Source organism: Janthinobacterium sp. FW305-129 (genome assembly GCF_020858115.1).
In the GTDB taxonomy this organism is placed as follows: domain Bacteria; phylum Pseudomonadota; class Gammaproteobacteria; order Burkholderiales; family Burkholderiaceae_D; genus Janthinobacterium.
The window spans coordinates 1-57,443 of record NZ_JACYMM010000015.1 but is presented as its reverse complement, the minus strand read 5'-3'; the positions used below and the strand labels follow the sequence as shown (position 1 = coordinate 57,443).

General features: G+C 60.9%; 50 protein-coding genes (1 of these 50 running past the window's edge). 23 read left to right on the top strand and 27 right to left on the bottom strand.

Annotated features, from left to right (window positions below):
• Together IGS61_RS25220 and IGS61_RS25215 are read left to right on the top strand one after the other, a co-directional pair.
• Positions 1–95, top strand: the end of a protein-coding gene (locus tag IGS61_RS25220; protein WP_442908104.1) for a serine hydrolase domain-containing protein. It extends 1,087 nt beyond the left edge of the window; 95 of the gene's 1,182 nt are visible here — the last part of the coding sequence; its start codon lies off the left edge, out of view; the stop codon is at positions 93–95.
• Positions 92–1,282 carry an MFS transporter gene (locus IGS61_RS25215; protein ID WP_230542098.1) on the top strand — a complete coding sequence of 397 codons (1,191 nt, stop codon included), beginning with the start codon at positions 92–94 and terminating at the stop codon, positions 1,280–1,282. Before IGS61_RS25220 ends, IGS61_RS25215 begins: the two co-directional genes overlap by 4 nt.
• On the opposite strand, the gene IGS61_RS25210 is transcribed toward IGS61_RS25215, so the two are convergent.
• The 3 genes from IGS61_RS25210 to IGS61_RS25200 all read right to left on the bottom strand — a co-directional run bounded on the left by IGS61_RS25210 (position 1,247) and on the right by IGS61_RS25200 (position 3,328).
• A complete protein-coding gene (locus IGS61_RS25210; protein WP_230542097.1) occupies positions 1,247–1,792 on the bottom strand; it encodes a DinB family protein in 546 nt (181 codons plus the stop codon). The genes IGS61_RS25215 and IGS61_RS25210 overlap by 36 nt on opposite strands.
• A 31-nt stretch (positions 1,793–1,823) precedes the next feature.
• Positions 1,824–2,423 carry a MarC family protein gene (locus IGS61_RS25205; RefSeq protein WP_034781292.1) on the bottom strand — a complete coding sequence of 200 codons (600 nt, stop codon included), beginning with the start codon at positions 2,421–2,423 and terminating at the stop codon, positions 1,824–1,826.
• Positions 2,424–2,539: 116 nt separating this feature from the next.
• Complete coding sequence (locus tag IGS61_RS25200; RefSeq protein ID WP_230542096.1) at positions 2,540–3,328, bottom strand: AraC family transcriptional regulator; 789 nt, start codon at positions 3,326–3,328, stop codon at positions 2,540–2,542.
• 99 nt (positions 3,329–3,427) lie between these two features.
• On the opposite strand from IGS61_RS25200, the gene IGS61_RS25195 reads away from it, so the two are divergent.
• The 3 genes from IGS61_RS25195 to IGS61_RS25185 all read left to right on the top strand — a co-directional run bounded on the left by IGS61_RS25195 (position 3,428) and on the right by IGS61_RS25185 (position 8,086).
• Positions 3,428–4,345 (top strand): DMT family transporter, encoded by a 918-nt coding sequence (locus IGS61_RS25195; RefSeq protein ID WP_230542095.1) that lies wholly within the window; start codon positions 3,428–3,430, stop codon positions 4,343–4,345.
• 40 nt (positions 4,346–4,385) lie between these two features.
• Positions 4,386–6,005, top strand: a complete 1,620-nt coding sequence (locus IGS61_RS25190; RefSeq protein WP_230542094.1) for a toxin-antitoxin system YwqK family antitoxin — start codon at positions 4,386–4,388, stop codon at positions 6,003–6,005.
• Between the two features lie 350 nt (positions 6,006–6,355).
• Positions 6,356–8,086 carry a methyl-accepting chemotaxis protein gene (locus IGS61_RS25185; protein ID WP_230542093.1) on the top strand — a complete coding sequence of 577 codons (1,731 nt, stop codon included), beginning with the start codon at positions 6,356–6,358 and terminating at the stop codon, positions 8,084–8,086.
• Position 8,087: 1 nt separating this feature from the next.
• On the opposite strand, the gene IGS61_RS25180 is transcribed toward IGS61_RS25185, so the two are convergent.
• Together IGS61_RS25180 and IGS61_RS25175 are read right to left on the bottom strand one after the other, a co-directional pair.
• Positions 8,088–9,239, bottom strand: a complete 1,152-nt coding sequence (locus IGS61_RS25180) for an AI-2E family transporter (RefSeq protein ID WP_230542092.1) — start codon at positions 9,237–9,239, stop codon at positions 8,088–8,090.
• A 170-nt stretch (positions 9,240–9,409) separates the two neighbouring features.
• Positions 9,410–10,414, bottom strand: a complete 1,005-nt coding sequence (locus IGS61_RS25175) for a hypothetical protein (protein ID WP_230542091.1) — start codon at positions 10,412–10,414, stop codon at positions 9,410–9,412.
• A gap of 171 nt (positions 10,415–10,585) precedes the next feature.
• On the opposite strand from IGS61_RS25175, the gene IGS61_RS25170 reads away from it, so the two are divergent.
• Positions 10,586–10,906, top strand: a complete 321-nt coding sequence (locus IGS61_RS25170) for a hypothetical protein (RefSeq protein WP_230542090.1) — start codon at positions 10,586–10,588, stop codon at positions 10,904–10,906.
• Here IGS61_RS25170 and IGS61_RS25165 read toward each other — a convergent pair.
• From IGS61_RS25165 to dnaA, 8 genes are all read right to left on the bottom strand, one after another.
• Complete coding sequence (locus tag IGS61_RS25165) at positions 10,885–11,946, bottom strand: GGDEF domain-containing protein (RefSeq protein ID WP_230542089.1); 1,062 nt, start codon at positions 11,944–11,946, stop codon at positions 10,885–10,887. The genes IGS61_RS25170 and IGS61_RS25165 overlap by 22 nt on opposite strands.
• Positions 11,947–12,768: 822 nt before the next feature.
• Positions 12,769–14,310 (bottom strand): MvaI/BcnI family restriction endonuclease, encoded by a 1,542-nt coding sequence (locus IGS61_RS25160; protein ID WP_230542088.1) that lies wholly within the window; start codon positions 14,308–14,310, stop codon positions 12,769–12,771.
• A 192-nt stretch (positions 14,311–14,502) separates the two neighbouring features.
• Positions 14,503–14,964, bottom strand: a complete 462-nt coding sequence (locus IGS61_RS25155; protein WP_268994056.1) for a very short patch repair endonuclease — start codon at positions 14,962–14,964, stop codon at positions 14,503–14,505.
• Between the two features lie 2 nt (positions 14,965–14,966).
• Positions 14,967–16,334 (bottom strand): DNA (cytosine-5-)-methyltransferase, encoded by a 1,368-nt coding sequence (gene dcm, locus IGS61_RS25150; protein WP_230542087.1) that lies wholly within the window; start codon positions 16,332–16,334, stop codon positions 14,967–14,969.
• A gap of 264 nt (positions 16,335–16,598) precedes the next feature.
• Positions 16,599–16,823 carry a hypothetical protein gene (locus IGS61_RS25145; RefSeq protein ID WP_230542086.1) on the bottom strand — a complete coding sequence of 75 codons (225 nt, stop codon included), beginning with the start codon at positions 16,821–16,823 and terminating at the stop codon, positions 16,599–16,601.
• Positions 16,824–17,112: 289 nt separating this feature from the next.
• Entirely contained in the window at positions 17,113–19,611 is a 2,499-nt protein-coding gene (gyrB, locus tag IGS61_RS25140; protein ID WP_230542085.1) for a DNA topoisomerase (ATP-hydrolyzing) subunit B, read from the bottom strand.
• 118 nt (positions 19,612–19,729) lie between these two features.
• Entirely contained in the window at positions 19,730–20,836 is a 1,107-nt protein-coding gene (gene dnaN, locus IGS61_RS25135) for a DNA polymerase III subunit beta (protein WP_034754341.1), read from the bottom strand.
• A 274-nt stretch (positions 20,837–21,110) separates the two neighbouring features.
• Positions 21,111–22,505 carry a chromosomal replication initiator protein DnaA gene (gene dnaA / locus IGS61_RS25130; protein ID WP_070224767.1) on the bottom strand — a complete coding sequence of 465 codons (1,395 nt, stop codon included), beginning with the start codon at positions 22,503–22,505 and terminating at the stop codon, positions 21,111–21,113.
• A 501-nt stretch (positions 22,506–23,006) separates the two neighbouring features.
• Between dnaA and rpmH the strand changes: the two genes are divergently transcribed.
• The 7 genes from rpmH to IGS61_RS25095 all read left to right on the top strand — a co-directional run bounded on the left by rpmH (position 23,007) and on the right by IGS61_RS25095 (position 28,396).
• Positions 23,007–23,141 carry a 50S ribosomal protein L34 gene (rpmH, locus tag IGS61_RS25125; RefSeq protein WP_010401996.1) on the top strand — a complete coding sequence of 45 codons (135 nt, stop codon included), beginning with the start codon at positions 23,007–23,009 and terminating at the stop codon, positions 23,139–23,141.
• Positions 23,142–23,149: 8 nt separating this feature from the next.
• Entirely contained in the window at positions 23,150–23,602 is a 453-nt protein-coding gene (gene rnpA, locus IGS61_RS25120; RefSeq protein WP_268994054.1) for a ribonuclease P protein component, read from the top strand.
• Complete coding sequence (yidD, locus tag IGS61_RS25115; protein WP_034754335.1) at positions 23,599–23,859, top strand: membrane protein insertion efficiency factor YidD; 261 nt, start codon at positions 23,599–23,601, stop codon at positions 23,857–23,859. The genes rnpA and yidD overlap by 4 nt, the downstream gene beginning before the upstream one ends.
• Positions 23,860–23,870: 11 nt before the next feature.
• On the top strand, positions 23,871–25,601 hold the full coding sequence (gene yidC / locus IGS61_RS25110) for a membrane protein insertase YidC (RefSeq protein ID WP_230542084.1): 1,731 nt from the start codon (positions 23,871–23,873) through the stop codon (positions 25,599–25,601).
• A gap of 186 nt (positions 25,602–25,787) precedes the next feature.
• On the top strand, positions 25,788–27,167 hold the full coding sequence (gene mnmE, locus IGS61_RS25105) for a tRNA uridine-5-carboxymethylaminomethyl(34) synthesis GTPase MnmE (protein ID WP_230542083.1): 1,380 nt from the start codon (positions 25,788–25,790) through the stop codon (positions 27,165–27,167).
• A gap of 94 nt (positions 27,168–27,261) precedes the next feature.
• Positions 27,262–27,951: a hypothetical protein gene (locus tag IGS61_RS25100; RefSeq protein WP_230542082.1), complete on the top strand. Its 690-nt coding sequence runs from the start codon at positions 27,262–27,264 to the stop codon at positions 27,949–27,951.
• Between the two features lie 145 nt (positions 27,952–28,096).
• Positions 28,097–28,396 (top strand): hypothetical protein, encoded by a 300-nt coding sequence (locus tag IGS61_RS25095; protein ID WP_230542081.1) that lies wholly within the window; start codon positions 28,097–28,099, stop codon positions 28,394–28,396.
• Positions 28,397–28,488: 92 nt separating this feature from the next.
• On the opposite strand, the gene IGS61_RS25090 is transcribed toward IGS61_RS25095, so the two are convergent.
• Positions 28,489–30,186 (bottom strand): M1 family metallopeptidase, encoded by a 1,698-nt coding sequence (locus IGS61_RS25090; RefSeq protein WP_230542080.1) that lies wholly within the window; start codon positions 30,184–30,186, stop codon positions 28,489–28,491.
• Between the two features lie 179 nt (positions 30,187–30,365).
• Here IGS61_RS25090 and IGS61_RS25085 point away from each other — a divergent pair, with 179 nt between their 5' ends.
• Positions 30,366–30,566 carry a hypothetical protein gene (locus tag IGS61_RS25085; RefSeq protein ID WP_230542079.1) on the top strand — a complete coding sequence of 67 codons (201 nt, stop codon included), beginning with the start codon at positions 30,366–30,368 and terminating at the stop codon, positions 30,564–30,566.
• Positions 30,567–30,577: 11 nt separating this feature from the next.
• Here the strand turns inward: IGS61_RS25085 and IGS61_RS25080 are convergent, their stop codons facing one another.
• Entirely contained in the window at positions 30,578–31,213 is a 636-nt protein-coding gene (locus IGS61_RS25080) for an Hpt domain-containing protein (protein ID WP_230542078.1), read from the bottom strand.
• Between the two features lie 108 nt (positions 31,214–31,321).
• A complete protein-coding gene (locus IGS61_RS25075; protein WP_268994053.1) occupies positions 31,322–32,275 on the bottom strand; it encodes a CAP domain-containing protein in 954 nt (317 codons plus the stop codon).
• A 255-nt stretch (positions 32,276–32,530) separates the two neighbouring features.
• Between IGS61_RS25075 and pssA the strand changes: the two genes are divergently transcribed.
• Positions 32,531–33,271: a CDP-diacylglycerol--serine O-phosphatidyltransferase gene (pssA, locus tag IGS61_RS25070; RefSeq protein WP_230542138.1), complete on the top strand. Its 741-nt coding sequence runs from the start codon at positions 32,531–32,533 to the stop codon at positions 33,269–33,271.
• 3 nt (positions 33,272–33,274) lie between these two features.
• On the opposite strand, the gene IGS61_RS25065 is transcribed toward pssA, so the two are convergent.
• The gene (locus IGS61_RS25065; protein WP_230542077.1) at positions 33,275–34,201 is read right to left on the bottom strand and encodes an aldo/keto reductase; all 927 of its coding nucleotides are present in this window, start codon (positions 34,199–34,201) and stop codon (positions 33,275–33,277) included.
• A 53-nt stretch (positions 34,202–34,254) separates the two neighbouring features.
• Positions 34,255–34,818 (bottom strand): TetR/AcrR family transcriptional regulator, encoded by a 564-nt coding sequence (locus IGS61_RS25060; protein ID WP_230542076.1) that lies wholly within the window; start codon positions 34,816–34,818, stop codon positions 34,255–34,257.
• 231 nt (positions 34,819–35,049) lie between these two features.
• Between IGS61_RS25060 and IGS61_RS25055 the strand changes: the two genes are divergently transcribed.
• From IGS61_RS25055 to IGS61_RS25045, 3 genes are read left to right on the top strand one after another with little or no spacing between them, the layout of a single operon-like run.
• Entirely contained in the window at positions 35,050–35,742 is a 693-nt protein-coding gene (locus IGS61_RS25055) for a gluconate 2-dehydrogenase subunit 3 family protein (protein WP_230542075.1), read from the top strand.
• Between the two features lie 51 nt (positions 35,743–35,793).
• Positions 35,794–37,581, top strand: coding sequence for a GMC family oxidoreductase (locus IGS61_RS25050; protein ID WP_442908103.1), 1,788 nt, complete (start codon positions 35,794–35,796; stop codon positions 37,579–37,581).
• A 14-nt stretch (positions 37,582–37,595) separates the two neighbouring features.
• Entirely contained in the window at positions 37,596–38,993 is a 1,398-nt protein-coding gene (locus IGS61_RS25045; protein ID WP_230542074.1) for a cytochrome c, read from the top strand.
• A gap of 71 nt (positions 38,994–39,064) precedes the next feature.
• Here IGS61_RS25045 and IGS61_RS25040 read toward each other — a convergent pair whose 3' ends face one another.
• The 9 genes from IGS61_RS25040 to IGS61_RS25000 all read right to left on the bottom strand — a co-directional run bounded on the left by IGS61_RS25040 (position 39,065) and on the right by IGS61_RS25000 (position 47,736).
• On the bottom strand, positions 39,065–40,210 hold the full coding sequence (locus IGS61_RS25040; protein ID WP_230542073.1) for a D-alanyl-D-alanine carboxypeptidase family protein: 1,146 nt from the start codon (positions 40,208–40,210) through the stop codon (positions 39,065–39,067).
• Positions 40,211–40,323: 113 nt separating this feature from the next.
• Entirely contained in the window at positions 40,324–40,977 is a 654-nt protein-coding gene (locus tag IGS61_RS25035) for an alpha/beta hydrolase (RefSeq protein ID WP_076569530.1), read from the bottom strand.
• A gap of 35 nt (positions 40,978–41,012) precedes the next feature.
• Positions 41,013–41,330 (bottom strand): (2Fe-2S) ferredoxin domain-containing protein, encoded by a 318-nt coding sequence (locus IGS61_RS25030; protein WP_034781335.1) that lies wholly within the window; start codon positions 41,328–41,330, stop codon positions 41,013–41,015.
• 40 nt (positions 41,331–41,370) lie between these two features.
• A complete protein-coding gene (locus tag IGS61_RS25025; protein WP_230542072.1) occupies positions 41,371–42,558 on the bottom strand; it encodes a VanZ family protein in 1,188 nt (395 codons plus the stop codon).
• Positions 42,555–43,169: an ABC-type transport auxiliary lipoprotein family protein gene (locus IGS61_RS25020; RefSeq protein ID WP_230542071.1), complete on the bottom strand. Its 615-nt coding sequence runs from the start codon at positions 43,167–43,169 to the stop codon at positions 42,555–42,557. The genes IGS61_RS25025 and IGS61_RS25020 overlap by 4 nt, the downstream gene beginning before the upstream one ends.
• A 12-nt stretch (positions 43,170–43,181) precedes the next feature.
• Positions 43,182–44,141, bottom strand: coding sequence for an MlaD family protein (locus IGS61_RS25015; RefSeq protein ID WP_230542070.1), 960 nt, complete (start codon positions 44,139–44,141; stop codon positions 43,182–43,184).
• Positions 44,141–45,037, bottom strand: a complete 897-nt coding sequence (locus tag IGS61_RS25010; RefSeq protein WP_230542069.1) for an ABC transporter ATP-binding protein — start codon at positions 45,035–45,037, stop codon at positions 44,141–44,143. Before IGS61_RS25010 ends, IGS61_RS25015 begins: the two co-directional genes overlap by 1 nt.
• A complete protein-coding gene (locus IGS61_RS25005) occupies positions 45,037–46,170 on the bottom strand; it encodes an MlaE family ABC transporter permease (RefSeq protein WP_230542068.1) in 1,134 nt (377 codons plus the stop codon). The genes IGS61_RS25010 and IGS61_RS25005 overlap by 1 nt, the downstream gene beginning before the upstream one ends.
• A 57-nt stretch (positions 46,171–46,227) precedes the next feature.
• Positions 46,228–47,736 carry a B12-binding domain-containing radical SAM protein gene (locus IGS61_RS25000; RefSeq protein WP_230542067.1) on the bottom strand — a complete coding sequence of 503 codons (1,509 nt, stop codon included), beginning with the start codon at positions 47,734–47,736 and terminating at the stop codon, positions 46,228–46,230.
• A gap of 134 nt (positions 47,737–47,870) precedes the next feature.
• Between IGS61_RS25000 and IGS61_RS24995 the strand changes: the two genes are divergently transcribed.
• From IGS61_RS24995 to IGS61_RS24975, 5 genes are read left to right on the top strand one after another with little or no spacing between them, the layout of a single operon-like run.
• Positions 47,871–49,478, top strand: a complete 1,608-nt coding sequence (locus IGS61_RS24995; RefSeq protein ID WP_230542066.1) for a DUF2138 family protein — start codon at positions 47,871–47,873, stop codon at positions 49,476–49,478.
• Positions 49,475–50,149: a DUF1175 family protein gene (locus tag IGS61_RS24990; protein ID WP_230542065.1), complete on the top strand. Its 675-nt coding sequence runs from the start codon at positions 49,475–49,477 to the stop codon at positions 50,147–50,149. The genes IGS61_RS24995 and IGS61_RS24990 overlap by 4 nt, the downstream gene beginning before the upstream one ends.
• A complete protein-coding gene (locus IGS61_RS24985; RefSeq protein WP_230542064.1) occupies positions 50,146–54,687 on the top strand; it encodes an alpha-2-macroglobulin family protein in 4,542 nt (1,513 codons plus the stop codon). Before IGS61_RS24990 ends, IGS61_RS24985 begins: the two co-directional genes overlap by 4 nt.
• Positions 54,687–56,387 carry a DUF2300 domain-containing protein gene (locus IGS61_RS24980; protein ID WP_230542063.1) on the top strand — a complete coding sequence of 567 codons (1,701 nt, stop codon included), beginning with the start codon at positions 54,687–54,689 and terminating at the stop codon, positions 56,385–56,387. The genes IGS61_RS24985 and IGS61_RS24980 overlap by 1 nt, the downstream gene beginning before the upstream one ends.
• 29 nt (positions 56,388–56,416) lie before the next feature.
• Entirely contained in the window at positions 56,417–57,145 is a 729-nt protein-coding gene (locus tag IGS61_RS24975; protein WP_230542136.1) for a YfaP family protein, read from the top strand.
• Positions 57,146–57,443 lie beyond the last annotated feature (298 nt).

Genomic DNA, 57,443 nt, shown 5'->3' with positions numbered 1-57,443 from the left:
TGGTGGCGTTCACGAATACGGCATTGGAGGGCATGGCGGGGCCGTTCGTGACGGAGCTGTGCCAGGCCGTGTATGGCGGGGAGCAAGGGCAATGACGCGCCCGCACCCCATCGTCTTCCTCGCGCTGGGCCTGTTCGGCGTGTATTGCATCGAGTTTGGCGTGGTCGGCATCTTGCCGATGATCATGCAGCGTTACGGCGTGACGGCCGCGCACGCCGGTTCGCTGGTGAGCCTGTTCGCGCTGGTGATCGCCGTGGGCGGCCCCTTCCTCGTGCTGCTGGCCACGCGCTGGCGCCGCAAACCGGTGCTGATCGTCTCGCTGCTCGTGTTCGCGCTGGCCAGCGTGGCTTCGGCGTATGCACCGCGCTTCGGGCTGCTGCTGGCGCTGCGCGTGGTGCCGGCCCTGTTCCACCCCGTGTATTTCTCGCTGGCCATGGTGGCCGCCGCCGCCCTGTATCCGCCACGCGAGGCGGCAAAGGCCGGCGCGCATGCATTCACGGGCACCAGCATGGGCATGGTGCTGGGCATCCCGCTGACCACGTGGATCGCCGCGCAAGTTGGCTATGAGGCGTCGTTCCTCGCCTGCGCCCTCGTCAATGCGCTGGCGGCGCTGGGGCTGTATCTGTTTCTGCCTGACACGCCGCGCGAGGCGCCGCTGGCGTATGGCCGCCAGCTGGCCGTGCTGCGCAAACCCGCCCTGTGGTTCACCATTGCCGCTGCCGTGCTGGTGTTTGCCGCCATGTTTGCCGTGTATGCGTATGCGGCCGCGTATCTGCAGCAGGAAGCGGGCTTGTCGGCGCGCCAGACGGGGCTGGCGCTGGTGGTGTTTGGTATCGGTGGCGTGGCGGGCAATCTGTACGCGGGGCGCCAGCTGGGCACACACGTGTTGCGTACGGTGCTGCTGCAGCCCGTGCTGCTGGGGCTGGCGTACTGGCTGCTGTATGAATATGCGGGCGGCAGCATCGGCTGGGCGGCGCTGGCCGTGTTGCTGCTGTTCTGGGGCGCGGCGCATACGAGCGGGCTGATCGTCACGCAAGTGTGGCTCAGCAGCGAAGCGCGCGAGGCGCCCGCGTTCGCCATCGGCGTGTATATCGCCGCCATCAACCTGGGCGTGACGCTGGGCGCGCTGGCCGGCGGCCTGGCCATCGAGTCCTACGGCATGCAGGGGGCGCTGGCTTGCGGCGCGCTGCTGGGGGCGCTGGCGCTGGCCTTGATCGGGATCAAGGCGTGGCGCTACCGCCTCGTGTCAGTCCTCGATATGGTTGGGGATGCGAAACAGTAAATCTGTGTCGCCGATGTCCACGCCCGCCTGCGACAGCAAGGTGCTGGCCTGGCCCCGGTGGTGCGTCTGGTGGTTGAAGAAATGCATGAGCAGGCTGAAGAACTCGCGCCGGTTCGGCCCCTTGCTGTTGCGGTAATCGAGCAAATGGTCCAGGTCTTCTTCGCGGATGGAGGCGGCCCAGTCGACGATGAGCTGGTCCAGCCACAGCCGGTGCGCCTGCATGGCGGCAAAATCGTCGGCCGCGAACAGCGGCTGCGTCAGCGACGTGGGCGGCGTGATGGCGCGGATGGGGTCGAGCAGCGGGAAACCGGCCGGATGTTTCGCATAGCGCTGCAGCCACAAGGTGTCGCCCACCATCACGTGGTTCAGGGTGGCCAGCAGGGAGCCGAAGAAGGCGCCCCGCTCGCGCTGCAGCTCGCCGGGCGGCAGGCTGGCGGCCGCCGCGTAGACCTTGGCATTCATCCACTGGTTGTAATCGGCCATCAGGCATATGTGGGCGCAACGGCTCATGCTGGACTCCTTCAGTGGATGAATGACAATATTAAACGGACTTCAAAAATGCGCGTATGCCGGCCAGCAACATTTCAATGGCCATGGCCGTCAGGATCAAGCCCATCAGGCGTTCGAATGCCGTCATGACCCTTGGACCGAGCGCCCGCTGCAAGCGTTCGGCGCACAGGAAGACGGCCAGCCAGACGACGGCCACGGCCGTCAAGCCCGCCACGTGGGCGATGACTTCGTTCATTTCATGCGAGGAAAACAGCAGCACGGTGGCCAGGGCCGACGGGCCGGCCAGCGCGGGGATGGCCAGCGGCACGATGAACGGTTCGCCGCCCATTTCGTGGTCGCTATTGCCCGCGTTTGGCTGCGGAAACACCATGCGCATGGCGATCAGGAACAAAATCACGCCGCCGCCGATGCGCAGCGCCACTTCCGACAATTGCAAGGCGTTCAGGAAATGGCGGCCGAAGAACATAAACAGCAGCAAGATGCCGAAAGCGATCAGGCATTCGCGCACCACGACTTTCCAGCGCCGCTCGATGGGTACCCGTTTCAGGGCATTGACGAACAGGGAAACGTTGCCGAACGGATCGGTGACGAGCAAGAGCAGGATAAATGTCTGGAAGAAATTCTGTGTCATGGTGGTGTGATTGAGGTCAACACCGCTGCCAGGATGGGCGCGGTGCGATAAGGCTTGCGATGATAACAAGAGAGGCGGCGATCGCCCATGATTATTGATGCATAGCAGCATTTTTTTTACGCTGCGATGACTTTGGCCTGGTAAAACGCCGTCGGCGTGGTGCCGAAATGCTTTTTGAACATGGCGGTGAAGGCGCTCTGGCTCGTATAGCCATTGTCCATCGCCACGTCGATGACCTTGCCGCCGCGCGCCAGTTGTTCCAGCGCCCGCAGCAGCCGCGCCTGCTGGCGCCACTGGCCAAAGCGCATGCCCGTCTGTTTCTGGAACAAGCGGTGCAGGCTGCGCTCGGTGATCGCCAGTTCCCGCGCCCAGTGCGCCACCGTCAGTTGCTCGCCCGGTTGCGCCATCAGCCGCGCGCAAATGCCGCGCAGGCGCGCATCCACGGGCAACGGTAAATACAGGGGCAGCACGGGCAGGCTGCCCAGCTCGTGCAACAGCAATTGCAGCAGATGCCAGTCGCGGCTGCCTTCCGCGAAATCGGGCGCGATGTCGACGGCCGCCACGATCAGTTGCCGCAGCAGGGGGCTGATGTCGAGCACGCAGCTGTGGCCAGGCAGCAATGGAGAATTGGCGCAGTTGACGAACACCGTGCGCATTTTCACGGCGCCGCTCATGCGCACCTGGTGCGCGATGCCGGGCTGCAGCCACACGCCGCGCGTGGGCGGCACCACCCAGCGCCCGCCCTGCGCCTCGATGGTCATCACGCCCTCGATGGCGTACAGCAATTGCGCATGCGTGTGGCGGTGCACGGAAATCACGTGGCCGTGCGCATAGTCGACGGCCAGCGCCATGGCGCGTGCCGTGACGGGCAGCAATTCCTGAAAGGCGGGCGAGGAACAATCCATATGAAGGTCAGTTTTGCGACAGGTATGGACATCTTAGCGCGAGAAAGCGCGGCGCGCCTGCGGCATGATGGTTCCCCGCAACTATTCCTGGAGCTATACATGCCTGTGCGCGCCTATCTGTATCCGTTTCTCGCCATGCTGCTGTGGGCCGGCAACGTCGTCGTCTCGAAGCTGGCCGCGTCCAGCATCGCCCCCACGGCCATCACGTTTTACCGCCTGGTGCTCGTCTTGCTGGTGATGACGCCGTTTATCGCCCGCCCGCTGTGGCGCAACCGCGCAGCTCTCCGCCGCCAGTGGTGGCAGCTGGCCTTGTGCGGCCTGATGTCGATGGCGCTGTTCCAGAGCCTGTCCTACCGCGCCGCCGAATCGACGACGGCGACGAACATGGCCATCGTCACGGCGCTGGCGCCGCTGATGACGGCCCTGCTCAGCGTGCTGCTGCTGGGCGAGCGATTGACTGTCGGCATGGCGACCGGCGGCGTGCTGTCGTTCGGCGGCTTGCTGTACCTGGTGGGGCGCGGCGACGTGCTGGCCTTGCTGCAGCAGGGCGTGCATGCGGGCGATGCGCTGATGCTGCTGGCTTGCCTGATCTTCGCTTTGTATGGCGTGCTGCTGCGCCGCTGGCGTTTAACGATTCCCGCCTGGCAAGCCATTTATTGCCAGGCGCTGGCGGCCCTGGCCTGCATGCTGCCGTTTTTCCTGTTGTTGCCGTCCGGCAGCGCCAGGCTCGATGCCACCACCTTGCCCCTGATCGGCTATGCGGGCATCGGCTCGTCCATCGTGCTGTCCTACCTGTGGATCGAAGGCGTGAAACTGCTGGGGCCGAACCGCTGCAGCATCTATGTCAACCTGCTGCCCCTGCTGACAGCCTTGCTGGCCATCGTCTGGCTGCACGAAAGCATGCATCTCTATCACCTGGTTGGCGGCGGCATCTCGCTGCTGGGCGTGCTGCTGGCGCAGACGGTGCAGCGGCCGCTGTTTGGCCGCTACCGTCCTGAGGTGTCCGGGATTGCCTGAATGGCCATGCATAATGGCGGTTTTCGGCAGTGGAGTTGACATGCGGCAAACATTTTGGATGAGCACGATGGCCATGGCGCTGGCCTGGGGCGCCCTGGTGCCGGCCCAGGCCGCGCCGCGTTTTTATGAGGGTGCGCCCATGGCCTACGCCAGCGCCGTCGAGCGCCGCGATGGTGGTGTGGTGCTGGCTTTCCTGCGGGAAAATGGCGAGGTCAACGGCTACTATTGCCAGTGCAACGGCATCAGTGAAAAACGCATGAACCTGGACAGGTACGGCCAGGCCAGCATCGAGGCCGTGTTCCTGGTCGACCTCGACAGCGAAGGCGAAACCACGTTCGTGCTCAGCCGCAGTGCCAACAGTGGCGCAGCCTTTGGCCTGCACGCCTACCGCTACGAGCGCAGCGGCGGCAAGATGTTCAAGGTGGCGGCCGTGCAGCCTGCGCTGGATGCCATCGTGCGCGGCGCCAAGTCCATCGATGAAGCGCGGGTGCGCGCCGCGCTGGCCCGTTTGCAGCTGATCGACTACAGCATCGCCTACGCGCCCTCGGGCGTGGCCGAGTTCGACGCCATCGAGCATGCGCACGGCACCCTGGCCGGCTATTTCAATATCGATGGCGAGTTATTGCCGGGCAAGCCGGCCGGCGCCCCCGCGTTTGCCTATAAAAAGACGTACCAGGAAAAGGATGGCCATTATCTGACCGTCACATATCTGCTGGGCAAGGGCTGGGAAGGGGGCCGCGCGCCTAGTTATCACGTCAAGTGGATCACCTGGGAAACGCAGCCGCAGCGCTTTGCCGCCAGCCAGGACGGGCCATTCATCGAGTACGACGTCAATTGCTGCGTGGGCAGCGTTTATGCCCGCGGCCTGTATGCGCAGGGCAAGCGCACCGGCGTATGGCATTACGAAGAGCCGAATACCATCCGTTCGTCTGGCGCCTTTGTCGACGACAAGGCGGAGGGACCATGGACGTATGAAAGCGGCGATGAAACGACGACGGGCCAGATGCAGCGTGGCCAGCGCACGGGCCGCTGGGAAGTGCGTCCGGGTGTGGAGGAATGGCGCGCAGCGGACATGCACAGTTTCACCGGTTACGACCATTTTTTGAAAGACCGCCTGGACGGCCCCAGCGAACGCCGCGTTGGTGGCGTGGTGCAATGGCAGGGCAACTATGTGAATGGCAAGAAGCAGGGCCAGTGGGTCGAACCTGGCGGTGGCGGCAACTATGTCGATGACATCAAACAGGGGCCATGGAAGAAATCGACGCCGGACGGCGGCTGGCAAGTGTTGACCATGCTCAATGGCGAACCGGAAGGCAAGCTGGAACAATACGCGGCCGATGGCCAGCTGCAGCTGGTCGAACATTATCGTCTTGGCAAGCTCGAAGGGCCGATGGAAAGTTTTTATCCGGATGGCAAGCGGCGCTACCAGGGCAGCTTTGCCGACGGCAAGCGCGATGGCGCGGAAACCCTGTTTTATCCCGATGGCGAACTGCCGCAATTTCACCGCAACTGGAACCAGGGTGTGCTGCATGGCGTCAACATCGAGAATTTCCAGAACGGAAAACCGAAGCAGCTAGGCGCCTATAACATGGGCAGGAAAACGGGCCGCTTCCAGTATTTCCGCGACGATGGCCAGCTCATCGAAGAAACCATGTATTAACTAGTTGGCTAGCATAAATGGCATTCCCGCGCGACCGCGCACGGCAGCGGAATGCCAGTTCTGCGCAAAAAACATCATCCACTTGTTACAAATCGTGAAAATCCATACTGGATGTTGCTACTAGTAATCTTTCCCTGTATCTTGCAGTCAGGAAATTAAAAGTACAGGAAACCTCGACCTCGTTGCCCTGTCTTGCACTCCTGACGATATGCGCGGGCCGCCTTCCCCCCTGCTGCCGCACACGCCGTATCGACCTGCCCTGAACAATTCACGTGATCCGCCCATCTGGCGTTTGCCGCTACCCATCCGGCAGGCGGTGGCAAGGTCGCGCCCTTACCAAGGAAAACTGCATGCTGTCGAATATAACAATAAAAATGCGCCTGATCGCCACCATGAGCGTGCTGGGCGTGTTGATCGCCTTGCTGGGCGTGATGAGCATCATCAGCCTGAAATCGGCCAACAACAGCCTCAACGAGGTCTACAGCAACCAGCTGGCGTCGACGCAAGCGATCGGCGAATCGCAAATTGCCCTGGGCCGCGCCCGGTTTACGATGGACCGTGTGATGGTGCACCCGGATGCGCCTGATGCAAAGGATACCCTGGCGCGCTCGGAACAATTCCTGGAAGCGTCGAACAAGTCCTGGAAGGTGTACCTGGCCTTGCCGCAAAGCACGGACGAAAAGCGCCTGTCCGACGACATGGACAAGAAGCGCAGCGACTATATCAATAATGGCGTGCTGGCCATGGGCAAGGCTTTGCGCGAAAACAATATCGAGCAGGCGGACAAGCTGATGATGACGGGTCTGTCACCGCTGTACCGCACCCTGGACCAGGCCGCTGAAACCTTGACGCAATACCAGGCCACTTCGGCCGCCAGGATGTACGCGGAAAGCCAGTCCAGCTTCCGCACCCAGGTGGCCATGGCCATCGCCGGCATGATCGTCGGCGCCTTGCTGACGATTATTTCCAGCTTCTTGCTGCTGCGCGCCATCTTTAATCCGCTGGACCAGGCCCTGCGTCATTTCGGCGCCATTTCCGACGGCAACCTGGCCAACGACATCGTCATCACGCGCAACGACGAGATGGGCGCCTTGCTGACGGGCTTGCAGAAAATGCAGGAGCGCCTGTCGAACACCGTGCGCGGCGTGCGCGACGGCAGCGGCGCCATCGCCACGGCCAGCAATGAAATCGCCTCGGGCAACCTGGACCTGTCGAGCCGCACGGAACAGCAGGCGTCCAGCCTGGAAGAAACGGCCTCGTCGCTGGAAGAGCTGACCTCGACCGTCAAGCAGAATTCCGACAATGCGCGCCAGGCGAACCAGCTGGCCGTTTCCGCTTCGGACGTGGCGGTGAAAGGTGGCGCACTGGTGGCGCAAGTGGTCGATACCATGGGCACCATCAGCGAATCGTCGAAAAAGATCGCTGACATCATCGGCGTGATCGACGGCATCGCCTTCCAGACGAATATTTTGGCCCTGAACGCGGCCGTGGAAGCGGCGCGTGCCGGTGAGCAAGGCCGTGGCTTTGCCGTCGTCGCCACGGAAGTGCGCAACCTGGCGCACCGCTCGGCTTCCGCCGCCAAGGACATCAAGGTGCTCATCGAAGCATCGGTGCAGAACGTGGGCGCCGGCAGCGCGCTGGTCAGCCAGACGGGCACGACGATGGACGAGATCGTTTCCAGTATCCGCCGCGTGACGGACATCATGGGCGAAATCAGCGCGGCCGGCCGCGAGCAGGAACTGGGCATCGGCCAGATCAACCAAGCCGTGGCGGAAATGGATACCGTGACGCAACAGAATGCGGCGCTGGTGGAAGAAGCGGCAGCCGCCTCGGAATCGATGCAGGAGCAGGCGGCGGCGCTGGCCGAAATGGTCAGCATTTTTAAACTCGACGCCGCCCACAGCGGCCCGGCAGCGCCCAAGCCCGCCTTGCGCAAGCCTGTCGTGGCCGCCGCCAGCACGGCCTTGAAACGCCCGGCCTTGCGCCTGGCGCCAAGCCGCACCGCCTCGGCCGCCGCCCCGGCCCAGCCGCGTACTGCCAAGCCCGCCGCGGACAACAGCGGCGAGTGGGAAGAGTTCTAAGCTAGCGGGGTTCCAGGGCCACCTTGCTGCCCTGTTCCTGCAGTAGCGCCGCCTCGGCCAGGGCCTGGGCGCGCGCTTCTTCCGCCGCCTGTTCGGCTTTCTCCAGTGCATCGTGGCGCGCCTGCAAGGCCGCCCGCGCGCGCACGAAGACGATCTTGATGGCCGCCATCACGGGCACGGACAGGAAGATGCCGACCACGCCCCCCAGCTGGTCGCCTGCCAGCAAGCCGACGATCACCATCAGCGGGCTCACTTCCACGCCTTCGCTCATCAAATACGGGTTGACCACGTAATCCTGGAACAAACGGTAGGCGGCGATAAAGCCGATCAGCCAGAATACGTGCTCGAAGCCGCTGAAACCGGCCACGACAACGGCGATGACGGCGGCCGCCAGCGGGCCGGCAAACGGGATGAATTCCAGCAAGGCGGCGGCGCCGGCCAGCAGCAGGCTGTACGGCACGCCCATCAGGGAAAAGGCGATGCTGTAGGAGACAAACGTGGCGATCGACAACAGCAGCAGGGCGCGCACATAGCGCGACAGCAAGATGTCGAGGTCATCGATGATGGCGCCCCAGAGCTTCTTGTTCGGGCGGTTCAGCAGGGACAGCAAGCCGTCGCGCATGTCCGGGCCTTCCTTGATCAGCAAAAAACTCAGCACGGGCACCAGCACCAGATAGATCAGGTTGCTGGCCGCATGCATGACGGTCAAGCCCAGTTCTTTTGCCAGCGGCATGGCTTGGCCCGTACCGCTGCTCAGCTGCGTCTGCAAGAACGACAGCAGGCGCGCGCGCAAGGGTTCCATGAATTCCGGCAAAGGTATGCGTTCGGCAAAGTTGTTGCCCTTGAGCAGGGTCGGCAATTGATCGCTGAGCTTGATCGCCTCTTCCTCGATGCGCGCGCCGAAGATGGAGCCCAGCACCGCCACCAGCAAGATCACCACCAGGAAGACGATGCCGATATTGGCCGTGCGCGGCAGGCGCTTCGGGCCATGGCGTTCCAGCAGCCCGATCAGCGGATACACGAGGTAGCTGAAGAAAATGGCAAAGACCACCACGATCAGGGTCGAGGAGACCTTGTAGGTGAGGAAGAGCAGGAAGGCGATGAGGAAAGCCGTCCATACCATCTTGGCGACGCGCAAGTTAAAACCGAACATATGACTCCTTAGGGCAGGATGCAACGCAAGCGTGGCTGGCTTGAAGGGCAGGGTGGGCGAGGCAGGGACCGGGCCGCGCCGCACGGCCGGAAATCATACCGCAAAATGTCAAAATGCCATGCTCTTGTGCGTAATGGCAATGCTTTCCCCTGTCCGAACGCCTGTTTCTCCTATTTTGTCCGCCAGCTGGCCACGGTGATGAAGACGCCGTCCTCCCTGCCCTGTTCGCGCAAGGTCACCGTGTAACGGCCGCTCGTATCGCTGCCGCTGAACACGACCTTCTCGTCATGGCCCTTCACTTGCGCGCCCTTGGCCAGTTTGGCATAGGTGTTGAGCACCCAGTGGAAATCGGCGTAGCTGTGCAGGGTGATGTGGGCGTCAGGCATGGGCTCGTCGCCGGCCTCGGCCGCTTCCGTCGGCGTGCGCATGGGCAAACCGGCCAGGACTTTTGGCTCGATGAGCTTGCCGCCGCTGGAGCTGCTGTTCAATTCCGCGGCCGGCAACAGCAGGTGCAGCAAGCTGGGAGGAAAACCGGGCGGCACGTCGCGCTGCTCCCAGCCGGGCTGGCCGGGGCGCGTGGTGATGTATTCAACCGCAGCAATGGTTTGCCGCTGTTCCGCTTCAGCGAAGGTGAGCTGGCGCGGCAACTGCCGTGCCCATACCAGCAATGGCGCGGCCACCTCGTCCTCGACGCCCGGTGGCAGGAACACCGTCAGCACGGCATGCGTGTCGGGCAAGCAGGCGGGCGCGGCGTCGCCGATGGCGGCCTGGCAATGGCCGTTGACCAGGCCCAGCGCCAGCAACTTGCGTTGCGGATCGAACAGCAGGGCGGCGCGTTGCGCGCCACGTTCTGCCGGGTTGATGGACGCCAGCACCGAGCGTCCGTCGGGCAGCATGGTGCGCTGGATGTCGTACAGCGAGCGCATGCTGTCGAGCACCTGGCGCGCGATCAGGCTATCCCCACGCGTATAGCTGCCACGCGCATAGCCGAGCAGCTTGAAGATGTCGGCGCGGATTTCCGGATGCTCGCTCAAGCGCAGCGGCGGCGACGGCACGGGCACGGTGGCAGCCACGAAGGCGGCGTCTTCAGTCGCTGGCGTTTGCGCCAGCGCAAACGGTGACGTACCCAGGGCCGCGCACAGCGGCAGCAGGGGCAGGATGAGGCGTAGGTTCAATGGTAATCCTTGTCGAGACGCCATGCCGATCCGCTTGCCGGCATGCGCGCGGGGCGATCTTAGCATTTCAGGAATGAAATGCTTTCTGCTAAGCTTGGCTATTGAATCACTGTCCCGCTTGCCATGGCCAAGATCACCATTTCCTGCAGTATTCCCGTTGACGATGAGGTCGTGACCGAGTTCTTGCACAAGTACGTGCTCCAATCGCGTGTCGGCGCGGCCAGGAAATTGCGCATGGGAGAGAAGGGCTGCTTCTATACCTGTTCTTTGTACCAGGAAGACCACGCCAAGGTGAGCCGTTTGATCCGCCGCATGCTGGCCTTCTTTGACAGCAAGGACATTCCCTTGACCATCCTCAAGATCGGCGCGCAGGACAGCTGGTACGAGGTGGATCCCGGGCAGCGCGACCCGTGGAAGATTGCGCCGCAAGCCCTGCTGGCGCTGCTCGATGCGACGCCGGGCGGCGGCGTTCAGGCGGCGTTGAGCACGTAGCGGTTCTTGCCGTTTTTCTTGGCCTGGTACAAGGACTCGTCGGCGCGCCGGTAGCTGTGCGACAAGTCCGCTTCCTTGATCAGTTCCGCGACGCCGATGCTGACGGATACCTTGCGTTCCGGCACGAAAGCCGCCTCGACGGCATCGACCAGCTGCGCGGCAAAGGCGCAGGCCGCGTTCTTTTCACCCACGTAGATGACGGCGAACTCTTCGCCGCCCAGGCGGCCGCACAGGTGCTCGCCCGACAGCCCGGCGATCACCTCGGCCGTCTTTTTCAGCACTTCATCGCCCACGTCATGGCCATGCACGTCGTTGATCTGCTTGAAGTCGTCGATGTCGATCATCAGGAAATACGCGGGCGTGCGCGCCGTACGCTGCAGGGCGCGCGCGCCTTGCGTGAACATGCGGCGATTGTTGAGCCCCGTCAAGCCATCCTTGTAGGCCATCGTCGCCAGCTCGCGCTGGGCGCGGTAGTTGTGGATGCGCAAGACGAGAAAATAGATGTTCAGCGCCAGGCCGATGATCACGCTGATGGTGACGGCCAGCACGGGCCAATGCTGGTCGGCCTGGCCCGCATGCACGGGAAACTGCCCCAGTCCCAGGATGGCCCACACGCACAGCGATACGCCCAGGTAATACGCGATGCCGCTGAAGATGGGCGCCGTCGTCAGCGTGATCATCACGCCCAGCGGCAACACCCAAAAAGCGGGGTCTTCCGTGCCCAGCATCAGCACGCGGAAGCTGAAAGCAATGAACAGCACGCTGATGGTGCCGCTGGCGATAATCGCCTGCAGCGACCTCGCATACACGGTCAGCAGCAGCCCGGCCAGCATGCCCGCCACGCCCAGCGCCGCCTGCGCATGATCGAGCGCGGCGCGCGGCAGAGTCAGGCTGAAGGTGACCAGCCAGCAAGTCAGGCCAAACGTCAGGATGGCTATCGAAATGAAACGCAGTTCCGTGAAAAAGCGCTGCTGCTGCTCCCGTTCTCCTGAAAAGAACAGGTAATAGAAGGCAGGCGACAGGCTGCGCGAAGTGAACATTGCATTTGTCCAGAGACAACACGCCTTACGGCAGGGCCGCCTCCCGGCAACGGCAGGCGGCATGGCGCGCGTACAAAATTAGTTGCGCTCAGGAACTAGTGTACTGGTTTCTTGGGGGCAGTGGGGAGACGGGCGGGGAAAACGGCGGCGACTGTCCTCGTGCCGCCACACACTGTTTTATTCGACACAATGAAAAATGGATCTGCAAGATGCGCTAGGGGGCAGTGAAGTGTGCAGCGCAAATGCCTTTTGGAAGCAGGCCCCCAATGAAAACTTTGTTTTAATTATAAAGACTTATGAATCGCCATGAATCAGTGAAGTTGATATCGCGGCGACTGGTTATTTAAGGGGCCCCCAGCGGCGGCGGCCAATTGCTGGTCGAACTAACTCAAAATATTGGCCCGACTTCTTCACCAATGTTAGTCTGAAGAGATTTTCGGTGAGAGTACTGCGCTGCATAATAAGAACATCACCTCTTTGAGCAATACGATGTATCGGTCCAAGTTGATCTGTCAGACGGGCCTCGTGTGATCGCGTGTCACTCCATGACTGATATTGATATCGTGTATCCACAATGCATAGGAACTGTTCCCCAACGTATAGTTCAGCATTGACTCTCTGATCGATGGTTGGTTGTCTAGACGAGGTCACCCCGCTCAGCTGAGGAAAATATTGGCGGAGAGATTTTGGTATCAGAACTCCTGCCTGATGCCCTTTCCCCTCACCAGTATCATTCTTCGCAAGCACCTTGAAAAATGGCGCTTCCCAATCATTCGATGCAATCAGACAGCCGAGTCTCATCATTTTCCTCTATCACATAGGTTAGATTTTTACGTTTACTTCATCCATCTCTACTTCGACATCAGGGAATAGCATGCTTTGTGTATGAGCTGATTTTTGCATCTCAGGTTGTGTTCTGAATTGGATCATATTTTCCATCGTTGTGATCTGTCGGAACTCAACATGGTGATACAACTCATGCGCTGCCTTGGTGATATCGTTGACACGCCATTGTGCACGGCGTTTGTTCTTTGCAGGGTCAGTTGCATGTAGTTTAGGTGCAGGATCAAGATAGATAACTCCGCTATTGATCGCGTTGAGTAACTTTTCCGCAGTAGTGTCTCTGCACCACATCACTTTTTCGCCAAATGTGACTAGGTGTTCATATCCTTGAGCATGTTCATTTACATTTGGATTTGTGTTTTTTGATGCAGTCAAATATACAACCTCATTATGCTTTGCGCCCCAGCAGTTCATCAACCTTTCCAGGCTCCAAGAGGCAGCAACCTCGCCTTTTGGGCCGATTAGCGCGACGTCAATGCTGTCGAGTTTTGGTGTAAGCGGCGTTTTGGGGTTATAGGGATATGCGCAAACTGCACCATCAGAATCTTGGCGACATTCGCGCACCTGCAAAGTGAGGCCTGATTTTGAGCACACTTCATTTGCGCGGTGCAAGCCGGTTACTCGGTAGTCGCCGTCGGCATCAAGATATCCATACGTTTTCATGAATGTAGTGAAGTCTTTAGCATAAACTCCTCCGTCTGGCTCTGGGGTAAATAGTGTTACTTTCGGTTTCGTATGAGTCTTGAGCTCGATACCGAATAGGTCGCCATCTTTGTTTGAATTTGGAACAATGCCGAGTGCATGCTCTAGGGTATAACCGCAGACCTGAGTTCCAGAGAACGGTAGCGTTTGTCCAAAGGCATCAAGTCGGCAACCAAGAAGTTGTCTCCCTACAACTGAAGCAAGGCGCGCTTCAAGTTCTGCGCTGCGATTCTGTTCAATTGTCAGGCGCTTGCACGCTGGAGCACGTTCAAATCCAGGCAGCTCTTTGATTTCTGCTTCAAAGCCAGCACTCATGCCGACGCATACAAGACCCACGCACTTACCGCGAGCCAGTCTTGCTAGTACCAAAAGTCGTTTGGCATCTGGATTCAGTTTTGTGAAGTTGACAGAGAGCGACGGCGGCATCGATCCGTCTATCGTTTGCAGTCCGGATAACCTTGCTTCAGGATACTGTGTGTAAATGATAGCCTTTACACGGCGCGCCTTGACTTCTATACGGTCACGTCGCAGCCACGCAAAATCGTTGAAGACTGCCTCAGGAATTCGTTTGCCGGGGGTCGAACGATCTTTTGTTGCGCTGGTGCTTTCACCGCGTTCAGACAGCGTTACATCGAACAAGTCAAAAATCACCCCGAAGTCGGAAGCTATGTAGATCTGATTCTTATCATTTGCATTTTTCGGCAAAACTTTCAGAAAGGCGACATCCGCACCAATGTTGCCTAGTAGGGCACTTAGTTCATGCATCGAACTGGGATTATGTTCGAATTCTGATGCTGAAGGTGGTAGCTGGATGTTCATCGTTTCTCCTGTGTAAGATCAAAAGATACCACAAGGAAACGATGATAGGAAGATTTATTTTGTTAAAAATATTGTGATTTGCATCTGAAAAAAAATATTTCACTTAATATTCAATGTGTTACGTATTTTTTACTAGGAGGCTACTGGTCAACCCCGGGTCGTGTATTGTTTTTGGGAAATATCGTATTCTTGCTATTGGTGTTTTATTTCAGTCTTGCTCTCTCTGCCAGAGTTGGAGCAAATCCATGTCGTTATGCGATCAGCTAGTTCGTTTGTATCCCATTTAAGTCTGCCTTTCAGGGCACACTCCCATACACATAGCACACTCCAGCCCGCTCGCACTAGAGCCTCGTTATCGCGGATGTCACGTTGTTTATTTTTTGAGATTTTGGCTTCCCAGAACTCTCGCCTGGTTCTCGGAAGTTTGAATAGATAACAGTTGTGCCCATGCCAAAAGCAGCCATGGACAAATATGGCTACACGGTATTTGGGTAGAACGATGTCTGGTTTGCCCGGAAGTGCATTCACGTGAAGGCGAAAGCGCAGGCCGCGGGCGAAGAGTATTTTGCGAAGAGTGAGTTCTGGGGTAGTGTTCTTCGCCCGGATCGCCCGCATGTTCTTACTGCGACTCTCCAGGCTGTGAACGTCAGTCATGCTTACGCCGCGAACCTGTTGCGATCACGAGGTTGTTGTGCTGCCAATATCTTTGCACTAATGATTCGATCTTTCATTAGTTTTGCAACTGCCGCAAATACAGGAACGACAACGGAATTGCCGAACTGTTTATAGGCTTGAGTGTCAGATACGGGAATGCGAAAACCATACTCTCCAGGAGCATCGTACCCCATGAGGCGAGCACACTCACGAGGTGTTAGGCGGCGAGGACGATTCTCAAGATTCTTTTTGTGCTCGAGATCAAGTTTAGGATCAAAGCCGCGATCAATAAGAATCTCAGAGCCATCTTTGTAGTAGCGAGCAGACAATGTACGCGTGACTTCGTGGGCCTTTACAAGTCCGTAACCGAAGCCATTACCTTTGGCCTTGTGCTTGATGGAGTAGTTGAACAAATACTGCCACAGCTTTGGCGTTAGTATGTAGTTCGGTTGAACTTCCTTCTCAAGGATATCGCCCAAGGTAGGCTTAACTTTTGGATACAGGTTTGCAACGTCCTTGAGGCTAAAACCCTCATGTACATTAAGGTCTTTGCGGAAGCCTACGAGCACAATCCGCTCGCGATGTTGGGGAACGAAGTGTTTGCCGTCGATGATTTTATAGTCCTCATTGCTGCTGCTATCAGCGTCCGCAACCCAATAGCCGAGTTCGTCAAGTGCCTTCATAATTACACGGAAGGTATTGCCCTTGTCATGGCTCTTCAGATTTTTTACGTTTTCAAGTACAAATGCGACTGGTCGCTTTGCTGCAATTATCCTCGCTACATCGAAGAAGAGAGTGCCTTGCGTGTCACATTCGAAGCCATGTTTGCGGCCTAGCGAATTTTTCTTGGATACACCAGCAATCGAGAATGGCTGACATGGAAAGCCAGCCAGTAGTACGTCGTGATCCGGTACGTTAGCCTCGATAAATCGATACGCTTCAGCCTCTGTGACATCTGGTTTAGCGCTCAACGTCACTTCACGGATATCTGAGTTGAACTTATGATTTAGAGGGTCACTGTAATGGTTGGCTTTGTAGGTTCGAACGGCGTAAGGATTCCATTCGCTGGTAAAAACACATCGACCTCCCGCTTCTTCAAAGCCTTTGCGGATGCCACCGATGCCAGCGAAGAGGTCGATGAAGTCGAAGTCGTGATTTTTACGACGCGGAGCTTCAGGAATGAGTGTTTGCAGATGATTGAACTCTGCCTCACTTAGTCGAAGTTCTTCTTTCGCACCAACCCACCGCTTCAATAATTCACGTGTCCACCTGCCCGGGGATACCTGATTTAGGTGTTCAGCGATGTATTTTAGGTCATAGCTTTCAAGTACCTGCTCTAGCAGGGTAAGCTCATCACTAATGGGAATCATGTTTTCTCTTCTCTGGGATATGCGCGCGGCGTTAGGATTTTCTTGTCAGCTCATAGCTATGTACAACGATAGCTATGGTGCAAGGAAATCTGCGGTTAACATTATACTGTATGTTAAACCAGTGCTGCCGTGGGTCCCACAAGGATTTGAAGCGAAGTAAAGCAAGTGGCTTAAATGACATATGTTTAAAAAAGCCACTTCACATCTTGCAAAATTGTCGAAAATACAAAAAAATACGCCTAAAAGGTGAATTTAGAAGTAGTGCTACCAGCTACGCTCATACCCTGATCGAACGTTACGGCTGATGAAGCTGTTGAGTCCTCGGCCATTTTCTGCCAATTTCTGCATAGTAGTGACATGGGCGGCGCCAGCACTATTATTGGTATATAGATAAGTTTTGCCGGTTTTAAATTGCACAGTTATCGACCCTGCACCCGTTTCGTATGCCGCCACACCGGAATCTCTACCCAAATTCAAATATTGCTTCATGTCACTCTTTCTTGGAATGATGCATTGGGCCTGAAGAGCCGTTGGCCATTAACTTACGGTGGAACCTTATGATGACTCAACTGCAGTTGCTGTTGCTTACAATATATCAAAATTTTAAAATTAACAACTATATTTAATTTTACCAATGACTCAGAAACGGTATTAGATCTGAGTGATATTTTTTGATGTGGCATGTGGGGATTTTGAGTATTTTCCTGAGTCTACTACCGGTTTACAAAAGAAAACGGCCTCAGATGAGGCCGTTGCAAATTGGTGTCCGATGGCGTACTTAAACGTCAATATTCCCCGCGCGCAACGCATTATTTTCAATAAACGCCCGGCGTGGTTCCACGTCGTCACCCATCAAGGTCGTGAAGATTTGATCTGCCGCAATGGCGTCTTCGATCTGCACTTTTAACAGGCGGCGTACGGTCGGGTCCATCGTCGTTTCCCACAGCTGGTCCGGGTTCATTTCGCCCAGACCTTTGTAGCGCTGTTTCGAGACGGTGCGTTCGGCTTCGTCGCGCAGCCATTGCATGGCCTGGTGGAAGTCGACCACGGCGATTTCCTTCATGCGCTCGCCTTCGCCGCGGCGCACGAAAGCGCCTTCGCCGATCAGGCCTTCGAAGGTGGCGGCGCCGCTGCTCAGCACGGCGTAGTCCGGGCCTTGCACGAAGTCGGCGTCGATGGCCGTGACTTTGACGTTACCGTGGTGCATGCGTTCGATGTGCAGCTTGTGTTTTTCCGACAAGTCGTCGGAACGCACATGCACGCGCACGGCGCTGTCGTTGATGGCCGTCTGCAGGGCCAGGGCGGAGGTTTCCGCCAGGTCCAAGGTCGACAGGTCCAGCTGCACGCCCGTCATGATGGCCGTCAGGGCGGCGCGGTCGATGACGCGCGTCAGACGCGTCATGATGGTGTTCGACAGGTTGAACTTGCGCACCAGTTCCGTCAGGGTGTCGCCGGAAATGCCTTCCGCGCCTGTGCGCGGCACCAGCACGGCCGTGTTCAGCGCCACCGTCATCATGTAGCTTGCTTCTTCGGCGTCATCTTTCAGATAGCGCTCGTCGCGGCCCGCTTTCACCTTGTACAGCGGCGGTTGCGCGATGTAGATGTGGCCGCGCTCGACCAGTTGCGGCATCTGGCGGTAGAACAGGGTCAGCAGCAGGGTACGGATGTGGGCGCCGTCGACGTCCGCATCGGTCATGATGATGATGCGGTGGTAGCGCAGTTTCTCGACGTTGAATTCGTCTGGTCCGATCGAGGTGCCGAGGGTGGCGATCAGGGTGGTGATCTGCTCCGACGACAGCATTTTCTCGAAACGGGCTTTTTCCACGTTCAAGACTTTACCGCGCAGCGGCAAAATGGCCTGGAACTTGCGGTCGCGCCCCTGTTTTGCCGAGCCACCTGCCGAGTCACCCTCGACGATGTACAGTTCGGACAGGGCGGGGTCTTTTTCCTGGCAGTCGGCCAGCTTGGCCGACAGGCCCAGGCCGTCCATGATGCCTTTGCGGCGCGTCAAGTCGCGGGCCTTGCGGGCCGCTTCACGGGCGCGTGCCGCTTCGACGATCTTGCCGCAAATGATCTTGGCGTCGTTTGGTTTTTCTTGCAGGTAATCTGCCAGGGTCTTGGCGACGATCTCTTCGACGGGGCCGCGCACTTCGCTCGATACCAGCTTGTCTTTCGTCTGCGACGAGAATTTCGGTTCCGGCACTTTCACGGACAAGACGCAGGTCAGGCCTTCGCGCATGTCGTCGCCGTTGATTTCCACTTTCGCCTTCTTGGCGAACTCGTGTTCATCGATGTATTTGTTGATCACGCGCGTCATGGCAGCGCGCAAGCCCGTCAGGTGGGTGCCGCCGTCGCGTTGCGGGATGTTATTCGTAAAGCACAACACCTGTTCATTGTAGGCATCGTTCCACTGCATCGACACGTCGACCGAGATGTTCGTGTTCTGGTCCGACATGCGCTCGCCCGTGGCCTGGAAAATGGTCGGGTGCAAGACGGACTTGGCCTTGTTGATGTATTCGACGAAGCCGCGCGTGCCGCCTTCGAAGGCGAAGACTTCTTCCTTGCCCGTGCGCTGGTCCGACAACTTGATGTTGACGCCATTGTTCAGGAAGGACAGTTCGCGGATGCGCTTGGCCAGGATTTCGTAGTGGAATTCCACGTGCGTGAAAATCTCTTCGTCGGCCCAGAAATGCACGTCGGTGCCGCGCTTGTCCGTTTCGCCGATGACCTTGATCGGGGACGTCGCGACGTCGCCGACCATGACGATCTGGCGGTCTTGCGGCACGCCGCGCACGAATTCCATGTGGTGCACTTTGCCATCGCGGCGGATGGTCAGTTTCAGCAATTTCGACAAACCATTGACGCAGGACACACCGACGCCGTGCAAACCGCCCGATACTTTATACGAGTTCTGGTCGAACTTGCCGCCCGCGTGCAGTTCGGTCATGACGATTTCCGCCGCCGAACGCTTCGGATCGTGCTTGTCGTCCATTTTCAGGCCGGTCGGCACGCCGCGGCCATTGTCGGTGATCGAGATCGAATTGTCGCTGTGGATGGTGACGTGGATTTCCGTGCAATGGCCGGCCAGCGATTCATCGATGGAGTTGTCCAGCACTTCGAAAACCAGGTGGTGCAAGCCGGTGCCGTCCGAGGTGTCGCCAATGTACATGCCCGGGCGTTTGCGCACGGCTTCCAGGCCTTCCAGGATCTGGATGGAGGAGGCGCCGTATTCTTCCGTTTTGGCCTGGATCGGGGTGTCTTGTGGATTCTCGGACATGGACTGCTTTCTCAATTAACTACGGGGTCAGACCCGGTGGGTCTGACCCCAGTTTTTTACTGGGCTTCTAGGTGACGTTACATTCACCTCAACGAAATGCTGGGGTCGGACCCCTGATTTAGATCCGCATCGGCATGACGACATACTTGAAGTCGGCATTGTCAGGGATGGAGATCAGGGCGGACGAGTTCGAGTCGCCCAGGGCGATGTTGACGTATTCGCATTTCAGGTTGTTCAGCACGTCCAGCAGATACGTCACGTTGAAGCCGATGTCGACGGAGTCGCCGCCGTAGTCGATTTCCAGCTCTTCGACGGCTTCTTCCTGGTCCGCATTGGTCGAGCTGATCTTCATGCTGCCCGGGGTGATGATGCAGCGCACGCCCTTGAACTTGTCGCTGGTCATGATGGCGGCACGTTGCAGCGAGCGCAGCAGTTCATCGCGGCCGATGGTGAAGTCGTTCTTGTAGCCTTTGGGAATCACGCGCGTGTAGTCGGGGAACTTGCCTTCCACCAGTTTCGAGATCAGCTCGATGTCGGCAAAGGTCAGTTTCACCTGGTTGGCGGCGATGTCCAGCTGCACCGGCTCATCGTTCTCTTCCAGCAGACGCTGCAGTTCGATGATGGTCTTGCGCGGGATAATCACTTCCTGGCGCGCAAACGTCTGCTCGGTGGCCACCTGGCAAAACGCCAGGCGGTGGCCGTCGGTGGCCACGGCGATGACATTATTGCCATCCAGAACCAGCAGCAAGCCGTTCAGGTAATAGCGGATGTCTTGCTGCGCCATCGAGAAATGCACCATGTTGAACAGGTGCTTCAGCGTTTTCTGGGGCAGGGTGACGGACGCGTTGTAGCTTTCCGCTTGTTGCACGGTTGGAAACTCTTCCGCCGCCAGGGTTTGCAGCGCGAAGCGCGACTTGCCCGTTTGCACGGTCAGGCGCTTGTTGAGCAGGGTCATCGTGACGTCGCCCGATTCGGGCAGGGCGCGCAAAATGTCCAGCAGCTTGCGCGCGGCCACGGTGGTGCCGGTGACGTCCGCGCCGGAACCGATTTCCGCGTGCGTGGTGATCTGCACTTCGGTGTCGGTCGACAGGAAGGAGACATTTTCACCGTCTTTGCGGATGAGGATATTGGCCAGAATCGGCATAGTGTGCCGACGCTCGACAATACCGCTCACGATCTGCAGTGGCCGGAGAAGGGTATCTCGGGTGGTTTTGACCAATTGCATATTTATCCTCAATGTATAAGTTGAACAGTACGACGTTTAACGTATTAATTTAACAATTCTTGCCATAGGGAGCCCCGACAGACCGGCTGCGGCGCCCTCCCAGATAATAAGGGTAAAGCACGTTTTGAGCCAGCCTTGCCCAGTCGTGCTTGCAACGCCTGACAAAACCGTAGCGAGCGGCAGTGAGTTGTGGCCGAGACGCGGAGCTGTGCTTTAGCACAGTGAGCATCGGAGGCCGCAAAGCGCGACGCGCAGCAGGTTTGGTCAGGTGTTCTTAACCCTTCAAGGTTTGTTCCAGTACATGCAATTCATGGTTGCATTCCGGATTCTTGGTGCGGTCCAGCGCGATCTTGCGCACGGCATGCAGCACCGTGGTGTGGTCGCGGCCGCCGAACAGCTCGCCGATTTCCGGCAGGCTCTTCTGCGTCAATTCCTTGGCCAGGTACATGGCGATCTGGCGTGGCCGGGCGATATTCGCGGGGCGGCGCTTCGAATACATGTCGGCAACCTTGATATTGAAGAAGTCAGCCACCGTTTTCTGGATGTTTTCCACGGAAATCTGGCGGTTTTGCACCGACAGCAAGTCCTTCAGGGCTTCCTTGACGATATCAATCGTTATATCTTTGCCATGGAAGCGTGAATACGCCAGAATCTTGCGCAGCGCGCCTTCCAGCTCGCGCACGTTCGAGCGCAGGTGCTTGGCGACAAAGAAGGCCACGTCGTCGGAGAAGGTCACGCCTTCCTGCTTGGCTTTTTTCAACAGAATCGCCACGCGCATTTCCAGTTCCGGCGGTTCGATGGCCACCGTCAGGCCCGAGTCGAAGCGCGAGATCAAACGGTCGTCCATGCCCGTGATTTCCTTCGGATAGGTATCCGAGGTGATGATGATCTGTTTCTTCGCGGCAATTAATGCCTCGAACGCATAGAAAAACTCTTCCTGCGTGCGGCTCTTGCCGCCAAAGAACTGAATATCATCGATCAGCAGCATGTCGAGCGAGTGATAGTAGTGCTTGAAATCGTCGAAACCCTTGCGCTGGTAAGCGGTCACTACGTCGCGGACGTACTGTTCCGCGTGGATGTAGCGGATTTTTGCGCCCGGATTGTCGGCCATCACCTGATTGCCGATGGCGTGGATCAAGTGGGTTTTACCGAGGCCGACGCCGCCGTAGAAGAACAGCGGGTTATACGACACGCCCGGATTGTTCGCCACCTGGATGGCGGCGGCGCGCGCCAGCTGGTTGGCCTTGCCGGTCACGAAACTGTCGAAGGTCAGGTCGGTGTTGATGCGGCTCTGCTCGCGGCGCGGCGCGGCGCCGATGCTCAGTTCCGGCACGCTCGGCTGCGGCTCCGCCGGGCGCGCGCTGGGCGCGCCGCCATTCGGATCGCTGGCCGGGGTGCTGGCGGTGACTGGCTTTTTCGGCAGGGCCAGGCGCGGGTCGAGCACGAACTGCACTTCCGTGGGCGCTTCGAAGTACTGAATGGCCAGGGCAGTAATGCGGCTGGCGAACTGGGTCTTGACCCAATCGAGCTTGAAGCGATTGGGCGCAGCAATGCGCAGCTTGCCCTCTTCGTAATCGAGAGGGATAAGCGGTTTGATCCACGCACTGAATTGTTGCGGTGTCAGCTCCAGTTCCAACTGCGCGGAACAGGCCTGCCAGAAATTATCCATGTATGTCTATGTGAAAAGGTGTGGGAGGGCGTATCGATTCTGCCCTGCGTTCACCGTGTTGCAAGGCCGGCGTCGCGCGAGGGCTCGCCACACGTAACGCGCTATTCTACTCCCGACTGACAAAGTTATCCACAGGCACGACGCTTATTTTTGTGTGGCGGGGTGGGGCGCCATGTGCATAAGAGGCGACTTATCCCCCGGTTATCCCGTGACAGGCAGTGCTGGCGCGGGCTTGGCGGCAGATGGGGAGCGGCGCGCAAATTTCCAGGCGATCACGGCAATCCTTGACAAGAGGGGGGCATATGCTGAATAATTCAGGGTTCCCCGCCCGTATTCCGTGTTTATTCATTTGGAACGACAATATGGACTAAGCGTGGATTAAGCGGGCGATGAGATTGGCCAGCTTGTGCCTTGGCATAAGTGCGCGATTGTCATTGGCACCAAAAACTGACGGGACGTCAGACCCGATTTTGCATTTTTTTTGTTTTTAGCGAGACCAACATGAAACGTACTTACCAACCTTCCGTCGTTCGCCGCAAGCGTACGCACGGCTTCCGCGCTCGTATGGCTACCCGTGGTGGCCGTGATGTGCTCAACGCACGTCGCGCAAAGGGCCGCAAACGTCTGGCCGTCTAGGCTTGTCGTTGACAGCTGATCGCGTGGCTAGCTGTACTCCAGTCGGCAATCAACGCGAAGGTTCACACGACTTCGCGCGCTTTCGGCGTATCGTTAAAACGGATGAATTTTCATCCGTTTTTCGTTTGCGCCCTTCGCAAAAAACAGCGCATTTTGTGCTGTACACCCGACACAATCAATTGCCGCATGCGCGGCTGGGCGTCGTTGTGGCCAAGCGTTTCGCGCCGCGCGCGGCGACCCGCAACACGATCAAGCGCGTCACGCGCGAGCTGTTTCGCAACAGCGCGATGCCGCCGGTCGATTGCGTGGTGCGTTTGTCGCGCGCCGTCAACAGCAAGGATGGCCCGGCCACCACGAGCCAGCTCAAAGCCGAGCTGCGTGAAGAGTTGAGCCGCCTGTTCGCGGCGCAAATCGCCGCCCAGGCCCGTTCTGTTGCTGCGCCACCACCATCCGCGCCATGAAAACCCTGCTGCTGTTCCTGCTGCGCGCTTATCAGTTGCTGATCAGCCCCATGCTGGGACAGAATTGCCGTTTCTATCCGAGCTGTTCGCATTACGCGATGGAAGCGCTGCGCGTGCACGGTACGGCCAAGGGCAGCCTGCTGGCTGCCAAGCGCCTGTGCCGTTGCCACCCCTGGAATGAAGGGGGCGTCGACCCGGTGCCGCCGGCCGATGGCAAACAATCTTCAACGACCGCTTGCGGTTGCAACCACTCCTGACAAATACCCTAATGGATATCAATAAACGTACCATCCTGTGGATCGTGTTTTCCGTCTCGCTGGTAATCCTCTGGAACGAATGGATGATCTCGAACGGCAAGCCGTCGATGTTCTCCGCGAACACGGAACAAACCGCCAAGGCGCCTGCGACCCCTGCCAAGACGGCTGCCTTGCCAGCTGCGGCAGGCGTGCCTGCCCTGCCGGGTGAAGCGGTCGATCCCGCCGCGTTCAAGCGCGAAGTGATTACTATCACCACCGACGTCATCAAGGTCGACATCGACACCCTGGGCGGCCAGGTCAAGCGTCTGGAATTGCTGAAGTTCAAGGGCGCGGGCAATCCGGGCTGGTTTGGCGGCTGCTTCGGCCTGTTCAAATGGTGCCAGCCTGACGACGGCAAGCAAAACGAAGTGCTGTTCGACGAAGGCGCGAACCACACTTACCTGGCGCAATCGGGCCTGGTCGGCGGTCCTTTCCCTACCCATGCGAGCGGTTTCACCGTACAGCCTGGCGTACGCACCCTGACCGATGGCAAGCAGATTCAACTGGTGATGGAAGCGGTCGAAGGCGGCGTCAAGCTGACCAAGACGTTTACCTTCAAGCGCGGCGACTACGTCATCGACGTGCGCCACGACGTGGCCAACGTGGGCGCAGCCCCTGTCACGCCGCAGCTGTACCTGCAACTGACGCATGACGGCAACAAGCCGGTCGGCGATTCGTTCTTCAACAGCAGCTTTACGGGCCCGACCCTGTACACGCCGCAAGACAAGTACCAGAAGCTGACGTTCGAGAAAATCGAAAAAGCGGCGGCAGAAGACGAGAAGAAGGGCAACGACAACGCCATGAAGGGCCTGCACCCGGCCACGGCGAATGGCGGCTGGTTTGCGATTTCGCAACACTTCTTCGTGTCGGCTTTCGTGCCGCCTGAGAACGCCAAGCGCGACATCTTCACGAAGAAGGTCGGCCCCAACCTGTACGCCATCGGCAACGTGCTGCCATTGCCGACCCTGGCGCCAGGCGCCTCGGCCAGCATGGACAGCAAGCTGTACTCGGGTCCGCAAATCGCGCACCTGCTGGAAAACGTCTCGCCTGGCCTGGAACTGGTCAAGGATTATGGCTGGCTGACCATCATCGCCAAGCCGATGTTCTGGGTCATGGAACAGATCCACAGCGTGCTCGGCAACTGGGGCTGGACCATCATCGCCTTCACGATCCTGATCAAGCTGCTGTTCTTCCCGCTGTCGGCCGCCGGCTACCGCAGCATGGCCAAGATGAAACTGGTCACGCCGAAGATGCAGGCGATCCGCGAACGCTTCAAGGGTGATCCGCAAAAGATGAACCAGGCGACGATGGAGCTGTACAAGACGGAAAAGATCAATCCGCTGGGCGGCTGCCTGCCGATTTTGATCCAGATGCCTGTGTTTATCGCCCTGTACTGGGTGCTGAACGCGTCCGTGGAAATCCGCGGCGCGCCATGGATCGGCTGGATCACCGATCTGGCCCAGCATGACCCATGGTGCATCCTGCCCGTGCTGTACGCGATCTCGATGTTCATCACGACCAAGCTGAACCCGGCCCCGGCCGATCCGATGCAAGCGAAGATGATGCTGTTCATGCCATTGGCATTCTCGGTGATGTTCTTCTTCTTCCCGTCGGGCCTGGTACTCTACTGGGTCGTCAACAACGTCCTGTCGATCGGCCAGCAATGGGTGATCACCAAGAAATACGCGCCAGCCGTCAAGTAATTCCGGCAAGCGAACAGAAAGCCCGCCGAGCGCGGGCTTTTTTTTGACATCGGACCCAGTGGGTCCGATGTCAAAAAAAAGTGGGTTTTGTCGGACTTCCACTGAGCGCCCCCTTCATGTGCACCGGTTTGTCGCTGACAATAGCGTAGCCCCTGCAGCCTTCCCCGAATACACTACAATTACGCCATGAAACTCGACTCTTCCCCTATCGCCGCCATCGCCACCGCCCCCGGGCGCGGCGGCATCGGCGTGGTACGCGCCTCCGGCAAAAACCTCGCTCCTGTGATGACGGCCCTGTTCGGCGCGCAGCAGCTGAAACCGCGCCACGCCACCTATCTGCCGTTTACGGAAGCCGATGGCAGCATCATCGACCAGGGCATCGCCATCCACTTCAAGGGCCCGCATTCGTACACGGGCGAAGACGTGCTGGAATTGCAGGGCCATGGCGGCCCCATCGTGCTGCAGCTGCTGCTGGCGCGCGTGCTCGAAGCGGGCAAGGACAGCGGCTTGCGCCTGGCAGAACCGGGCGAATTCACGCGCCGCGCGTTTTTGAATGACAAGCTTGATCTGGCGCAAGCCGAAGCCGTGGCCGACCTGATCGACGCCTCGACGGAAGCGGCCGCCAAGTCCGCCTCGCAATCGCTGTCGGGCGCGTTCTCGAACACCATCCACGCGCTGGTGGAGCAGGTGACGGGTTTAAGGATGCTGGTTGAGGCGACCCTGGACTTTCCGGAAGAAGAAATCGACTTCCTGGAAAAATCGAATGCGCGCGGCCAGTTGAAAGCCGTTATCGAAGCGTTGCATAAAGTGTTTGCGCAGGCGGCGCAGGGCGCGCTGCTGCGCGAAGGCCTGAACGTGGTGCTGGCGGGCCAGCCGAACGTGGGCAAATCGTCGCTGCTGAACGCGCTGGCGGGCGCCGATGTGGCGATTGTGACGCCGATCGCCGGCACCACGCGCGACAAGGTCAGCGAAACCATCCAGATCGAGGGCATTCCGCTCAACATCATCGATACGGCCGGCATCCGCAGCGCCGGCGACACCATCGACGCCGTCGAGCGCATCGGCATCGAGCGCACGTGGGGCGAGATCGGCAAGGCCGACGTGATCCTGCACCTGCTTGACGCAGATCATGGCCCGACTTTGGCCGATGAAACCATCGTCGCCGCCTTCCCGGAAGGCGTGCCCGTGGTGCGCGTGTGGAACAAGATTGACCTGTCGGGCCACAAGCCCGGCGTGGATAGCCTGCCCGATGCCACCCACGTGTACCTGTCCGCCCACGAGCACATCGGCATCGACCTGCTGCGCGCCGAGCTGCTGCGCATCGCCGGCTGGCAGCAGACGGGCGAATCGCTGTACCTGGCGCGCGAGCGCCATTTGATCGCGCTCAAGTCGGCTGGCAAGCACCTGGACATCGCCGCCGAACACGCGGCGCAGGACGACCAGTCGCTGGACCTGTTCGCCGAAGAACTGCGCCTGGCGCAGGTGCAGCTGTCGAGCATCACGGGCGAGTTCTCGCCTGATGATCTGCTGGGCGTGATTTTCAGCCGTTTCTGCATCGGCAAATAGAAACCATTGTTAATGGCCAAAATATAAAAAAGTTGCTTCCTCAAAGCATGTTAGTCGGAAGTGTCTGCAGCCAAGCTTTATTTCAACATAGAATATGACAATCCCTACTCACTGTGGAATGCCCCCTCTCACTGGTAATATTGAAGGACTTAGAGATCATGTATTCATGATCGGGGTTTTTATTCCTGATCAGATAAGCGTTGAGGAGCGTAAGTGGAAATCATGGGTGATGCATTGTCTACTGAAAGCTGGGCGACACTACAACTCTGCGCGAGACACCATAATTCAGCAAATTGAAGAGGCTAGGCGCTCCCCTGCAGAGTTATCCCAGGGGCGTGCATTGCCCATCTTGGATTTTGCGGAGCATATGGAAGACTGCATGAGCTCAGCGTTCCGAGCAAGTATGTGTATGCGTCAGTTGTCCAAGTCTGTTCCGGCTTTTGACAATTTTTGTAAAGAGTTTGCCGAAGTAATCGATAGGCTTCTCAAGCTTCGAAATCAATATGACCATATGCATACCCAAATTGCGTCCGGTCAAGTTGGTAGCGGTCCCATTGTGTTGGCTCTCGATGATGACGGAAATGCAATGCGCTTTCGGGATATTAGATTTCCTTTAATTGCAATGCATGGCTTGATTGAAGGTCTTTACATTGCGATGACTAAGTTGTATCCGAAATTTGATCCGCTTTCCACCGCTCAAGCTCTGGGTCCAATTACGATTTCAATCACGGCATCGATAACTGTGACCGATGCGGCCGGAGTAACTTATAAACAAGAAATGTAACTCAATCTAGTCATCGATTTTGAAATTCTAGTTTTAGTACACGCTTAAGTACATCCGATAGGAGCTGCAAGGCGAAACTTCCCTATTCTTGCGGGTGTGCACTAAACTCACTGTTTCTGCATCGTAACGAGAATGGAAGGTTTCGATGAAGCTTGTACTCGCTTTCATGCTAGGTTGCGTCCCCCTGCTGGCTGGCGCGCAGGAAAAGTTGCCGCAGGATGTGGCGAAATTCGTCGAAAATGCGCAGATGTGCGAGCACTTCGCCGGCGAATGGGATGACAACGACAAGGCGCGCCAGCGCGAGATCACGCAGGCCGTGGCCAGCTCGTGCGGCCAGGCGCAGAAGCAGTGGAAACGGCTGCGCGTGAAGTATGCGGGGCAGCCGAAGCTGCAACAAGTCATTGCCGAGAATGCCAATGATGCGGTCAGGAGCTTTCGGAAATAAGTCCGAACGGCGGAAAGGCCGGGGTCAGGCCCTCAATACCGCTAACACAAAGGTCATCGCTCAGGTGCGAGGGGGTCTGACCCCAGGTTTTGCTACCCCTTCTTCCCCTTCGCCTGTTCTTCCTTGAATTTCTGGAACGCCTCGATATGCTCAGCCTGGCGCAGCACGCGCGAGTGCGGGTCGAGCGTGTACGTGGCGCCGGCCGGCAGGGGCAGTTCGCCGAAGCCCAGCGACATGGGCACGGTATGGGTTTCCTTGCCGATACGCACTTCCACCGGCATCGGGAAGGCGATGTCGGCCGGCGTTTTCCATTGCAGGCGCAAGGTGTTGCCGTCACGCACGGCGGACAGTTCCGGCAGCGCTGCCTGGTACAAATAGGCCTGGAAGAACCAGTCGTAATTGCTGCCCGTGACTTTATTGACGATGGCCATGAATTCCTGCGTGCTGCCATAGCGCGGCTGGAATTGGCCCGGCTGCGGCCGCTCCGTGCCGTAGACGAGCAGGCGCACGGCGCGGAAGAAGGCGTCGTCGCCGATCAGGCCGCGCAAGGTGTGCAGCACCAGTGCCCCTTTCGCATAAATGTCGCCGCCCGGCCCGCCCTTTTTCAGATCGTAGACTTCCTCTTCGGTTTTCGGCTTGCCCGAGACCATGGGTGCCTTGTTGACGATGCCGGCGCGTATTTGTTGCAACGAAGCAAAATATTCCTGCTCGCCCCGCAGATATTGCATGTACAGCGGTTGCATATACGTGCCGAAGCCTTCGTGCAGCCACATATCGTCCCAGTTGCTGTTGGTCAACTGGTTGCCGAACCATTCATGGGCAAATTCATGCTGCAGCAATTCGTCGTAGCCGTAGCTGGTTTTGGCGAATTTGTTGCCATAGGCATTGATGGTCTGGTGTTCCATGCCCTTGTGCGGGGTTTCGGCGATGCCGACTTTTTCATCGCCAAACGGGTAGGGGCCAATGACGCTTTCGAAAAAGTCCAGCATGGGCGGCAATTCCGCGAACAGGGCGCCGGCCTTGGCCTCGCTTTCCGGCAAGTACCAGAATTGCAGGGGGATGCGGTTGCCGTAGCGGCTCGCATATTCGCCCTGCAGGCTGCGGTAGGGCGCCACGTTGAGGGCGATGCCATAGGTGCTTGGGTGTTTGGCGCGCCAGTGCCAGGTGCGCCAGCCGTCGGCCTCATCCATACCGCGCGCGATGCCGTTGCCGGCCGCCACCAGCGGCGCCGGCACCTGGATGTGCTGGTCGATCAGCTGCGCCTTGCCCATCGGGTGGTCGATGCAGGGCCAGAACAGGTCGCAGCCTTCACCTTGCACGGCGCTGGCGACCCACGGCGCGCCATCGGCCGTGCTCGACCACACCATGCCGCCATCCCACGGCGCTTTCACGGCGACGTGCGGCACGCCGTGGTAGACGACGCGGATGGTGGTGCGCGCGCCTGCCGCGAGGGTGGCCGGCAAGGTCATGCTCAGGCGCCCGTCAGGATTGGCATAGTCCTGCGGCCGCAGCGCCTTGCCGTCGACTTCGACGGCGTCGACGGGCAGGTTGCGGTCCAGGTCCAGCGCGAAACGCGAGATCGGCTGCGTCGCCAGAAAGGTCAGGCGCGCGTCGCCGGCAATGCTGCGGCTGGCTGGATCGATGCGCAGGATCAGGTCGGCGTGTTCGAACACCACCGCCAATTGTTCCGGCGTGCGTTCGGCGCCCGAATTGAGGGTATAGGCGGTGGGCGCGCGCGTGGCGCAGGCGCTGAGCAGCAAGCAGGAGAACAGCAGGGGAGTGTGTTTCATGGCGAACGCGCAAGTGAATGGAACACTGATTGTAGTGTTAAGTGGCAACATTGTCGTTTGGAAATTTCACTGTGCCGATGGGGCAAGCGTGGCCGCCGTTGAGAAATATCATGGGCTTCAAACTGCGCTGACGTAATCTTGCTGAGCGGCCTTGAAGTGCCGCTAGGAAAGGAAGCGCCATGGACAGCAAACAGCCGGATGTCGTGGAATGCGAGGATGAGGTAGTGGCGCGACCACTGCCTGCCATGCCGGAATTGATCGCCTCCTTGCCGCCGAAAGGCGCGTGCTGGTACTGCGACAAGCCGCTCGATGCCGTGCGCCGTTTCTGTTGCAAGAGTTGTTGCGTGGCATATGCGGAAGAGGCGCAATACCACCCTTGAGTGTGTGCTTGCTAGCGGCGCCGCAGCAGCGCCGCGAGGGCGCCGTCGAAATCGAACTCGTGCGCGGCGGCCGCCACTTCCTGGTAGACGTGCACGCCCAGGCTGGCGGCCAGCAGGCTGGCGGAGTTTTCGAGGATGTCGATGGCCGCGCCGTCGCCTTCGCGCAGATGGCTGGCCAGGCGCGCCAGCAGCAGCTGGATGGCGGGCGCGGCCGGATCGGGTGCCATGTCCTGCGCCGCCATGTGGGAGGTCTCCGGCGTGCCCAGCATGCTGCTGACGGCGCCGAGCAATTGATCCTGCGCCAGTTCCAGCTGCAGTATCTGCTGGTCCAGGTCGGGCGCCTGCGCACGCAGTGCCGACTCCAGGGTTGTCGCCAGGCCATGCACGTGGCGCGCACCGATCATGCCGGCGGCGCCTTTCAGGGTATGCGCCTTCAGGCGCGCGGAGCTATAGTTGCCCGCGTCGAATTCGGCGCGGATCTGGCACGGCGTGGTGCCATGGTCATGCAGGAAGCGGCGCAGGATTTTCAGGTACAGGATGCGGTCGCCCATGATGCGGCCCAGTCCGTTCTCGACGTCGAGAATCCGGACCATGTCGGATGCCGCGACGGCGGCATCATCATCGCAAGTGGCGTGTGGTTTCAGCATGCCTGGTGTGCAGAGAGCCCCAAAACTTGTCAATTGCATTCATGCAATATCCACCATTTTACATCCAGTTGCCCTCGCTACTGCGTCCGCTTGGCAGACGCTGCCAGACTAACGCGTCGTGAAGGACCAGCTGCGCGTGACGTCCGCGCCATTGACTTTGCCGATGAAACTCACGTCATAGGTAGTGGCCGCCAGCAGCGGGGCCAGCGGGATGATGGCGGCCACCGAGCGCGAAGTATTGCTGGCATCGGTCTCCTTGCTGAGCAAGCGTACCGTCAGGTCCGTCGCTGCGCCATGCTGGCGCACGGTGAACGCCGTCACGCTGAGGGTGGCATCGAAATTCGCATGGACGCTGATGGGGTAGCCGACCACGTCCTGGTTGGGCACGGGATCGGGCTCCTCTTCATTGCTGGAGAAACTGGTGGCGACCTTGGTCTGTCCGTTGAAAGGGTAGCTGATGATCTGTCCGGCCGGCAAACCGAGACCGTAGCGGCTATTGCCGGCCAGGTCGGTGGTGAAGTAGGCATAGCCGCTGTTGTTGACGGCCGCACCGGCGCCGCCTTCCTTGAACATCGGTTCAAAGATGAGGAAGCGGTGATACACGGCCGTGATCAGGCTTTCCGCCATGTAGAAACCGGAGTTGGTGGCCACGCCCGCGATGACTTCGCCCCAGACGGAAGTGACGGCATAGTGTGACGCGCTCAGGCGGTCATACAGCGTTTCGCCGGTAAAGCCGGGTTTGCCTTTAACTTGATTGTGCACCACCACGCCATTGATGTTCAGATAGTTGGAGTGGCCGACTGCCGCGTTGTCGATCAGACTATTGCGCACCAGCGGCGCCAGGCCGATCTGGCTGCGCCGGTAATTGATCCAGTTGAAACCATCGGTGGCGATATTGTTGCTGAGAACCGGGGCGCCCGGCTCCTGTGTCAGCTGTCCGGCCTGGGTCGAGGTGCCCGGCGAAGCATTGCCGCCGCTATCGCCGCCGCCGCAGGCGCTCAGCAGCGCTACGATCAGGAGGGTGGGGAGGCTGTGTGTCCAACGCGATAACGAGGCAATCAAGCTGACTCCTGTCTGATGGGGGGGCGCCATGCTGCCCGGTAAAACGATTCTAAGGTATTTTGATACGCAATAGAGCATCCATGAAAAGATATGCCGCGCGCTCGTGCGCAGACGGTGCCGCTGCTGCGCAGGGTAGAATGCGCATAGTGCAGCGTTTGCCGCTGCGCTGCCTCATTCCTGCTACTTTGATTGCCCATACATTTGAACACATTGCCCAAGTCGCGCCTGCAGCGCGCCAAGTATGCCTTGCCCAGCATGGTGACTTTGCTGTCGATAGCCTGCGGTTTTGCCAGCATCGTCATTTCCGTCGATAACGCCGCAGTGGGCGACGCCGATGCCTACCGCCTGGCGGCAGCGCTGCTGGTGCTGGCCGGCGTGTTCGATGCGCTCGACGGCTATGTGGCGCGCCTGACGAACACCAGTTCGCAGTTCGGCGTGCAGCTCGATTCCATCGCCGACGTGATGAATTTCGGCTGCGCCCCCGCCGTCTTGTTGTATTGCTATGGTTTTGTGCAGATGGGCGTGCACGATCCGCTGCTGCTGCGCTTTGGCGGCATGGCCAGCTTCTTCTTTGTCGCCTGCGGTGCCATGCGCCTGGCGCGCTTCAATGTGAACGTGGGGCATACCGACCCCCTGTATTTCGTCGGCATGCCGATCACGGCCGGTGCCGCCTGCGTGGCGGCCGTGGTGGTGGCCTGGCCGGCGCCCATCGATTCCATGCTGCACAGCTATCTGCTGATGCTGCTGCTCGTCGGCGTGGGCAGCCTGATGGTGTCGACCTTGCGTTTCCCCAGCTCCAAGCAAAAGAAAAGCCTGGCCGCGCTGCTGGTGCTGATCGTCGCCATCGCCCTGCTGGTGTGGCTGAAGACCAGCTTCTTCGCGCTGTTCTTCGCCGTCTACATCGCCGCCACCCTGCTGCTCAACCTGGCGTGGCACCTGGGCTGGCGCGGCATTGCGCTACCGCAAGTGTTCAACGACCCGGACGAGATTGATTAAACGTTAAGCCACTTCGTGCCCGCGCGCGGCGCGCAGGATGGCGAACCAGTCGCTGCGGCTGAGCGTAAACTGCGTGCCTTCCACGGCCACGCCCACGGCTTCGATGCGGCCCGTGCCCGTCAGCGGCAGCGGGCGGCAAGGCAGTTGCATGATCCAGGCAAACACCACGCTTGCAAACGGGCGCTGCAGCTGGTCGGCGATCTGCTTGATGACATTGCGCAAATTCTCCACGTTCGCGTCGCCGCCCTGGAACAGGCGGCCGCCCGCCAGCGGCGACCAGATCATCGGCGCTACTCCCACGTCCTGCAAGCCGTCGAAGGTTTCATCGAACAGGGGCGCCACGTGCAGCGGCGAAAATTCCACCTGGTTCGTTACCAGCGGGAAACGCCGGTGCAGGCACTCGAACTGGTGGCGGCTGAAATTCGACACGCCAAAGTGCAAGACCTTGCCCGCCGCTTTCAATTGCGTGAAGGCACCGGCGATCTCGTCGAAATCCATCAGCGGGTCGGGGCGGTGGATCAGCAGCAAGTCCAGGCGGTCCGTGTGCAACTGGCGCAAGGTGTGTTCCACGGAACTGGTGATGTGCGCCGCGCTCGTGTCGTAATGCTGGATGGCATGGCCGGGACGGTGCGGCGACAGCAGCTTGATGCCGCACTTGCTGACCAGCTCCATCTTGTCGCGCAAGCCCGGCTGCAGGGCCAGCGCTTCGCCGAACAGGCCTTCGGCGCTGTAATCGCCATAGATGTCGGCATGGTCGAAGCTCGATACGCCCAGCGCCAGGCATTGCTCGATGAAGGCCAGGCGTTGCTGCGCCGACATATTCCACTCGCCGATGCGCCACATGCCGGCGACGATGCGCGACAGTTCGGGACCGTTGCCGCTTAAACGGCTGCGCGGCGCTTGCAGGCTGGCGGGAAATACATGGCTCATGGGCTGGCTTTCTGGTGGTGGCGTAGAAGGTTACGCCACGATTATATCCAGTGCTAGAGCATGCTGCGGATAAAGCGGCAGCACCGCTCCTGCAGGGCATCGTCGAGCTGGCCGCCCAGCTGCATCTGGTACACGAGCGCCGATTGCAGCATGAAGGCGAACAGGCGCAGGTCGAGGTCGGCGCGCACGCCGATGTTGACCAGGCGCTGCACCACCAGGCTGATCCACGGCGCGACGATCTGCTCGCGAAAGCGTAGTTGCGCGGCCGCATCGTTGTGGATCAGCACCAATAAATCGCAGGTGAAGCGGCCGTCGGCGTTCAGGTTGTCGAAGATGCGGGCGCAGATCGCCTCGATTTCCTGGCCGTCCGGCATGTCGAGCGCGCGCTGCAGCTTTTCCGCTGTGCGCTTGACGAGCGCGTCGAGCAGCATGTCTTCGCGCCGCGGCCAGCGCCGGTAGATCGTCTGGCGCCCCACGCCGGCCACGTCGGCCACCATCTGTATCGTCACCGCTTCCAGTCCATGCTGGCGCACCAGCGTGACGATCGCTTCCAGTACCGCATCTTCCACGCCCGCCTTGCGCGGGCGGCCACGCACCGCTGCCTCTTTTTTGATCACGTTAAACCTGTCTCTGAATGTTTCTTTTAATTATGGTACGATGCGCACCGTAAATGCAAAGCAACTGCTTGTCAATCACCTTGATCAATTAACCGGCAGGCGGATGCACCGCGCCGCGATACCCCAGCCATCTCTACGTGAAATCTGCCATCTGCGCGGCGCGTGTCCGCATTTTCTTTCTGACTTCCACATCCATCACTGTGGCGGCTCGTGCCGCCTGAGGAAAAACCTATGAAAATCATCGGGATTTCGCCCCACCGGCGTAACTTCCTGCGCAAGGCCGTCGGCGCCGCGCCTGCCGTGGCCTTGCTGGCCGGCGCCGGCGGCGGCCTGGCCATGGCCGTCTCCAAAGACCAGCCTGCCTACAAACCGCGCTTTTTCGACGCCACCGAATGGGCCACCCTGACGGCGCTGGTCGACCGGCTGATCCCGGCCGACGCCGAAGGGCCGGGCGCGCTGGAAGCGGGCGCGCATGAATTCATCGATGCGCAGATGAACACGCCTTACGCGTATGGCGCGCTGTGGTACATGCAGGGGCCGTTCGTGCCCTCGATCGAACAGTTCGGCTACCAGTTCCACATGGCGCCGCGCGAGCTGTACCAGAGCGCCCTGGCCGGCGTCAACGCAGCCGTCAATAAACAGTCGGGCAAGCCTTTCGTGCAGCTGAATGCGGCCGAGCGCGACGCCGTCATCACGCAATTGCAAAAGGGGACCCTGGACATCGGCGCAGTGCCGTCGAAAGTCTTCTTCAACCAGCTGCTGCAGAACACGCGCGAAGGATACTTCTGCGACCCCGTGCACGGCGGCAACAAGGACATGCTGGCCTGGAAGATGGTGGGTTTCCCCGGCGCGCGCGCCGACTACATGGATTGGGTCGAGCAGTATGGCAAGAAATACCCGCTTCCTCCTGTGTCGATTGCCTAAGCCTGTAACCGCAACGTTTTTGTACCCGATCAAAGAAAAAGAAAAACCATCATGAGTGATATCAAACCCGATGTAACAATGAAGCCTGTCGATGCCGTGATTGTCGGCTTCGGCTGGACCGGCGCCATCATGGCCAAGGAATTGACGGAAGCGGGCCTGAACGTGGTCGCGCTGGAACGCGGCGAGTACCGCGACACCTATCCCGACGGCGCCTATCCTAAGACCCTCGATGAGCTGACCTATATCCAGCGCAGCAAGCTGTTCCAGGATATGTCGAAGAGCACGTTCACCTTCCGCCACAGCATCACGGGCGTGGCCGTGCCGTACCGCCAGATCGGCGCCTTCAAGCCCGGCACGGGCGTGGGCGGCGCCGGCTTGCACTGGTCGGGCATGCACTGGCGCGTCTTGCCGGAAGAGCTGCAGATCCGCAGCCATTACGAACGCCGCTACGGCAAGAAATTCATTCCCGAAGGCATGACGATCCAGGATTTTGGCGTGACCTACGCCGAGCTGGAGCCGCACTTCGATTTTGTGGAAAAAGTCTTCGGCACCTCGGGCCAGGCGTACAAGGTCAACGGCATCGTCGTCGGCGACGGCAATGTGTTCGAGGGCGACCGCTCCGACAATTACGCGCTGGCGCCGCAAAAAGTGCCGTATACGGCCGAACTGTTCCGCCGCGCGGCCAAGGCCGTCGGCTACCACCCCTTCGTCAACGCTTCGTCGAACGCGTCCGGCCCGTACACGAACCCGTACGGCTGCCAGATGGGACCGTGCAACTTCTGCGGTTTCTGCTCCGGCTACGCCTGCTACAACTATTCCAAGGCGTCGCCCAACGTCAACATCATGCCGGCCCTGCGCATGGTGGCGAACTTTGAATTGCGCGCCAACTGCAACGTCGTGCGCATCAACCTCGACGGCAGCAAAAAACGCGCGACGGGCGTGACCTACATCAATGCGGACGGCAAGGCCGTCGAGCAGCCGGCCGACCTGGTCATCGCCAGTGCGTTTGCCTACAACAATGCGCACCTGTTCCTGCTGTCGGGCATTGGCAAGCCGTATGACCCCGTCAGCAACGAGGGCGTGGTGGGGCGCAATATCGCTTACCAGATGATGTCCACCATCCAGACCTTTTTCAAGGAAGACACGAACACGAATCCCTTCATCGGCGCCGGCGGCACCGGTGTTGCGCTCGATGACTGGAATGGCGACAATTTCGACCATGGCCCGCTGGGTTTTGTCGGCGGTTCTCCCGCCTGGTGCAACCCGGCCGGCTCGAAGCCCATTTCCGGCATCGCCACGCCGGACGGCACGCCCGCCTGGGGTTCGGCCTGGAAAAAGGCCGTCAAGAAGAGCTATCTGAACACGGTCTCGTTCGATTGCCACGGCGCCAACATGACTTACCGCGACTGCTATGTCGACCTCGACCCCACCTACACGGACAAGTATGGCCAGCAATTGCTGCGCTTTACCTTCGACTGGAAGGAAAACGACATCAAGATGAGCCGTTTCGTCACCGACAAGATGATGAAGGTGGCCGAGGCCATGAATCCGGAATCGATCAAGGTCTCCGTCAAGAGCGTGGGCGACCACCTCGACTTGCGCAACTACCAGACCACGCACTGGGCGGGCGGCACGGCCATGGGCGCGGACCGCAAGACCAGCGTCGTCAACCGCTACCTGCAGAGCTGGGACGTGCACAACGTGTTTGCCGTCGGCTCCAGCGTGTTCCCGGTCGGCATCGGCTACAACCCGACGGGCCTCGCCTGCGCGCTGACCTACTGGTCGGCCAAGGCCATCCGCGAGCAATACCTGCAAGATCCCCGTCCCCTGGTCGCTTGATAAAGAACAAGAAGATGAACAACACATTCACCCAAACAGTGGGCGCGCTGCTGCTGGCGCTCGCCGCCATCACCCCAAGTACTGCCTGGTCGGCTACCGCCACCACCCCGAACGCCCAGCTGATACGCCAGGGCGAATACCTGGCCCGCGCCGGCGATTGCATCGCCTGCCACACGGCCGGCACGCAGGGTAAACCGTTCGCGGGCGGCCTGGGCATGGAAACGCCGATCGGCAAGGTGTATTCCACCAACATCACGCCCGACAAGAAGGCCGGCATCGGCGACTGGAGCTTTGCCGATTTCGACAAGCTGATGCGCACGGGCGTGACGAAACACGGCTATACCGTGTATCCAGCCATGCCGTATCCATCGTACTCGCGCCTGAGCGAGGCGGACATGCAGGCGCTGTACGCCTACTTCATGCATGGCGTGAAGGCGGACCCGACGCCGAACAAGGCGGCCGACATCCCGTGGCCATTGTCGATGCGCTTTCCGCTGACCATCTGGCGCTGGGCGTTTGCCCCCACGCCGCAGCCCTACAAGGTGCCAGTGACGGGCGATGCGCAATTGCTGCGCGGCGCTTACCTGGTGCAGGGTCTGGGCCACTGCGGCGCCTGCCACACGGCGCGCGGCGTGGGCATGCAGGAAAAATCGCTGACGGACGCGGGCAATACCACCTTCCTGGCGGGCGGCGGCGTGATCGACGGCTGGTCCGTGCCTTCGCTGCGGAATGAACATGGCGGCGGCCTGGCGCGCTGGAGCGCGGCCGAGATCGCCGAATTCCTGAAAACGGGCCGCAACAGCCATACGGCCTCGTTCGGCGCCATGAACGACGTGGTGGCCCATTCCATGCAGCACATGACGGATGGCGACCTGGCGGCGATGGCGAAATACCTGAAGTCCCTGCCGCCATCGAACCCAGGCACGCCGGCCTTCGTGGCCGACGACAAGCTGGGCAAGCAATTGTTCAGCGGCATCGTCAACTCCCAGGGCGCGCAGCTGTACCTGGACCGCTGCGCCGGTTGCCACCGTTCCGACGGCAAGGGCTACGACAAGGCTTTCCCTGCGCTGGCCGGCAATGCCGTGCTGCAGACGAACGATCCCACCTCGGCCATCAACATCGTGCTGTCGGGCGGCGCCGTGCCGGCCACGCGCACGGCGCCGTCGGCGCTGACGATGGCGCCGTATGCCGACATTTTCAATGACGAGCAGACCGCGCAGGTGGTGACCTTCATCCAGACCAGCTGGGGCAACCGCGGCACGCCCGTGACGGCGGCGCAGGTGGCCAAGGTGCGCAAGGTGTCCGTGCCGGTGGAGCCATCGCAGACGGAAGCGACCTTTGCCGCCGGCCGCCACGGCACCTTCCCGCCCGTGGCGCGCCAGCCGCACCTGAAGGATGCGCCGCTGAAGTAGTTTGACGTAGCGCAAGACGAAAAAAATGCCCGCAGCATCTGCGGGCATTTTTTATGGGGAGTGCCGACTGCTTATTTCAACCACAGGCGCATCGAATCCCAGGCGCGGCCGAAGATCGTGGCCTGGTTGATGGTTTCCAGCGCCACGACCGGCAGTTCCAGCAGAACCTTGTCGTCGACCATCATTTTCAGCTTGCCGACAGGGGCGTTTTCAGCCAGCGGCGCGACCAGCGGGTCTTTGCGTTCCAGCACAGGTTTCATCTTGGCCGCCGTGCCTTTTGGTACGGTGACGAGCACGTCGCGGGCGAAACCGATTTTCACGGTGCCTTTCGAGCCTTTCCACACTTCCGGCGTGGCCACGGCCTGGCCCTTCGAGTACAGCTTGACCGTATCGAAGTTCTGGAAGCCCCAGTTCAGCAGCTTCTGGCTTTCCTGCGTGCGTGCCTGGTCGGACGAGGTACCCAGCATGACGGAGATCAAACGGCGCTCGCCCGTGCCGCCTGGACGGCGGGCCGAGGCGATCATGCAATAGCCGGCCGCTTCCGTGTGGCCCGTCTTCATGCCGTCGACGGTTGGGTCCAGCCACAGCAGGCGGTTGCGGTTAGGCTGGGTAATCTTGTTGTAGGTAAAACTCTTGATGGAGTCGATTTTATAGAATTCAGGATAGTCGGCGATCACGCGCTGGGCCAGCACGGACAGATCTTGTGCCGTGGAAAAGTTATCCGGGCTAGGCAAGCCATGCGGATTGGCAAAACGCGTGTTTTTCATCCCCATGCGCTGGGCTTCGCGGTTCATCAGCACGACGAAGGTGCCTTCGTCGCCGGCAACGGCTTCAGCCAGCGCCACGGCGGCGTCGTTACCCGATTGAATCATCAGGCCGTGCAGCAAGTCGTCGATCGAGACGGGCGTGGCCGGGTCGATGAACATCTTCGAGCTGCTCGAGTCGACTTTCCATGCGCGCACGGACACGTTCACTTTCTGGTCCAGCGCCAGTTTCTTTTCGCGGATGGCGGCAAACGTCAGGTAGGCCGTCATGATCTTGGTCAGCGATGCCGGCTCGATGCGGGCGTCCGGATCTTGCGAAGCAATGATCTGGCCACTGGTGGCGTCGAGCAGCAGCCAGGATTTGGCGGCGATGCTCGGTGCAGGAACGTGCTGGGCGTGGGCGGCGGATAGGAAAAGTACACTGGAGGCCAGTGCCGCTAAAAGTTTTTTCATGGAGGCTGGTCTGCGAAAAAGATGAAGGCTGAGGGCCACGCAGTTGCTGCGTACGTGGCCGCGTGGAAAAAACGGATCAATTATAGCCGTGGAGGCGCTAGTAAGCCCACACTTCAATGATCATCTGCTGCTATTGCGGGTTTGTCACCATGCCACAGCGCAATCACGAGGTTCTTGATGTGGTTGAGCTTGCGGTGGAAAAAGTGGTCGGCGCCGGGGATCACGATCACGGGGATGTCTTGTGGACGGGCCCAGTCGAAGACGGCGGACAGGGGAATGGTGTCGTCCAGTTCGCCGTGGATCAGGATGGTATCGGCCGGAATGTCGGCCATGGCCCACTTGCCGGCCGCGCTGCCGATCAGCGCCAGGCGCTCGGCCGGCGTGCCGGCGGCAGCCAGGCGCTCCTGCAGTTTCGATTGCACGAAGGTGCCGAACGAGAAACCGGACAAGGCCACGGGCAAGCCCGGGTACAGGCCGACCATGTGTTCATACAGCAACTGCATGTCGTCCGTCTCGCCCACGCCATGGTCGTGCACGCCTTCGGAAGCGCCAACGCCGCGGAAGTTGATGCGCGCCACCACGTAACCGAGGGCGACAAACGCGCGCGCCAGGGTTTGCGTGACCTTGTTATCCATCGTGCCGCCATACAGCGGGTGTGGATGGGCAACGAGGGCAATGCCGCGCGGAGTGTCTGCCGGGAAATCGAGCAAGCCTTCCATGCTGCCCGCATGGCCGGCGAGGGTAAATTTTTCCGAGTTTCTGTTCATGATGCTCATACTGGTGGCTATCTCTTAAATTGGCATTAAATCTTCAGGCGCTCGACGATTTTTCCACCGACCAGGTGGGTATCGATGATTTCATCGATATCGCTGGTGTCGACATAGGTGTACCAGGTCGCTTCCGGGTAGATCACCAGCAGCGGGCCTTCCTCGCAGCGGTCCATGCAGCCGGCCTGGTTGATGCGGATCTTGCCCGCGCCATTCATGTCGAGTTCCTTGATGCGGCGCTTGCAATGCTTTTGCGCCGCTTCCGCGCCATGGTCGCCGCAACTGTTGCGGCCGTCTTCACGTTTATTCATGCAGAAAAAAACGTGGCGTTCAAAATACGGTGCGTCGCTCATACTGATCTCCTGCTGATTCATCAATGCGCCATGATAGCGCTTATGGGTGGTCTTCGCGACGCTGGCGCTGCACATCGTCCTGCCGGTTCAGGCGGTGCGAGGGCAGGCACAGGAACCACAGGGCCATGAAGGGCCACAGCAAGGCCAAGAATTGCGCCGCGCCATTAAAATTGAGGAACTTGCCTTGTACCCAACCTTGCAAAGTTGACATGAAATACGGGTTGATCGGCGTCGTATTCACCATCACCAGGCTCAGCAGCAAGGTGGCGGCCGCGATGCGGCGCTGCGCCACGTGCGGCGCGAAGGCCAGGCCGCCCAGCATGATCAGGCCGATCAAGAAGCCGCCCTGGGCGCCCGGCGTGATCCAGACGAAGGCGTTTTCCGGCGAAAACAGCAGCGCGCTGGCCATCGAGCGCACGATCAGGGCGGCGGCGATCAGGGTCAGCATCAGGATGGCGCGCGGCGCGGCGCGGCGCAGCAGGCACAGCAAGGTCAGCACGGCGCCCGTCATGCCGCAAGCCGTGATGATGGTTTCCGAAAGCCAATATTGCTCAACAGTTAAGATCACGTCGGGACGCAGATACGCGGCCAGGTCGATCTCCATGCCCGCCAGGCGCGACAGCCAGTCCGACAGGATGGGCAGCAACTGGCCCAGGCCGAACAGGTAGCCTTGCGGATAGATCTGCGCCAGCGGCCACAGGGCCACCAGCACCAGCCCCTGGCTGGCATGCTGGGCAAACCAGCGCTGGCGCAAGCGGTACAAATGGCTATGGTCGAGCAGCTTGCGCGCCGTCAAGGCGCCGATGATGGAACCGATAAAGCAGCCGGCCGCATTCGTATAAAAGTCCAGGTTCGACGATACGCGGCTGGGCAAATAGGTTTGCACGGCTTCCATGCTGCCGGAAATCAACATGCCGCACAGGCTGGCGACGATGACGGCAAAGAAACCAGTAATCCTTGGAAACAGCGAATACACGATCAGCGCACCGAGCGGGATGTAGCCGACGATATTCACGCCGACATCGAAGCCCGTCCAGTAACGGGGCATGCGCGTGTTTTCCAGGAAAGTCAGCGGCGACAGGCCATTGCTGTGCCAGCCCGTGAACGGAAACCAGCTCGCGTACACGATCAGGAAGACGTAGGCGAGCAGGGTCGCGCGCGACACGGGCGAGGAACGGACGGGCGGCAGCGGCGCCGCCGGGCTGGCGGAAGGTGCGGGCTCGGTCATTCTTTCGGGATATTCAGCGTGCCCAGCCAGGTGAGCAGGTCGGCGGCGATGGCATCCGATGCCGCCGCCAGCGCCTGCGCGCCCCCTTGCGCATCGGCGCTGCCGGCCGGACCGCTGCGGCTGAAGGTTTTCTGGTCGATCAGGCGGTGGCCGCGGAACAGCGAGGCGCGCAGCGACACATGGCCGCTGCTGTGCGTCTGCGTGTCAAACGCTTGCGAAAAATCATCGACGTCGATGCGCAGCAGCGGCATGCCGGCGGCCGCGTCCGTGGTCGACAGCACTTTCACGCCGCTCTGCGCCACGCGCGTCTTCAGGCGCTGGCTCAACAGTTGCAGCGGCGGCGTGTTCCAGCGGTTGTAGGCGTACGGCCGCGATTGCTGCGCATCGGCGTACAGCAAACGATAGTACATGCGCTGGCTGTCCAGCCACGAAGGGCCGTTGGCGTCGGCGATGACCAGCACGGGCACGGCTGGCGCGGCCGCCGGTGCTGCCGCCAGTGGCGCGGCCGGGCCGAAATCATAGAACGTAGGGACGGGGCCGCGCGTGGCGCAGCCGCCCAGCAGGAAAGCGCCGGCGACGATGAGTGCGGTGAGATGGCGGGGGATGTGCATGCGGTGTTCTCCTTATTTGCCGGGCGCCGAAAAACCGGGCTCGCCCGGGCCGGGCGGGATGTCTGGGGCGCCGAACAGGATGCTCTGCGGCTGTTCATTGAGCGTGCTCATGGTGGTTTTCAGGGCGCGCATCGAGGAACGCGCCTCGCCGCTCAGCTCGATTACCTGCGGCAAGACTTCCAGCGACACGCCATTCGCCACCGTTTCCACGGAATGGCCGACCCGGTCGACCGTGGCATTGACCTTCTCGAGCACGCCACCGGGCGCCTGGATGTCGTTGCCGAGTTTTTTCCACGTAGCCGTCAAGTCCGACACGTTCTTGCTGGCCGTACTGACGGCCGTCAAGGTTTGCCGCGTTTGTTCCGTCAGCTGCGGCAATTGCGTCAGGGTCGGTTCCAGCTGCTGCGGGATGGCGCCGAAGGCCTTGGCCGCCTTGCCCACTTCATTGAAGGCGCCCAGCATGGCGGCCTGGTTTTCCGGGCTGAGCAGATTATTCACCTTGTTGGTGATCTGCTCGGCCTGGTCGAGGATGCGCTTGCCGCGTTTTTCCAGCTGGTCCAGCAAGCCCGCGCGCAGGGGGATCAGCGACGGCTTGTCCTTGCTGGTGCCCAGCAATTTCGAACCCACGTGTTCATCGTCGAGCTGGATGTAGGCGATGCCCGTCACGCCCTGGTAGCCCAGGGTGGCAAAGGTGGTGTTGGTGACGGGGGTGTCGGGCGCCACGCTGATGTGCACGAGGATTTGCCCCGCCTTTTGCGTATCGAAATCGATGGCGTCGACCTTGCCCACTTCCAGGCCCCGGTAGCGCACGGTCGCCTGCGGGTTCAGGCCCGGCACGGACAGGGTGGTGGCGAGCAGGTAGGGCACCCGCTCCACGCGGTCGCGGTTGAACCAGACGCCGAACAGAATGGCGGCCACCAGCAGGGTGAGTGTAAAAAATCCCGTCATCAGGGCATGTGATCTGTTTTCCATTACTTTTCCGCTTTCTTGTCAGTGCCGGCGTCGTCGCCTGGCTGTGCGGCCTTGGCTGCCGCCTGTTTTTCATCGAGGACGGCCAGTGCGCGCTTGCCGCGGTCGCCAAGGAAAAATTGCTTGATGAACGGGTGGTCCACTTCGATCACCTCGCGCGTGGGGCCGATGGCGATCACGTGCTTTTCCGCCAGCACGGCGATGCGCGTGGACAGGGCGAACAAGGTGTCGAGGTCATGCGTGACCATGACGACCGTCAAGCCCAGCTCGCGGTGCAGCGACTGGATCAGCGAGACAAAACTTTCCGACAGGTCCGGATCCAGGCCCGCCGTCGGTTCGTCGAGGAACAGCAGCTTCGGTTCCAGCGCCAGGGCGCGCGCCAGCGCCACGCGCTTGATCATGCCGCCAGACAAGTCCGACGGCATTTTCAGCGCATGTTCCGGACCCAGGCCCACCATGTTCATCTTTAATAATACCGCGTCGTGCACCAGCGCCTCGGGCAGCACGCGCAATTCGCGCATGGGCTGGGCCACGTTGTCGAACACGGTCAGGGCCGAATACAGGGCACCTTGCTGGAACAGCATGCCCCAGTGGTTGCGCAACTGTTGCAGCTGGTCGGAACTTGCCTTGTTGATATCCTCGCCAAAGACTTTGACGCAGCCGCGCGCCGGATGTTCCAGACCCAGCATCTGGCGCAGCAGCACCGTCTTGCCCGTGCCGGAGCCGCCCACGATGGAAAGGATTTCGCCCCGCTCGATTTCCAGGTTCAAGTCCTGGTGCACGACGGTGCGGCCGAACTTGGTCCACAGATTGGTGATGTCTACCACGGGCGCGCTGCCGTGCAGGTTGAACTGGCCTTCCTTGCCGGTGCCGCAAGCGATATCGGTGTCGTTCGCCATCAGTAGCCCACTCCATTGAAGACGATGGCGAACACGGCGTCGGCCAGGATCACCACGGTGATGGCCGTGACGACGGCGGTGGTGGTGCCGCGCCCCAGGCTTTCCGTATTCGCCTTGATGCGCAGGCCGAAGTGGCAGGAGACGAGGGCGATCAGCATGCCGAAAATCACGCCCTTGCCCAGGCCGATCATGTAGTTGGCCAGCGGTACGGCATCGGGCAGTTTCTGGATGAAGTAGCGCGCCGACAAGTTCAATTCCACCTTGGCCGCCACCATGCCGCCGATCAGCGCGGCCGTATCCGTCCAGATGACGAGCAGGGGCATGGAAATGGCCAGGGCCAGCACTTTCGGCATGATCAGGCGAAAACCGTGCGAAATGCCCATCACCAGCATGGCGTCGAGCTCTTCCGTGACGCGCATGACGCCCAGCTGGGCCGTGATGGACGAACCGGAGCGCCCGGCCACGAGGATGGCCGCCAACAGCGGCCCCAGTTCGCGGATGACGCTCATGCCCAGCAGGTTGACCAGGTAAATGTCGCCGCCAAAGGCGCGCAGTTGCTGCGCGGAAAGATAAGACAGCACGACGCCGATCAGAAAGCCGACCAGGGCCGTGATGCCCAGCGCCTGGAAGCCCGCATGGAAGATATTGGCGGAAATTTCACGCCACGGCCCGCGCATGGGATGGCGCGCGAAGCGGCCGATATCCTGCGTCACCTGGCCGACGAGGGCGATAAAGCCCTTCAAATGTTCGAAAAACAGCAAAATGGCCATGCCCAGCTTCATCACGGGCGTGAGGCGGTTGGCGCGCGAGGGCGGCGTTTGCAGCGGTCCCGTCTCTTCGATGCGCCGGAAAAACTCTTCCAGCGATGGCGCCAGGGTCAGTTGCGCGGGGCGCTGCTTGCCCCAGGCATTCCAGAACAGCTGGGCGCCGATATGGTCCATGCTGTCGATGGCCGACAAGTCCCATTGCACCTTGGTATCGCCCTGCAAGGGCTTGAGCTGGGCCTCGATGGCCTTGATGGCATTGTCATGCGCCAGCGCGTGCACCTGCCAGGTGCCGCTGGCAGTGACGACGGCTCCCTGTTGGGAGCTGGTCTGGGAGAGGGTCAGTTTCGGCGATTGTACAGTCGGCATCGCGCCAGTTTAAGGGAGAATGGCGCAGACCGCCACCGCTGTTCAATCGCCGGCCCCTCAGGACGCCAGGTGGCGCGCCTGCCGCTGCGGCAGGGCGACGTCCGGACGCACCTTGCTTGTTTCGGCGGGTTTGGCGTGCGCGGCCGCCTGCGCGCCGCCCGCATAGTCGCTGGCCACGAGGGCGTTGGCCTCGGCCGCGCTCATGCCGCGCGTCTGCAGCCATTGCGCCACCAGCTTGGCCAGGCGTTCCATGGCGATGCGGTGGGTGGCGTCCGTGTGGGCGTACAGCCAGTTCGAAAAGTCCATGAAGTTTTCAAACGGCGCATCGCCGAGCATCCATTGCACGGTATTGGCAAAGCGGCCCGAGTTGGCCACCAGGTCCCAGTAGCGGGCGAAGCGCACGAGGCGCTGCATGCTCATGAAATCGAGCTGTTTATTCGCCAGGATGGTGTAGGGCGGGTGCGGGTCGAACACCATGCCATAGTTTTCCGTATGGCGGATGATGGGCGTGCCGCGCAGCCGCTTCAAGATGCCGAACTGGATTTCATGCGGTTTCAGGGCCACCAGCTTGTTGAATCCGGCCGCAAAGCTCGCTTCATCCTCGCCCGGCAAGCCGGCGATCAAGTCCACGTGCAAGTGGGCGTTTGATTCTTCGCAAAGCCAGCGGATGTTATCGGCCGCCTTTTGATTATCCTGCTTGCGGCTGACCAGCGATTGCACGTCCGGATTGAAACTCTGGATGCCGATCTCGAACTGCAGCGCGCCGGGCGGGAACTTGCTGATGCCTTCTTTCAAGGCGTCGGGCAAGTGATCGGGCACCAGCTCGAAGTGGGCGTAGATGGGATCGTCCGGATTCGCCTCGATCTTGTCTAAAAAGAACTGCATGATCTTCAAGCTGGTCTTGATGTTCAGGTTGAAGGTGCGGTCGACGAACTTGAACAGGCGGGCGCCGCGCGCATGCAGCGACTCCATCTCGGCCAGGAAGTTCTCCAGGGCGAAGGGCCAGGCCGTCTTGTCCAGCGCCGACAGGCAGAATTCGCACTTGAACGGGCAGCCGCGCGACGCTTCCACGTAAATCGTGCGGTGGCGGATATCGTCGTCTGTATACAAGGAGTAGGGCAGCTGCAGTTCCGCCAGCGGCGCTTGCACGCCCGCATGGATCTTCATCAGCGGTTTCGGGCCGTGGAGGATCTCGCCGCACAGCTTGGGGAAGGTGACGTCGCCCCAGCCCGTGATCAGGTAGTCGGCCAGTTTGACGATTTCCTGCTCGCCCGCCTCGTGCGACACTTCCGGCCCGCCCAGCACGATGATGACTTCGGGCGCCACGCGCTTGAGCATGGCCACCAGTTTCGTCGTTTCCTCGACGTTCCATATGTATACGCCAAAACCGATGATGCGGGGCTTGTTGACGAGGATGCGCTCGACCAGTTCCGTGGTTTTCGTGCCGATGACGAATTCCTGCAGCCGCGTCTGCGCCTGCAGCGGGCCCATATTGGCCAGCAGATAGCGCAATCCCAGCGAGGCGTGGGTATAGCGGGCGTTCAGGGTGGAGAGCAGGATGGTCATGGGAGGCGTTTGAATCGGCGAAACCGCTATTTTACGCTGTCGCGTCAGCTGTGCGCTGCGGCCACAAATGCCATGTTACCATTTGTCAATAATTACTAACTTGTCAATGCTACGGCAGGGTAAAGGGATACAAGGTGCTGGCGAAAAAAGTACTCAATAAAAAAATCCTGGTCGGGGCGCTGGCCGGGGTGGCCGTGGTGGCGGCCGCGCTGGTCGGCTACCGGGTCTTCGGCTGGGGCATGCTGGGGCCGGTCAATGGCCTGAAGCTGGATTTATCGCGGCCCGACGCGCTGGTCCGCACGAAAAGCCTGTCGGCCCTGCCGCGCGACCTGTTGACGGTGCCGCTCGCGCGCGACGTGCTGCGCGAGGATTTCCTGTTCTATTACGAGCAAAGCGAAGACCGGCTGGGGCTCAAGGGCAGCCTGCGCCGCATCGCCTACGAGCATGAATTGGGCTGGGGCGACCAGCTGTTGCGCATGGTGCTGGACCAGCCGGCGGAAGTGGCCTTGTGGCGCGATGCCGACGGCTCGCTCAAGCATTTCGCCATTGCCGTCTCGCGCAGCCAGCTGACGCGCCTGCTGGAAGAGGCGGGCAAGATCGCCTTGAAGGATACGCAGATGCGCGTGGCCGGCAGCTTGCGCGTCGATGGCGGCCAGGTGCCCGTGTATGCGCTGAACTATGCCTACCAGCGCACCTTGCTGTTTGCCGCGCACGGCCAGCGTCTGGTCATCCTGTCCCATCCCGGCATGCTGTATGGCGGCAGCGATGGCAAGCATGGCGATGGCACGGCCGAAAAGACCGTGGCCAGCCTGCTGGCGCCGGAGCCGGTGAAACAAAACGTCTTTCATGCGCAATTCCATCTCGATCCAGCCGCGCCCGAGGGCCACAGCATCGCCGTCAAGGCCGACTTCCTGTCGTTCGGCTACCAGCCCTTCTTTGGCGCGCTCGAAGCGCTGCGCTTCGATTTTCAACAGGGCGCCTGGCAATCGAAGGTGCTGCTCAATGCCGATAAACTGAAAAACGGTGCTTATGACAGCAGCGCCCTGTGGCCCGTGCTGCCGCATAACCCCAGCGCCTGCTTCAGCGTGCCGGTGGACTGGGCCGCGCTGCAGCCCGTGCTCAAGCGCCTGGGCGACAAGACGTCCGAGCCGGTGGCGCCGCTGGCCGGGCACTTGCAAGGTCCCGCCGCCGCCTGCTGGTATGGCAATTCGCGCCTGCATACGCCCGTGTTCGTGGCCACCCGCAGTGCGCAGGCCGGCGACGACGCTGTCTATGGCAGCCTGTTCGCGGCAGCCATCGGCGGCAAGGGTCCCGTGCGCAAGACCACCGGCAAGGATGGCGCCATTCGCTGGGAGCGCAGCGTCGCCACGGCGCTGGGCCAATCCACGCCGGCGCTGGCCGTGGCCGGCAATACGGTTGTCTTTTCCGCCGACGGCAAGCTGGTGGACCAGGTGCTGGCAGTGCGCCGCAAGCAGGCGCCGGCCGCCAGCGATTTGCTGCCCGATGGCGCGCGCACGATCGGCCTGATCGCACCGGCCTCGCTGGCCCGCTTGATCCAGCTGGAAGCCTTCGATACCCTGCCGGCGAATAATGAACCGGTCTTGCGCGCGGCCGCCAACGAACACCTGGTGCCGCGCCTGAACGCCTTGAAAAAATATCCGCCGCTGCGCATGGTGCTCAAGCGGCAGCCAGCCAGCGGCACGTCGTGGGAAACGCTGGAATGGCAGGAGACGGCGCGATGACGGTGCGGCATGTGCGCCGCGCCGCCTTGCGCTGGCTGGCGGGAGGGGCTGCCGCTGTCGCCTTCCCTCATGCCTGGGCCCTGCGCGCGGCCGCCGGGCCGCAAGTGCTGCTGTCGCAAGCCCAGAGCCGCACGTTCCAGGCCTGGATGTTGCGCATTGTCAACGTGCAGATCGAAAGGGGACCGTCGCCGCGCTGGACGCACCGCGATTGCGCCGGCCTGGTGCGCTTTGCCGTCAACGAAGCGCTCACCGTGCATGACGCGAAGTGGCTGCATGCGAACGGTATCGCCAGCGACCGGCGCCTGCCGCCCGAACTGGAACTGGACGCGAACCAGGCGGCCCTGCGCAACCGCTGGGTGCAGACGGATGGCAAGGTCGGCCACTTCGTCACGGCGCTGGCGCTGGTGCAGCACAACAGCCGTTTCATCGCCCGCGAAATCAGCCAGGCGCTGCCCGGCGACCTGCTGTTTTTCGACCAGGGCGACGAACAGCACCTGATGGTCTGGATGGGTGCGCGCATCGCCTACCACACCGGCACCGTCACCCCCGACGACAATGGTCTGCGGACCGTCGATATCAAAGAACTCACAAGCTGGAAGGACACGCGGTGGCAACCTGTGGTCAACAATCCGAATTTCGCCGGCGTGTTCCGGCTGGCGTTTTTATCATGAAGCCGATTTTTGTCATGAAGCTGTTCTTTGCCAGCCTGCTGGCCTTGGTCCTCATTGGCGGCGCCTGGGCGCAGGAACGCGAACCGAGCAACTACAGCACCTTCAAGGGCGAGCCCTTCTTTTTGCTGTCCGACGCCAGCTACGGCAGCGTCGACGAGGCGCGCGTGCGCCTCGAAGTGCCCGGGCGCGACATGGGGCGCATGAACCTGGAAGCGTATTCGGGCGCCGATATCGTCGTCTACCGCGTTCCCGAAGCGATGGAATTCCTGAAAAAACAGCGCAATCTGCACCGCATCCAGGTCGAGGGCAATTACCAGGGCGAGGGCCTGGCCAACACCTTGAGTTTTTTGTGGGATAGCTGGTGGAAGCAGTCGCGCCTGGCCTGGCGCAAGCTGTTTTCCGGCGAAGCGCGCCGCGCGGTCACGAAGGAACAGCCGCAGCTGGCGACGAAGGACGCCATCCGCAAGCCGACCGTATTTGCCAACCACCCGCAGTACAAGCCGATCAAGGGCATGGAGCTGGTCGACAGTTTCCGCTATCCGATCTGGCAAGCCAAGGCCATCGCGCCGCCGAAAGGCGTCAAGCTCGATGGATCGAGCAGCGACTTCATCGTCGCCGGCGCCGGCAACGTGATGATCCCGCTGGGCAAGCGCAAGCCGGGCTTGTACCTGATCGAAGCGATCATCGGCGAGCACCGCGCCACCACCCTGGTGTTCGTCTCGGACACGGTGGCCGTCACCAAGGTCTCGTCCGGCCAGATGCTGGTATGGACGGCGCGGCGCGATACCAGCGCCGCCGTGGCAGGCGCCAGCGTGGCGTGGACGGACGGCACCGGCGTGCTGCAGTCGGCCACCACGGGTGCCGACGGCGTAGCGTCGCTCGAGCGCGGCAGCCCCGAACATACGTATGTGCTGGGCCAGGACCGCGATGGCGGCGTGTTCGTATCCGAGAATTTTTACTACGACAGCGAAATCTATAACACCAAGATTTATGCGGTGACCGACCGGCCCCTGTACCGGCCCGGCGATGAAGTCAACGTCAAGTTCCTGGGCCGCGAATTTACTTCTGCGCGCAACTCGCAGGCAGCAAGCGCAGCACCGGTCAGCTTGACCGTGCTCAATCCGAACGGCACGCCGCTGCTGACGCAAACGCTGCAGCTGTCCGGCGATACGGGCGCCGATACGCGCTTCCGCCTGCCGACGGAAGCCACCGCCGGCGGCTATGAGCTGCGCTTCAATTACAAGGATGGCGTGTATGGCGCGGCCTTCCGCGTGGCCGAATACGTCAAGCCGCACTTTGAAATCAACGTCCAGCCATCGAAACCGGAATTCAAGACGGGCGAGGCGGTCAAGGGCAGCATCGCGCTGCGCTACCCCGATGGCAAGCCCGTAAAAAATGCGAAAATGACCTTGTCCTTGCGCGGCCAGCAAAACACCATGGTCGAGGGCGAGCTGCGTTACAGCGGCCTGTTCCCCGTGGCCTTGAAGACCGAGGAAGTGACGAGCGACGGCAGCGGCAATGTGGACTTCACCTTGCCGCCCGCCGCCGATCCCTCGCGCTACATTTTGACCGTGCTGGCGACCGATGGCGCGGCCTACCGCGTCAAGGCGACGCGCGAGCTGATGATAGAGCGTTCGAGCAGCAGCTATCAGTTGAAGGCGACGCGCCAGTTTTCCGATCCGGGACAAAACGTGCATTTCGACTTGCTGGCCGATGGCCAGGGCGCGGCGAAGCCCGTGCGCTGGGAGATGGTGCAGCTGGAAAAACAGAGCAAGACCGAAGGCGCGTTCGATCCGGCTGCCAAGGGCTGGGACGTGACATTCCCGGCCTCCGGCTCGTATCAGCTGGCGCTGCGCGACGAACGGGGCAACCTGCTGGCCGCCGCCAGCCACTGGGTCGCCGGCGATGGCGTGCAAACGGCGCCGGGCAGCATCGAGATCGTGCTGGACCGCGCCCGCTACCGTCCGGGCGATACCGCCGAGGCCTTGATCACCTTCTCCGACAAGGTCGACCAGGCCCTGTTGACGCTCGAGCGTGACAAGGTGGAGCACCATGGCTTGATGGCCGGCGCCGCTGACTGGTACCAGGCGAAGCGTGTGGCGCCGCGGCAGTGGCGAGTGCGCATTCTCGTCAAGGAGGAGCATGGCCCGAACATGACGTTTTCGGTGGCGTACACGCGCAATGGCGACTTCGTGTTCGAGAACGCGGGCCTGCAAGTGATCGAGCCGCGTATCGCGCTGCAGTTCAAAAGCGACAAGGAAGTCTACCAGCCGGGCGAGAAGGTCACGCTGGACGTCAAGGCGACGTTGGACGGCAAGCCCCTGAGCACCCTGGTGGCGCTGGGCGTGGTCGATGAAATGATCTATGTGCTGCAGCCGGAAATCGCGCCCGACATCGGCGACTTCTTCTATCACCCGCGCCGCAACAACGTGCGCACGACGGCCAGCCTGTCGTTCATCAGCTACGATATGGCGCAGGGCCGCACTGCCGGCGCACCCGCGCGCCACAATTACAACGAGCGCGGCGTCAAGGTGCTGGAGCGTCCGCGCCGCGACAATATTGACACGGCCTACTGGGCGCCGTCGCTGAAAACCGACGCGAATGGCAATGCGCGCGTGAGCTTCACCATGCCCGACGCGCTGACGCGCTGGCGCATCACGGGCCGCGCGATGGATGAACAGGGACGGGTCGGCCAGCGCACCGCCTATCTGCGGTCGGACAAGAATTTCTATGCCAAATGGACTGCGCCCGACTGGATGCGCGCCGGCGATGCGCCGCGCGCCTCGGTGGCCGTGTTCAACCAGACGGGCAAGGAGCAGGCGCTCGACGTCGTTCTTTCCGGCGGGGCGCAGCCGAAGACGGAAAAGCTGTCCGCCAAACCGGGCGTCAACTACGTCGAATTTCCGCTCGCTGCTGGCGCTAGCGGGCCGCTGCGCCTGGAACTGAAGCAGAACGGTAAAGTGGTCGATGCGCTCGATACCGCTATGCAGACGCTGCCCGCCGCCTGGAGCAGCCCGCGTTCGCTGGCGCTGCCGCTCGATGGCGCCACCGGTGATATTCCGCTCAAGCTGCCGGCGGACGCGCGCAATATCCGCGTCTCGTTCGCTCAAGGAGCAGCCAGCCAGTTCGCGCGCATTGCCGACGACCTGATCGACTATCCGTATGGCTGCGTGGAGCAGACGGCGAGCCGTTTGATTCCGCTGGCGCTGGCCACGCAAAGCCTGGGGCCGGACGCCGGCGCCCTGCAAACGCTGCTGACGGCGCAGCGCCTGCGCCTGGTATCCATGGCCGGTCCGAACGCCGTCTTCGGCTGGTGGGGCAACGCCACGGCCGGCAATGCCTTGATGACGGCCTACGCCTATTACGCCGACTGGTACGCGGCGCGTGCGCTGCATATCGAACTGCCGCCCGAGCACTGGAACAAGCTGCTGGCCGTCTACAGCGAACATGGCTTGAAGGATGCGATGGGCGACCGCGCGCTGGTGCTGTGGATGGCGCGCGAGATGGGCTTGCCCACGCAGACGCTGGCAGCGGGGCTGGTGGACGACAGTGCTGGCGCCACCTTGGGCGGCAAGCCGCGCCAGGCGGGCGACAGCGGCAGCCTGCTGCTGGGCGGAGCCCTTGACCGCGAAGCGCAGGCGATGAGCTTTGGCCTGGTGGCGCTGGTCGCCAGCCAGAATGGTATCGCCCTGCCTTCGGCGTTGCAGCAGCAGGTCGCCGATTCCTGGCAGGTACTGCGCACGTCGAAGGCGCCAGTGGCGCAAGCCTTGCTGATGCAGGCCGGCGAAGTACCGCCATCGCAGGCCGACGCGGTGCTGGCCGGTGTGCGCGCCGAAATGCCGACCCTGGACCGCGCGATGACCTTGTTGTGGGTGCAGAAGAAGCTGGGTGGCGCATCGTTCGGCAAGGGGCCGGCCGTCGCGCTGGATGGCGCCTGGCAAAAACGCGACAGCCGCAGCGGCCAGCCGCTGTGGCGCTGGAGCGATGCCAAGGGCGTACCTGATAAATTGCGTCTCGCCGCCCCGGCGCCGGCTGGAACGTTGGCTGTGGTGCAGTACGACAGCTACGCGGCCGAAGCGCAAACCTTGCCGGTCGCCGTCGAACGGCGCATCCTGCGCATGAAGGCGGGCAAGGGCGGCTACACGACGGAGCTGGTCAAGCCGGGCGAGGCGCTCAGCACGGACGCGTTGTACCTCGATGAAATCACCTTGAAAGCGGCGCCGGGCGCGAAGCACCGCTTTGGCTTGCTGGAAGTGGCGCTGCCGCCGGGCGCCATGGTCGAATCGACGACCTGGGGCATGGTCATGGCGGGCGACAAGCCGGCCGCGCTGGAACGCGCGCGCCACACGGAGCGCCGCGACGGTTATGCCGTGCCGATTGAGCCTTTGGCCGGCGAGGTGAGCGTACGCCATCTGCTGCGCTTTGCGCAGAAGGGCAGTTATGTGCTGCCGCCAGCGCGCTTTTACCGCATGTACCAGCCGGAGCAGAAAGCCTTCGAGGGCGGCGGCAAGACCACGCGCGCGCTGAAGGTCGAGTGATGCGCGTGGTACGTGCTGCATTGATGGCGGCCCTGCTGGTGGCCGCACCTGCCTGGTCTGCGTCGCTGGACGTAGCATGGTGGAAGGATGGCAAGACCGAAGTGCGGCAGTTGCGCCAGGGCGGCGCCACGCTGCCACTCTCGCCGCCGTTCGACGGTGCGCGGCAAGTGCCGCTGGCCAGCCTGTGGAAGCTGTTTGTGTATGTCTATGCGAGCGATAACAAGGTGGCGATGCCCGACTACCGCTGCGGCGGCCGTGATCCGGAAGAAGTGTATTGCTGCGATGCGGGCCAGAGCATCGGCCACGACGCGGCACTGGCGCAATCGTGCGGCCCCTTCTTCTCGCCCGGGCGCCTGATGATCACGGCCGCGCCATGGCGCCAGTACTGGACCGCCCGTTTAGGTAGCGCGCCGGCAGGCGAATTTGCCTGGCTGGCGGATCCCGCCCAGCTGGCGCCGGGGCGGCTGGTGCGCCTGGACAGCCTGCTGCGGGCGTTGGGCAGCATCCCGGCCGCTAGCCGCCAGGATGCTGAAGCGGCGCTGCTGCGCGTGGTGCTGGACGGACGCAGTGGGCGCGGCGCCGGTACGGCACGCTGGTTCGGCAGCCAGTTGCGCGTAAAAACGTATTCCTGGCACGAGCAGCGCCGGGCAGACGCACGTATCGGCGGCGCGGCCGGCTGGCTGGCCGATGGCACGCCCATCTGGTTTGGCGGCGCGGGCGGCAGCAGCAATGTCTTTGAACAGTGGGCGCCCAGGCTGGCCGCCAGCTTGCCGAAAGTCGGCGCGGCCGACGATAGCGGCTGCGTGGTGGTCGATTACTTCAAGCGCTATCCGATTCGTGCCGTGCGCGGCGAGCGTGGCGTGGCTGGACCCGGGCCGCTGAATGGCCGCTACCATGTGCAATTCGAGAATGGCCAGAACCTGGCCTTGCGCAGCACCGGTGAACTGATGCTGTTGCAGGAGAAGGGCGGCCGCCCGCAATTGCGGGGCCGCTTCGGCGTCAATGAATATGTGGCGCGCGTGCTCGATCGCGAAGCGAGTACGAATGAACCGGAAGCGGCCAAGGCGCTGGCGATCGCCGCGCGCACGTATCTGCAGCAGAACGCCGTGACCGTGGCGGGCTGCCAGCAGATCGCCGATAGCAGCGCGACCCAGCGCGTCAGTGCCAGCCCGGCCACGCCGGCGGCGCTGGCGATTGCGCGCTGGACCGACCAGCTGATCGTCGATGGCGTCACCGTGCGTTATCACAGCAATCAGTCGTCCGAGGGTACGATGGCGTGGAGCGAGGCGGTGCGGCAGGCCAGACAGGGCAAGCACTATGATGAATTGCTGGCGGCGGCCTATCCCGGCGGCGCGCTGAGTACCTTTGGCAATACCGGCGCGCGTTGCCGTCGCCTGGCGCAGAACGAGGATTGGCTGGCGCGGTCCGTGCCGCGCTGGCAGCGCGTGCTGCTGCGCGAGGCCGGCTACGAGGCGCCGCCGCAAGCGCCGCTGGTCTGCGCCCTGCAGAGCGGCGCGCCGTATTCGGAGCAGTCGCGCAACCGCATCTTCATGCGCCCGCTGGCTTCGCGCGAAGACCGCATCACCTTGGCCCATGAATATTTACACCTTGGCCTGCGCCATCATCCGCGCGGCCAGGACGAAGAATATGTCGAGCGGCTGGCCCGCCGGCTCGTCGACCTTAACCTGGAGGCCCTGTGAGTTTTTATATCCGTTGCGTGATTCCCCTGATGCTGTTGCCACTCTGGGCGCAGGCCCAGGTCGTCATCGATGCGCCGAAGGGCGGCTGGCGCAATTCGGCCGGCGCGCGCGAAGACTATACGCAGGCGGTCAATTACCCTGCCGCCTCGGTCAACCTGCAGCCGGGCCAGGCCGAAACGGCGCAGATACGGGGACGTATCGCGGGCGCCGTCAAGGGCAAGCCCGCCACCCTGGTGGTCAACGGCGTGGCGATGCCGATGGAAGTGGGCGAGGACGGCAGCTATGGGCGGCCGTATGGATTCGGCAGCGGCTCGAATAGCGTGGAAGTACGCTCGCCGGATGGCAGGAGCCGCGCGCGCACCCAGTTTGTCGACAGCTACCAGGGCAAGACGCAGGCGCGCTTGCGCATCGTGCTGTCGTGGGACAGCGCCGGCACTGACCTCGATATGCACGTGGTCACGCCGGACGGTGGCCACGCCTGGTATGGCAATCGCGTCTTGAAAGATGGCGGCGCGCTGGATGTGGACGTGACCACTGGCTATGGCCCGGAAATCTTTTCCAGCGCGGCGCCCGTGAAGGGCAACTATCACGTCTATGTGAATTACTACGGCAGCGGCGAGAACACCGCCATGCTGACTGTCGCGCGCATATCGATCATCACCAATGAAGGCACGCCGCGGGAAAAGCTGCAGAGCTTCCAGGTGCCGATGCGGGCCGCCGGCGAGCTGACCTTGGTGAAATCGTTCGTGTTGCCATAAATGGCTCTTGCGGAGCCGCAGCGCCTTGGCTATAATTCGCCCCCTCGCTGAACGACGCATGCAAATGCAGCGTAAAGTGAGGAAAAAGAAGGAGTTGACGGATGTAGTGAAATGCTTCATACTCTTCCTTCTTCGCAGCTGACAAACACAACGCTTTGTCGATAGCGCGAAAGCAGTAACCGAATACAGTTCTTTAACAATTAACAGTCGATAAGTGTGGGCATTTGATGTAGTGCAGCGCCGATCTTCGGATTGGCGTCATACTTAAAATATCAAATGTTCACAAGAAATAATGAAA

Excerpts from the sequence above, each read along its gene's own strand:
- IGS61_RS25055 (WP_230542075.1), top strand. The coding sequence starts at position 35,050 with ATGAAAATCATCGGGATTTCGCCCCACCGGCGTAACTTCCTGCGCAAG.
- IGS61_RS24990 (WP_230542065.1), top strand. The coding sequence starts at position 49,475 with ATGACGGTGCGGCATGTGCGCCGCGCCGCCTTGCGCTGGCTGGCGGGA.
- rpmH (WP_010401996.1), top strand. The coding sequence starts at position 23,007 with ATGAAACGTACTTACCAACCTTCCGTCGTTCGCCGCAAGCGTACGCAC.
- mnmE (WP_230542083.1), top strand. The coding sequence starts at position 25,788 with ATGAAACTCGACTCTTCCCCTATCGCCGCCATCGCCACCGCCCCCGGG.
- IGS61_RS25180 (WP_230542092.1), bottom strand. The coding sequence starts at position 9,239 with ATGTTCGGTTTTAACTTGCGCGTCGCCAAGATGGTATGGACGGCTTTC.
- dcm (WP_230542087.1), bottom strand. The coding sequence starts at position 16,334 with ATGATTCCCATTAGTGATGAGCTTACCCTGCTAGAGCAGGTACTTGAA.
- IGS61_RS25200 (WP_230542096.1), bottom strand. The coding sequence starts at position 3,328 with ATGGATTGTTCCTCGCCCGCCTTTCAGGAATTGCTGCCCGTCACGGCA.
- IGS61_RS25195 (WP_230542095.1), top strand. The coding sequence starts at position 3,428 with ATGCCTGTGCGCGCCTATCTGTATCCGTTTCTCGCCATGCTGCTGTGG.
- IGS61_RS25165 (WP_230542089.1), bottom strand. The coding sequence starts at position 11,946 with ATGTTCACTTCGCGCAGCCTGTCGCCTGCCTTCTATTACCTGTTCTTT.
- IGS61_RS25095 (WP_230542081.1), top strand. The coding sequence starts at position 28,097 with ATGAAGCTTGTACTCGCTTTCATGCTAGGTTGCGTCCCCCTGCTGGCT.
- IGS61_RS25035 (WP_076569530.1), bottom strand. The coding sequence starts at position 40,977 with ATGAACAGAAACTCGGAAAAATTTACCCTCGCCGGCCATGCGGGCAGC.
- IGS61_RS25155 (WP_268994056.1), bottom strand. The coding sequence starts at position 14,964 with ATGACTGACGTTCACAGCCTGGAGAGTCGCAGTAAGAACATGCGGGCG.
- yidD (WP_034754335.1), top strand. The coding sequence starts at position 23,599 with ATGAAAACCCTGCTGCTGTTCCTGCTGCGCGCTTATCAGTTGCTGATC.
- IGS61_RS24975 (WP_230542136.1), top strand. The coding sequence starts at position 56,417 with ATGCTGTTGCCACTCTGGGCGCAGGCCCAGGTCGTCATCGATGCGCCG.
- IGS61_RS25185 (WP_230542093.1), top strand. The coding sequence starts at position 6,356 with ATGCTGTCGAATATAACAATAAAAATGCGCCTGATCGCCACCATGAGC.
- IGS61_RS25215 (WP_230542098.1), top strand. The coding sequence starts at position 92 with ATGACGCGCCCGCACCCCATCGTCTTCCTCGCGCTGGGCCTGTTCGGC.
- IGS61_RS25000 (WP_230542067.1), bottom strand. The coding sequence starts at position 47,736 with ATGACCATCCTGCTCTCCACCCTGAACGCCCGCTATACCCACGCCTCG.
- IGS61_RS25015 (WP_230542070.1), bottom strand. The coding sequence starts at position 44,141 with ATGGAAAACAGATCACATGCCCTGATGACGGGATTTTTTACACTCACC.
- IGS61_RS25160 (WP_230542088.1), bottom strand. The coding sequence starts at position 14,310 with ATGAACATCCAGCTACCACCTTCAGCATCAGAATTCGAACATAATCCC.
- IGS61_RS25045 (WP_230542074.1), top strand. The coding sequence starts at position 37,596 with ATGAACAACACATTCACCCAAACAGTGGGCGCGCTGCTGCTGGCGCTC.
- IGS61_RS24980 (WP_230542063.1), top strand. The coding sequence starts at position 54,687 with ATGCGCGTGGTACGTGCTGCATTGATGGCGGCCCTGCTGGTGGCCGCA.
- IGS61_RS25040 (WP_230542073.1), bottom strand. The coding sequence starts at position 40,210 with ATGAAAAAACTTTTAGCGGCACTGGCCTCCAGTGTACTTTTCCTATCC.
- IGS61_RS25100 (WP_230542082.1), top strand. The coding sequence starts at position 27,262 with ATGACAATCCCTACTCACTGTGGAATGCCCCCTCTCACTGGTAATATT.
- IGS61_RS25050 (WP_442908103.1), top strand. The coding sequence starts at position 35,794 with ATGAGTGATATCAAACCCGATGTAACAATGAAGCCTGTCGATGCCGTG.
- IGS61_RS25090 (WP_230542080.1), bottom strand. The coding sequence starts at position 30,186 with ATGAAACACACTCCCCTGCTGTTCTCCTGCTTGCTGCTCAGCGCCTGC.
- IGS61_RS25010 (WP_230542069.1), bottom strand. The coding sequence starts at position 45,037 with ATGGCGAACGACACCGATATCGCTTGCGGCACCGGCAAGGAAGGCCAG.
- IGS61_RS25005 (WP_230542068.1), bottom strand. The coding sequence starts at position 46,170 with ATGCCGACTGTACAATCGCCGAAACTGACCCTCTCCCAGACCAGCTCC.
- IGS61_RS25080 (WP_230542078.1), bottom strand. The coding sequence starts at position 31,213 with ATGCTGAAACCACACGCCACTTGCGATGATGATGCCGCCGTCGCGGCA.
- pssA (WP_230542138.1), top strand. The coding sequence starts at position 32,531 with ATGGTGACTTTGCTGTCGATAGCCTGCGGTTTTGCCAGCATCGTCATT.
- IGS61_RS25025 (WP_230542072.1), bottom strand. The coding sequence starts at position 42,558 with ATGACCGAGCCCGCACCTTCCGCCAGCCCGGCGGCGCCGCTGCCGCCC.
- IGS61_RS25145 (WP_230542086.1), bottom strand. The coding sequence starts at position 16,823 with ATGAAGCAATATTTGAATTTGGGTAGAGATTCCGGTGTGGCGGCATAC.
- IGS61_RS25020 (WP_230542071.1), bottom strand. The coding sequence starts at position 43,169 with ATGCACATCCCCCGCCATCTCACCGCACTCATCGTCGCCGGCGCTTTC.
- IGS61_RS25205 (WP_034781292.1), bottom strand. The coding sequence starts at position 2,423 with ATGACACAGAATTTCTTCCAGACATTTATCCTGCTCTTGCTCGTCACC.
- gyrB (WP_230542085.1), bottom strand. The coding sequence starts at position 19,611 with ATGTCCGAGAATCCACAAGACACCCCGATCCAGGCCAAAACGGAAGAA.
- IGS61_RS25210 (WP_230542097.1), bottom strand. The coding sequence starts at position 1,792 with ATGAGCCGTTGCGCCCACATATGCCTGATGGCCGATTACAACCAGTGG.
- IGS61_RS25030 (WP_034781335.1), bottom strand. The coding sequence starts at position 41,330 with ATGAGCGACGCACCGTATTTTGAACGCCACGTTTTTTTCTGCATGAAT.
- IGS61_RS25085 (WP_230542079.1), top strand. The coding sequence starts at position 30,366 with ATGGACAGCAAACAGCCGGATGTCGTGGAATGCGAGGATGAGGTAGTG.
- yidC (WP_230542084.1), top strand. The coding sequence starts at position 23,871 with ATGGATATCAATAAACGTACCATCCTGTGGATCGTGTTTTCCGTCTCG.
- dnaA (WP_070224767.1), bottom strand. The coding sequence starts at position 22,505 with ATGGATAATTTCTGGCAGGCCTGTTCCGCGCAGTTGGAACTGGAGCTG.
- IGS61_RS24985 (WP_230542064.1), top strand. The coding sequence starts at position 50,146 with ATGAAGCCGATTTTTGTCATGAAGCTGTTCTTTGCCAGCCTGCTGGCC.
- dnaN (WP_034754341.1), bottom strand. The coding sequence starts at position 20,836 with ATGCAATTGGTCAAAACCACCCGAGATACCCTTCTCCGGCCACTGCAG.
- IGS61_RS25190 (WP_230542094.1), top strand. The coding sequence starts at position 4,386 with ATGCGGCAAACATTTTGGATGAGCACGATGGCCATGGCGCTGGCCTGG.
- IGS61_RS25065 (WP_230542077.1), bottom strand. The coding sequence starts at position 34,201 with ATGAGCCATGTATTTCCCGCCAGCCTGCAAGCGCCGCGCAGCCGTTTA.